Consider the following 57671-nt stretch of genomic DNA (forward strand, 5'->3'; position numbering starts at 1 on the left):
GGCCGCCAGCGGATGCGCCATCCTCAAGATCTTCCTCGTGGTAAGCCAGGAAGAACAGAAAAAACACTTCCTCGGGAGACTGGACGATCCCACCAAGTTCTGGAAATTCGACATCTCCGATCTCGAGGCCCGCGACCGCTGGGATGAGTATATGGCCGCATGGCAGGAGGTGTTCGAGAAAACCAGCACGGCCGCCGCACCTTGGTACCTCGTACCGGCCGATAACCGCTGGTATTCGCGAGCAGTGGTCTCCGAACTGCTGCGCACCACCTTGAAGAACATGAACATGACCTGGCCGCCCCTCGAACCCGAGGTGGACCCCGACGAGGTGCGCCGCCGGTTGGCGTGAGCAATCCTCCCACTGACGGAGCCAAGCGCATGGCACGGCTCTTCGCATGGCTCCGCCGGTTGGCGTGAGGCGCCGCATAGCGACGGAGGGTGGCTCGTGCCGCCGGAATAGGCCACTAGGTAGACTGAGCATTATGACTGACGAGAAGGAATACGGATCCCTGGGGCGGCTGGCCCCCGAATGGGACGGTAACGAGCGCGAACGGAATCTTACGGCCGACGACATCTACGAACGATTCTTCGGCTGGGTGGAAGACGTCAAAGGCATCGAACCATGGCCGCATCAGGAAGGGGCCATTATGGACCTCTTGGCCGGCGACCATGTGATTTTGAACACCCCGACCGGTTCGGGCAAATCGCTGGTGGCGCTTGGCATGCACTTCGCCGCCCTGTGCACTGGCCGCCGCTCCTATTACACCGCTCCGATCAAGGCGCTGGTGTCGGAGAAATTCTTCGACCTGGTCGAAGTGTTCGGCCGCGACAATGTCGGCATGATCACCGGCGACAGCCACATCAACGCGGACGCGCCGATCATCTGCTGCACCGCCGAAATCCTCGCCAACCAGGCTTTGCGCGAAGGCACCCATGCCGACGTGGGCCTCGTGGCGATGGACGAATTCCATTATTACGGCGATCCGGAGCGCGGCTGGGCGTGGCAGGTGCCACTGCTCACGCTGCCGCAGACCCAGTTCCTGCTGATGAGCGCCACACTCGGCAATGTGGACGCCATCGCCGACAAGCTCTCCGATCTGAACGACACCCCGGACGTGGATGTAATCGCCGACGCGCCGCGACCGGTGCCGTTAAGCTACGAATACACGCTCGATCCGATGGAAAAAACCGTGGAACTCGCCTTCCGCAACGGCGAAACCCCGATTTATGTGGTCCATTTCTCACAGGACGCCGCGCTGGAGACCGCGCAGGCGCTCGCCTCCACTGGCGTGTCCAGCAAGGAACAGCGCCAAGCCATCGCAGAAGCCATCAAAGGCGTCAAATTCACCACAGCCTTCGGCAAGATTCTGCAGCGACTGCTGCGCACCGGTGTCGGCATCCATCATGCCGGAATGCTGCCTCGCTACCGCCGCCTGGTCGAACAGCTCGCCCAGCAGGGTCTGCTGCCCGTGATCTGCGGCACCGACACGTTGGGCGTCGGCATCAATGTGCCGATTCACTCCGTGGTGCTCACGGCCCTGACCAAGTTCGACGGCACCAAGATGCGCCGCCTGCGCGCCCGTGAATTCCACCAGATTGCCGGACGCGCCGGACGTATGGGATTCGATACCGAGGGACTGGTGATCGCCGAGGCTCCCGAATACGAAATCGAAAACCAGAAGGCCATCGCCAAGGCCGGGGGAGACCCGAAGAAGCTCAAGAAGGTCAAGCGCAAGAAGGCTCCGGAAGGTTTTGTGACCTGGAACCAGAGCACGTTTGACAAGCTCATCGACGCCGAACCGGAAACCCTGGTCCCGCACCTGAAAATCACGCATTCGATGGTGCTCAACGAAGTGGCGCAGGGCGGCGACGCCCGTGCCCGTATCGACGATCTCATCGACGATTCCGCGCAGACCCCCGACCAAAAGGAGCATCTGCACCAGCGGGCCGACGAGATTTTCCAAACCCTGTTCGATACCGAAGTCATCGAAACCGAGGACCGCAAGGACGGCGGCAAGGACTACTACATGACCCTTGATATGCCGGACGACTTCGCCCTCGACCAGCCGCTCTCCCCGTTCCTGCTGGCCGCGCTCGAACTGCTGGACCCCGAGTCCGACACCTATGCGCTGGACGTGATCTCCATGGCCGAGGCCACGCTCGAAGACCCCAAGCAGGTGCTGCGTGCCCAGGAGCGTCAGGCCCGAGACAAGGCGATGGCCGATATGAAGGCCGACGGAATCGACTATGACGAGCGTATGGATAAGCTGCAGGAGATTACGTATCCGAAGCCACTGGAAGACATGCTCGAAGCCGCGTTCGACCAGTACCGCCACGATGTGCCGTGGGCCAACGACTACTGGCTATCGCCGAAATCCGTGGTGCGCGACATGGTGGAAACCGCCTCCGACTTCACCGGATACATCACCCGATACAACATCGCCCGCTCCGAAGGTACCCTGTTGCGCTACCTCTCGGACGCCTACCGCACGCTGGCGCGTACCGTGCCGCCCGAAAAACGTGACGAGCAACTCGAAGACATCATCTCCTGGCTGCGCGTGCTCGTGCGCTCCATCGACTCCTCGCTGGTGGATGAATGGGAGAACGCCGGCGATTCCGCCGACCAGTCCGAGGCGGCGGCCTCCTTGGCGGCGCCGGGCAAGAAGAACGCGGTGGTCGAGGACCGACGAGGCCTTATCGTGCTGATCAGAAACGCCATGTTCCGCCGTGTGCAGCTTATGGACCTCGACCAGCCGGACAAGCTCGGCGCGCTCGACAAAGACTGGGGCTACGGCGTGCACGAATGGGAAGATGTGCTCGACGACTACTACGACGAGCACGAGTACGTGGGCATCGGCGCCGAAGCGCGCTCGCCCGAACTGTTCATGTTGGATGACAAGCACGAGAACGACGAGCATACGTGGAAGGTGCGTCAGATTATCGATGATTCCGATGGCGACCACGACTGGGCCATCGAAGGCATCGTGGACCTTGACGCCACCCAAGACACCGGCGAAGTAGTCTTCCACGACTACAAGGTGAGTAACTGATTCCTGGCTCCCCTCTCTGAGGGAAGCCAAGGTGCAGCTCGAACGTCTGTTCGAACACTGGGGTACTATAGGACGTTATGAGTGAGAACGATTTGTTTGGGGTGGCTGATGCGCCGGAGTCGATGACACGGCCGTTGGCGGTGCGCATGCGTCCACGCACTTTGGACGAGGTGATTGGCCAAACGCAGGTGTTGGGCCAGGGCTCGCCGCTGCGGCGCCTCGCCAATCCGGCCAGCAAAGGCAGTCTCACCGCGCCGAGCTCCGTAATCCTGTTCGGCCCTCCAGGCGTCGGCAAAACCACGCTCGCCACCATCGTGGCCGGCCAATCCGGCCGCGTGTTTGAGGAACTCTCCGCCGTGACATCCGGCGTCAAAGACGTGCGCGACGTACTCACCCGCGCTCACGAACGGCTCGTGTCACGCGGCCAGGAAACCGTACTGTTCATCGACGAGGTGCATCGCTTCTCCAAATCCCAGCAGGATGCGCTGCTTCCCGCCGTCGAAAACCGCGACGTGACCTTTATCGGCGCCACCACCGAGAACCCGAGCTTTTCCATCATCAAACCGTTGCTCTCCCGTTCGGTGGTCGTCAAGCTTGAGTCATTGGAGCCTGATCAGCTCACCGAACTGGTGCAGCGCGCGCTGACTGATGACCGCGGTCTCAAGGGCGAGGTCAAAGCCACGGACGAAGCCATCGCCGATATCGTGCGCATGGCCGGTGGCGACGCACGCAAGAGTCTCACGATTCTGGAGGCCGCGGCTGGCGCGGTCACCGGCGACGAAGCCCGAAAAAAGGGCGCACGCCGACCCATCATCACCCCCGAAATCGTGGCTACGGTAATGGACACCGCCACCGTGCGCTACGACAAAGACGGCGATGACCATTACGACGTGATTTCCGCATTCATCAAATCCATGCGGGGCTCCGATCCGGATGCCGCCATCCATTATCTGGCGCGCATGCTGAAAGCGGGTGAAGATCCGCGCTTCATCGCCCGTCGCATCATGATTGCCGCCAGCGAGGAAGTCGGCATGGCCGCCCCGCAGATTTTGCAGGTCACCGTGGCCGCGGCGCAGGCCGTGGCGCTGGTCGGCATGCCTGAGGCACGTATTATTTTGGCCGAAGCCACGATTGCCGTGGCCACCGCGCCCAAATCAAACGCCAGCTATAACGCCATCAACCAGGCGCTCGCGGACGTGGATGCCGGCAAGATCGGCGCTGTTCCGCTGTATTTGAGGAACGCCCCCACCAAGCTTATGAAAGAGTGGGGCAACCACGAGGGCTACAAGTATGCGCACGATTGGCCCGGTGCCGTGGCGCCGCAGGAATATATGCCCGAAGAGCTGCGTGGCACCGAGTACTACCATCCCAACGATCGCGGCTACGAACACGAAGTCAGCCAGCGTCTCGCCCGAATCCGCACGATACTGCACGGTGACGAATCCGGGCGGGAGGCGTCACGGGCCGCGGACTGACGGTCTTAGGCGCGCCGGCGTGAGGCGCGAATGCGGAACGCGGTGGCCAGACAGCACCAGCCAATCAGGCAGATAACCGTCATCGTGGCAAACGTCCATGTGCCGCCGACGGCAGTGGCATGAGCAAACTCAGCGGTGCCTTCTTCTCCTGCGCCGGCCTGAGCCACGGAAAGAATCGTGGAGAACAGTGCGGTACCGGCAGCGCCGCCAAACTGAAGACACGTGTTGAAAATGGCGTTGCCGTCCGGCTTGAACCCGGGAGAGACCTCCGACAGGCCACTGGTCATCACATTCGCATTGCCGATGGAATAGAACAGACCGAAAATGAAATAGAATCCGGCGAGCAGCACGGGCGTAAGCTGCATCGAGAACACCAGCATAAGCACTGGGCCCAAAATAGCGATGCCGATCGGAATCAGAATCGGCTTGACCGCGCCGAACTTATCGTAGAACCAGCCGCCAAGCGGGGCACAGACAGCGCCGACCAGTGCGCCGGGCAGCACCAGAGAGCCGGCCACAAATGCCGTGGTGCCGAGCGAAAGCTGTGCCACATTGGTGATGACATAGCCGTAGCCGATGGCGACCAATGGCAGCAGCAGATATGCGCAGGCGTGTAACAGTACGGCGGGATCCTTGAGAATGCCAAGGCGCAGCAGCGGGGAGAAGGCACGCTTGGAACTCATGGCGAACACGATCAACAAGGCGAGGCCCACAATCAGGCTGACAATGGCGATAATGCCGGAGCGTGTGGCTGACTTGCCGGACACCGCCGCACTGATGGCCACGCCACCTTGGTTCAGCGCCAGCACCAGACCGACCAGCGCGACAACAATGGACCAAAGCTGAATCGGGTCAAGATAGGCAGCCTCGGTCGGTGTCTTCTGCTCAATGCACTTCATGCCGATGAATGCTGCGATTAGCACCAGCGGAATGGCGATGACGAAGATCGCGCGCCACGGCAGCACTGTGGTCACCGCGCCGCCGACGGTCGGGCCGATGGCCGGAGCCACGGTAATGACCAGCGATCCTACGCCCATCAATCGGCCGATCTTCGAACGAGGAGACTGCTCCAGAATGATGTTGATCATCAACGGCGTGGCCACGCCTGAGCCAATGCCCTGAATAATGCGGGCGACAATCAGCAGCGGGAAGGCTTGGGCGACGATCATGATCAGCGAGCCAACGATGGCCAGAATCACAGCCGCAAGAAAAATGGTTTTCAGTGCGAACCGGCGCTTCAAAAACGAGCTGATGGGCATGGTGGCGGCCACCGCCAACAGATAAATCGTGGTAATCCATTGCACAGTGGCCGTGTCGACATGGAATTCGCGCATCAGTGCGGGGAAAAGCACGGTCATCACGGTTTCGGTCAGAATGCCAATGAAGGCAAGTGAGCCGACAGCCACAATCGCGCCGATAAGACGTGTGGGAATCTTCTCGTTATCAATATGCTGCTCAGGCATACATGCTCCTAAACGTTCGGTTGCAATGTATGGAATGTAAGGTTTACCAACCGGCGTAGGTACCTGTGCGTGCGGATAAACCGGCAATCGTACTGCCTTGGCTGCACGCTATGGAATCACAAAACCACCTGTGAGTGTACGGTTCGGGGCGGACGCTACGGTCGATGCGCAATGGGCTGTCCCTTGGTTGGGTGGGGTTTGATGGGGCGGGTTCGGCATTGGTCCGGCGGGGCGGGTTCGGCATTGGTCCGGCGGGGCGGGTTCAGCATTGGTTCAGCATGAGGAAACACGCGATAATATCCGCCCTGCCGCCTAGTTTGGTGAACCATGGGTATTGAGAACACGCATAAGCTGATTGTCAACTGCCTGCCACTCAACGAAGGAGAACGGCGCGCTTTCGCCAAGGCGGCCCGCGATGTGCCGCAGGAATTCGTGGGCGACGAAGCGCACCGCGGCGACATGGTCTGGTCGGCCGCTGTTCCCGAGGAGCTTCGCTCCCGAGCTACCGCAGTCATCGGCAACTTCCCGGTCTCGCAGGCTTCCCAATACACCCGTCTTGAATGGTTGCAGACCTTCAGCGCCGGTGTGGATGCGTACATCTGCCCGGGTGTGCTGCCTCGCGGCACCATGGTCACCAATGCGAGCGGCGCGTATGGCCAAAGCGTGTCGGAACACATGTTCGCCACCATGTGGGCATTGATGAAGAACCTCAACCGGTATGCCTCCAATCAGCGTGATCATCAGTGGCAGGATGAAGGCCCGGTATTGAGCCCGGAAGGTAGCATCGCGCTGATTATCGGCGTCGGCGACATCGGGTCGCATTTCGCTCAGCTTGCCCAATCCGTAGGTATGCGTACCTTCGGCGTGCGCCGTCATGCGGACGTGCCGGCCAAGGGCATTGAAAAGATGTATGGCTTCGAGCGGCTGGAAGCACTGCTGCCATTGGCGGACGTGGTGGCGATGGCGGTGCCGCGCTCGCCGCAGACCCATCATCTGCTGAATGCGGATCGTCTGGGTCGTCTGAAATCCACGGCCATCGTGATCAATGCCGGGCGTGGCGACGCCATCGATCACGAGGCCTTGGCCGACGTCTTGCACAATGGACGGCTCCACGGTGCCGGGTTGGACGTCACCGAGCCTGAGCCGTTGCCGGCGGAAAGTCCGTTGTGGGATGAGCCGCATTGCCTGATCACCCCGCATGTGGCCGGCGGCAATCATTTGGAAAAGACTTCCGAACACATCATCCGCATCGCCCTCACCAACGTTTCCCGCTATGCCAAACAGCAGGAACTGTTGAATCTCGTGCGATACTGATTCGCCTGTATCAGGTGTACATGAACTCATGTACACGGCCGGCGTGTCGCATCCCACGGCGGCTGCGGCATCGAGATGATACCTGCAGAGGCGTGGTTGATCAGAGGCCCAATGAACGTGGCCCGAGGTCAGTCTCAGTCTGATAGTTCGTAGCCGTTGGCGTCTTTATGCCACGGCGAGCCGGGCTTGCTGCACAGAATGATAATGCCTTCAACAAAGCCCCAGATGGCGGCTGCGATTGGGCCAAGTCCGAGCAGAATCCAGCCGACAAGCGTCAGCAGCAGCTGGGCCACGGCCTTGCCGGTGTTGCCGAGATAGAAGTTGTGCACACCAAGTCCGCCGAGGAAGATGCCCAACAGGCCGGCAGCCAACTTGGACTTGGATGATTGCCACACCGGGGCGGCGGCATACGGAGCGGCGGTGTATTGCGGTTGTGCGTAGGCATTCGGCTGCTGGTAGGCCTGTCCATAGCCGGGCTGCTGGCCGTAGCCCGCTACGGGCTGTGCGGGCTGGCCATACTGAGGCTGGCCATACTGAGGCTGGCCGTACTGAGGCTGGCCGTACTGAGGCTGAGCGTACTGAGGCTGAGCGTACTGAGGCTGAGCGTATGCGCCGGCGGGCTGGCCGTATTGCGGCTGCTGCTGGCCGTAGCTTCCGGCGGCGGGTTGAGCGTATGCGGCGGGCTGTGGGGCGCCATAGCCCTGCGGCTGCTGTGCGGCATCTTGGCCGTACGACGGCTGTGCGGGCTGTGCGGGCTGTGGAACACTGTCCGAACCGTACGGTTGTTGTTGACCATCAGTCATGTGGATCTGTCCCTTCTCAATCGGGAACGGCAGTACCTTCTTACCGTTTCTGCACAACATCATCTCACGTTTTGCACAATAGTAGAACCTGCCGCGCTACGATTGGGCCATGAAAAGTTTCCTGACCAGCTGGTTGATTATGACTATCGCCGCCGCCGTCATGGTCGCGGTGACTCCCGGCATGACCCCGGTGGGGGAGCCTCCGATTCTCGGCATCGCCGCGTTCGCTTTGTTCATGGCGCTGATTAATGCGTCAATCAAGCCGATTGTGCATCTGATCGCACTGCCGTTTGCGATTCTGTCTCTCGGGCTGGTCACCTTGATTATCAATTGGCTGTTCATGCGACTCGCCAGCTGGCTGGCGGTCAGTTTGTTCGGCGTGGGCGTCTTCGTACACGGTTTCAGGTGGTCGGTACTGGGGTCCTTGGTTCTGACCATTGTTGCGGGAATCGTCGGGTCCATCTTGGATCAGTGACGGTGCTCGCTGGACGAATATGAGTAATGGCGGTTGGAATCGGACTGATTCCAACCGCCATTACTCATATCAAGCTACGGGATCGAGCAGAGCGAACGCTACTCGCGCACCAAGCGGATATGCTCCACATCGTCGCTCCGGGAGCGACGGAACAGCACGAAACGATTGCCGATGGACTGCACCACTTCGGCGTTCAGCTGCTCGGCAAGCTCGGCGGCGGCTTCCTTGGCGGTCAGGCCCGAACCGTCCTGTACCGCGCACTTGATGAGCTCGTGCTTCTCAATGGTCTCATCGGCCTGATTGACGGCCGACTCGGTCAAATCGTTCTTGCCCACATAGAACAGGGGCTTCAGCGAGTTCGCCATCGCGCGCAGCTGCTTGATTTGCTTCTTGGTCAATGCCATGGGAATTTCCTTACATCTTTCGTATAACCACACCAGCATAGCAACCGGTGCTGTCTGTGCTGTTTGCCGCCCTACAGCGCGATGATGGCCGCGATGTAGACGATGACGGCAGCGGCGAATACGAGATCTCGCGCGGCGATGGTCAGGGCACGCCAGTGGGTGCGGCGGATGCCCTCCTCGTAGCAGCGGGCGTCAAGTGCGAGGCTCAGGTTGTCCGCGTGACGCAACGTGCCGGCGAAAATCGGCACGATAATCGCGCTCATCGCCTTGATACGCTGGGCCAGCGAACCGGTTTCGATGGAACCGCCACGCGCGGATTGGGCGTCGACGATGGCACGGGTCTCGTCGGTCAGCGTTGGAATGAATCGCAATGCCAGACTCATGACCAACGCGATCTCCTGGGCGTGGATGCCGAGTCGGTTGAGCGGACTGATCAAGGTGTCGAAGGCGTCGGTCATGGCGGTAGGCGTGGTGGTAGTGAGGAACACCGCGCCCAGAATGATTACCAATGCGAAACGGCAGGCGTACAGCACTGCTATGGTCACGCCCTGATCGGTGATGCTTAGCGGGCCAAGCACCACCACCGGCGTGCCGGTGCGTACCACAAACAGATTGACCACGCCCATCAGCCCCAGCAGGATCAGAATCGGATGAATGGATTCAAGCACCCGTAACGGGTTCAGGCGTGCCGCCGCGATAACGGCCAGGGTGATGGCAATGCCCAGTGCGAGCTGGGTTGGCGTGTTCACCGCGAACATCGTGAACATGGCGGCCAGGAAACCCACCATCTTCACGCGCGGGTCAAGTCGGTGTATCACTGAGTGCACAGGGCCGTTGGAGGATACGGCCGTGGCGGTGACGGTGGCCGTGACGGGGCCGCCGGATGCGGGGGCGGCAATCGGCATACGGACCACGCGGTCGGCGATTTGCTCGGCCTCCTCCCAGTCATGGGTGATGATGAGCACGGTCACGCCACGTGATTTGAGCATGCGCAACAGCTCATGGATGCGCTCCTTGGCCTGGACGTCCAGACTCGCGGTCGGCTCGTCCATGATGAGCACGTCAGGATTGCAGGCCAGCACGCCGGCAATGGCTGCCAATCGTTGTTGCCCGCCGGACAGATCGAAGGGGGAGCGGTCGGCAAGATGCCCGATATGCAGCAGTTCCAGTGATTCGCGCACGCGGTCGGCTACCTCGGTCTCGCCAAGCCCTTGGTTGCGTGGGCCGTACGCCACATCCTCGGCTACCGTGTCAGCGAACAGCTGATGCTCCGGATGCTGCATCACGTAACCCACATGCCGGCGCAATTGCGCTAATTGCTTGCGATTCGCCGACTTCGGACGCGCGTTGTGACCGCGCCTGCCAATCGAGGCCACCGGAACGCCGGCCACCTCGATGCTGCCGGCGGTCGGCGCGGCCAGCGCGCACAACATGCGCACCAGCGTCGACTTGCCCGAACCATTCACGCCCATCAGTGCCACGGTTTCACCGCGCGCGATGGTGAACGACAGGTCATCGATAACCGCCCGTTTGGCCGAAGGATAGCGATAGGTCAGATGCGAGACGCGAATAATGGGGTCCGTCATATCACCGATGCCATCGGAGAGCAGCGGCAGTTCGGAGCCGTCTTCGCGCTCCCGCTGGCGGGGGCTGTCGTTCGTAGGACGACTGGGGGCGGCTTCTGTGCCGATGCCACCCTCGGTCTCGCTTTGCGAGACAGCCTCCGCCAGCGGGGGTCGATTATCGACGGCTGCAGTGACACCAACGATTCGCCCGGCCTCCATGCGCACGATGCGATCGGCATGAACGGTCTCATCCGGATGATGCGTGACATGCACGATTGTGGTGCCGCGCGCCTGCAAATCATCCAAAATGCGCATAACTTCGGCGCGTGCGGATTCGTCCAGCATGGCGGTCGGCTCATCCAATACCAGCATCGCCGGGTTCATGGCCAGCATGCCGGCGATGGCGGCGCGTTGCTGCTGCCCCCCGCTCATACGGGTCGGGTCGGACTGGCGTAAGTTCGCCAACCCCACGGCCTGCAATGAATCAACGATACGCTCGCCGATGAGCCCGCGCTCCAGCCCGAGATTCTCCGGGCCAAAAGCCACGTCATCCTCCAACACGGTGGTGACCAGCTGATCCTCGGGATTCTGAAACACCATACCGATGCCGCGGCGGGCAGCGCGATAGGCGTCGGCATTCGGGCCGGCTGCGTACACGCGCTGTTCCAGTAGCGTCACTTCGCCACCGTCCGGCGCGGTCAATCCCGCAATCAGACGGGCCAACGTGGACTTGCCCGATCCATTCGGACCGACCAAGCATAGGCGCTCGCCGGCATGGACCGTGAGCGAAACGCCATCCAAAGCCCATGAGGTGCCGCGGTCATAGCTGAAACGAATGTCCTTGAGTACGGCGGCGGGGGAGGCAGGCTCGGCAGAATCGTGGAACTCGTCGGCGTCGAAGGAATGGGGTGCAACGGTCATGAGACAGTAATCCGTAACTGATAGGCGAAAACGCAGAATCCCGGCAAAGGCCGGAGTTCTGCGTTCTTGTTCTTTGAGCGGTCGTTGAGTGGTCGTTAGTCGTGGCGGGCATAGGCCCGTCTCAGGCCAGTCACTGCTGCTTGGACAGCAGGTTGGAGACCGGCTTGTAGATCAGGAAGGTGATCACGGCGTGAATCGCCATCTTAGCCACGTTGAACGGCAGCAGAATCGGCAGAATCATCGCGGCCACAGCCTGGTAGGTCATGTGCGCGTAAATCGGCGTGACGATGAGGTTGCCCACCAGCGCCACCACGATGGCCAGCACCGCACCCACCAGAATGCCGATGGCGGCACCCTTGCGCGTACGGATCTTACGGTAGATGAACGCGGCCGGCACAGACAGGAACAGCGCCACCAGCACAGCCATCAGCGAACCCCACGGGTCGGCGAACATGTGCGGCACAAAGCCGAGCACAGACACGATTGCGGCGGCGGCCGGACCATACGCAAAGCCGGCGATCAGGCAGACGATGCCGGACGGGTCGTACTTCAGCCAAGTGACCGGCGTAATCGGGAATTCAATGAAGCTGGTGACCATCGCCAGCGCCACGAACAGCGCATACATGGCGATACGGCGCGTGGACCAGCGGCCGGAATCGGCCACGCCAGTGGTGTGTGAGCCAAGTTTGGCGTTGGTGCTGGCGGTGGACGCGCTGGCCGAACCCTCGGCCTCGGGCGCCACAGAACGAACAACTTGCATGCGGATACGCGAAGATACGCTCATAATGAGCCCTCGTTTCTTTCATCCGGACTATACCGTTGGCTCCGGAATCTCACCGGATCAGCCGCTTGCGCGGGTCGCGGGCTTCCCGCCATCCCCGTTATGAAACCCGGGGCACAGGTTACCGCCAGTAAGGAATTGCACCTTCCCTGAAACTGACAGGCTTATTCATACGCCATGCGCCGGACGTACGCAACCCGCGTTTCACTGTGCAGAAATTCGTCTTGTGCCGGTCAAGTGCAACAATGGGAGCCATGGCTGAAGTGAAGAAACCCAACAACACCATCGACAAGCTTGCCCTGATCGTCACCACCTACAAACGTCAGCAGCTGCTCGAGGTACTGTTCGATTCGATTCTGGCGCTTGAGCAGGCACCGTGGCGCATCGTCATCGTGGACAATGAGCAGTCCGATCAGACGGCGGACATGGTCGCTGCGTTTGCCGGCAAGGTGACCGGCCAATGGGGCACCACCGTGGCCGACCAGTCCGGCAACGAAGAACGTGTGGTCTATGCGCCGCAGACCGAGAACCTGGGTGGTGCGGGCGGTTTCTCCGCCGGCGTGGCCAAAGCCTACGAGCTGGGTGCCGCATGGTTCTGGGTGATGGACGACGATGTGGCCGTGCTGCCGGACGCCATTGCCAAGCTGTCCAAGTGGACCGACAGGCACGAGGTGATTCAGGGATCCCGATTCGATTACGATGGCGGCCCGTTCTACTGGCAGTACGACTTCATTGTGCCGCTGGGCATTCCGAACCCGATTGCGCCCGCCGCATTTGGCCCGGCCGGGTATCGAGTGATGGACACGCTGTGCTTCGAAGGCGGCCTGTTCAACCGCCGTGTGGTCACGGAAATCGGTCTGCCGGACCCGCGCTTCTTCATCTACTGGGATGACACGATGTATGGCTACCGCGCCAGCAAGGTCACCAACCCGATTGTGGTGCCCGACGTGATCCTGCGCCGTACGCGCGAAATCGGCAATTGGGATATCGCCGGTGTGCGCCAGCTCAACTCCACATCCGACATGAACCGGTATCACATCATGCGCAACCGCGGATACATGGCCCGGTACTTCATGACCTATGGTGACTTCCGCCCGCTGGTGTTTGGACTGGGTACCGTGCTCACCGCGGCCAAGGAAGTCATTCGCCTGGTGATGGTGGATCGCGAGCACCTCAAGACCGGTTTGGTGCAGATTGCCAAGGGCTGGTGGGACTCGCGCAAGCTGATGCACGACCCCACCTGGAAGCCCATGCCGTCGCTTGAGTGACGGCCATGCCCCGGCCCGTCCGGCGCGTCCGCGTGATGGTCGCGTTAGACTTGGGCGAAATCGTGGATCGATGACATATAAGGAAAGGAAGTCAACGATGATTGAGACCGCACAGGCTTTTGGCGTCGACATCGGAGGATCCGGCATCAAGGCCGCGCCCGTCGACCTCACCAAGGGCGATTTCGCCGAGCCGCGATTGAAGATTCTCACTCCTGAGGTCTCCACTCCTCAGGCCGTGGCCAAAATCGTCAAGCAGCAGCTCGACCACTTCGAAGTGCCTGAATCCGCACCCGTTGGCATCGCCTTCCCCGCGCCGATCAAGCCCGGCCAGAAGCTCGACTTCATGGCCAACCTCGACCAGTCTTGGATTGGCGTGGACGTTACTGAGGTGTTCTCCGAAGCCTGCGGCCGCCCGGTCGTCGTGGTGAACGACGCCGACGCCGCCGGCCTGGCCGAAGTCCAGTTCGGTGCCGCCAAGGGCCAGGATGGTCTGGTCATCGCCACCACACTGGGCACCGGCATCGGCACCGCCTTGATCTACAACGGCGCGCTCATCCCGAACACCGAACTCGGACACATCATCCTGAGCGCCAAGCATCTGGACGCCGAGAAGTATGCCTCCTCCGCGATTCGCGAGAACGAGGAACTGGGCTACAAGAAGTGGGCCAAGCGTCTGACCAAGTACTACGGCCTTATGGAGAAGTACTTCAACCCGGACCTGTTCACCGTCGGCGGCGGCGTGAGCCGTCAGAGCGAAAAGTTCCTGCCGTACGTGGATATCAAGACCCCGATTGTGCCCGCCAAGCTGCGTAACCAGGCCGGCATCGTCGGTGCCGCCTACTATGCCAGCACCAAGCAGCAGTGAGCTGAGTTATTTCTGCTGGCGCAGGAGCCGTATTGACCATATGTAAGGCCGTCCAAGTATTTCGGGCGGCCTTTTTTAATGAGTAATTCGTTCATTAGGTCGATTATGTGTTCATTAGGTCACTCCCATTCCAAACCTGAATTGCAATGGGCTCGGAATGGCGGCGTTTCAAGCATCAACAATTGTGAGGCTCGACTAGCAGTGACCTAATGAGCGCGAAAATGACCTAATGAATGTAGCTAGGCCGTTATTCGATGTGGATTGAAGTCATAGTATGTCTGACGACTCCGCTGCCGTGCCGCACGATTGTCGTAGTGCTGGATGCTGGTGGATATGAGGCCTCGATATACCTGGCTCGGCAGGGGTGGTTCTATCGTGGGAGGGTATGAGCGTGCATTTCTCTTCTCGTGTGGATATTTCTGCGCCGAATCCCATTGCGGCGGCCGAGGCGACAGCCAAGGCAAACGGCATCGCACTCAGCAAACTCAACGATTCCAATCCGACCCGCCACGGGCTGGCACCCGAATTGGTGCCGAGCATGTATACGGCCGACCCGCGTGGACCGCGTGCGGCACGAGAAGCATTGGCCGCATTCCTCAATACGGCAAACGTGGTAGACGCAAGCAGCCCTCAGTCGGCTTCGCCCGCCGCCAGCGAGGGCGGGAACGAGCGCCATGCCGTTTTCGCCAATGCGAATACCGCCATCGAGGGCGTTGACCCGGACGCCCTGTACCTGCTGAGCTCCACGTCCGAGGCGTATTCATGGCTGATTAAGTTACTTTGCAACGCCGGCGACGCGGTGCTGGCACCCAAACCAGGCTATCCGCTGATCGAGTCGATTGCACGGCTTGAATGCGTCGACACGGTCGAATACCAGTTGCAATTCGACGGCTCCTGGTTCATCGACATCGCCGAACTCGAGCGGCTACTCAGCGAGCCCGGTGGCGAACGCATCAGAGCATTGGTGCTCATCAACCCGAACAATCCGACCGGTTCGTACGTAAAACCAACCGAGCGTGCACGTATCGTGACATTGTGCCGTGAACATGGCATCGCCCTTATCGCCGATGAAGTGTTCTTCGATTACTCTCTCGAACCTTTCCCCGACAACGCACGGCTTGCGGGGGAGCGCGGCGTGCTCACCTTCGCCCTAGACGGATTCTCCAAGATGCTGGCCGCGCCGCACGCCAAAGTCGGATGGATTCAGGTGTCCGGACCCGACGAGGACGTTGCCGAGGCCCAGCGTCGACTGGACGTCATCGCCGATGATTATCTGCCGATGAGTGACATCATCGCCGAACGGATTCCCGCATTGTTGAACGCCGCGCCCGCACAGACCAGACGGGTGGGGGAGCGCGTGCGCGATAATCTTGCCAAGCTGCATACGCTGCTCAATGCCGATCCCAACGGGCTGGTCAGCGTGCTACGGGCCGAAGGTGGTTGGAACGTGCTGCTACGAGTGCCCTCAGTCATCGATGAGAACGAAATGGTGTTGCGGCTGATTGACGAGCACCAGCTCACCGGACAGCCCGGCTACTTCTTCGACATGACCTCCAATGGATACCTGGCCGTTTCCCTGCTGCCCGAACCGGACGAATTCGAGCGTGGCATCCGCGCCGTGCTCAATACCGTCGCCGCTTTGCTGCGATAGGCCGGTGTTTGCCGGCACCGCACCTGTACTCCACGTACAATAGCGGCATGGGATTCTTGTTTAGACCGAAAGAACTGCCACGCCCGGCATCGCTGACGTTCACTTTGAATCAGGCCGGGCATACGTATGATGATGGGCACGTGGGACTTGCTCCCACGGACATCACCATCAGCGAGCGGCGGGTGGCCGTGATCGGACTGAACGGCGCAGGCAAATCCACATTGCTGGGTCTGCTGGACGGTTCGTTGAAGGCCAACACCGGCACGGTGACCATTGCGGGCGGTGAGGAACGTCTTGACCCGGCTGTGAAGAAGGACGCGAAGCGCATCGATAATCTGGTCGGCAAAGTTCGCCGCGAGGAGATTCCGAACAGTTTCTACCAAGCGGCGAATATTTCCGAGGCTGTTTCCGAAGCGCTGAAAAAGCACAAGGTGCCCGAGTCAGAACGTCATGCGCGCATCGGCAATCTGTTCGCGCATTTTGATCTGGCGCAGGTCTCCAAGGCCAAGGCCAGCGAACTGGATTCCGAGAAACGGCACCTGCTGGCCATTGCGGCCGCGCTGAGCTTTGAGCCGAGTGCGATTGTGGCGGATGAGCCGAGCAAGGGATTGGATGAGATTGGCACCGCGCATGTGGCCAAGGCGTTGTTCAGCTACAACAAGCAGGTGATTTTCGCCACGCATGACACGGATATGATCCGCCGGCCCGAATACGCCATCGACCGCGTACTGGTACTGGACGAGCACGCGGTCGTGTTTGACGGAGCGCCGGCTGAGGCTGTGGCGTTTTATGAGGATCTGATTCGCCGCCGATACGAGACTAGAGCATCGTGAACCATGCCTGAACCTGATGCCAGAGCGTCGGATCATTGACGATCATGGCGTCGTCGCGCGCCTGCACGAAGCAACCCAGCACGGCTATGCCCACGGTCCACAGGACGGCCAGCGTCATGACCCAGCGCATCAGCCAACGCCACGGGGTGACCCGGGCGATGCCATCGTCCGAAACGGCGTCGTTGGCACCCGCCAATGAACGTCCCGGCTCGCGCCCGTTGACCAGCCACAGTAGCCCCGGTATGGACGCCAGCGAGATCAGCCAGCCGAAATCGGCGGAATACCGCCATCCCAGACCGCCGACACGGCTGTCGAACACGATCAGCACCGCCGCCACGGCCAAGCAAGACATCAGCCATGGCCGCATGCCGTGCGTCTCCAATCTGCGTAGCAGGGGCAGCGCCAAAGCCATCACGGTCAGTGGCGTGGCCGTGAAAATCGCGCCGACCATCACCTCGTAATAGCCCCATTGCGGCATCGGGGCGGGAGAGCCCGCCAGCCACGGGAAACGATCCATGAAGCGCAGCGGCAGGAACAGGTAATACCAGATGTTGGCGGGCATATCCGCGGACGGGGTGGTATACCGGGTCATATCGGATACGGAGAACTGATACGCATTACCGAAATTGAACGGGGAATCGAACCGAACCATGTTCCACGCCATCAGAGGCGTCACGACGAGAATGGCGGGGATGATTACCGCAAGCGGCGCGCGCAACGCCTGCAACGGCTTGATACGGCGTGTGCGCAGACCGTTGCCCAGCGCGCGAATCTGCGGCCAGAACAGGGGGAACGCAAGCAATGCGGCCAAGGTGAACGTCGGTCGGCATCCAAAATTCGCCGCAATGCACAAGGCACCCAAGGCCAGTCGTGGCAGGGAGAGAGGCTTGGCATCGCCCGCCTGCCATCGGTCCGATGGTCTCAGCGGGCGGCGGGACGTGTCCGCGCCGAGCCATAGCCATAGTCCCAGCGACGTCAACGTCAGCGATGCGGCGAACGGTATCTGATAGAAGTTCGTGCGATACAGCAAATACCCCACTTGCGCGCTCACCAACGATGAGACCACTACTAACGACGCGGCCGCCACCGAAGTCTTCGGCATCAAGCGATGGATGACGCGCAGCAACAGCAAGGAGAAGAAGATGATGAACAGCAGCACGAGAATATACTCGGCGACGGATGTCGGCAGATTATGACCGGTCAGCAGACGATAGGGGACGAACAGCAGCACTGCGGGCAACACGCCAAAATAGGAATACCAGTGACCGTCATAATACGCGTAATCCCAGTAGAGCGGACTGACTCCATTGGCGAGTAGCCGGGCACGTGTGGCTACGTCATAGGGGTGCTCGGTGGCGGCCAGTTGTTCGGGAACCGGCAAGTCGAGCCAGGGCCGGCCGGCGACCAGCGCATCGGCCACATGCCCATACTGGTCGAAATCATAGGTGTAATCGCCGGAAACGTGGAAGACGAGCGGAGACGCGTACCACAGTTCGCGGATGATGGATGCGCCGATAAGCAGGGTAGGAATCGCCATAAGCCCCACGAAAGCAAGTCGTTGCCGAGTGCTGGACGGGTCAAGTGTGATACGCCACAGGCGCGATCCCGGCCTCCAGACGGCAATCATCAGCAACACCAAGGCCATGGCGAGCACGCGCATCCAATTGATGACGAACGGTACGCGCACGTTGGCGCGGGCGTCGGTGACCGGTACGATCGCGCCGCGCTCTTCCTGAATCCAAATACGCACGATGCCGGCACCCGGCGCCTTGACATAATGGCTGCGAATAGCGTCGGGATTCATCGACTGGGCCTGGCCGGTGATGCCATCGACATCCGCGCGCACATGAATGGTCGCCAGCGGTTTGAAGACTTCCTTATCGTCGTTCGCTTCGGATTCGGCCTCGGCCTGCTCACGGGCCTTATCGATGACCTTGCCGCTCGCGGTATCGATGCGTAGGTAATTCGACGTGCCGTCCGCGGTCAGTTCAAGATAGGCCTTAGTCGGATCGGTGACGGTCAACATGCCATCATTGCGGCGCGTGAGACCCGAACCCAGCGTGTTATGCACGGCGTTCGTATCCGTGCTCGCTCCGAGCGTACGCCAGAACGGCAGGTTGAACACGATGCACTCCATGGCGGCGACGGCGGCCAGCAAGGCGATCAGCAGGCGCGCCAAACGCAGCCGGTGTCGGGTATCCGGACGGCTGGTCATATGCCGTTCATGTTTCGACGGCATTGGACGGTCTGCGCGAGTGTGGTCTATGGAATGCACGCATTTATTCTATAGGCTTTATTCGGGCTTGATGTCGGGCAAACAAGAGACAATGTGAATCATGCCAAAACGTACATCGGACCATGGGAAGCACAACCGCGCGCCACTGCTGGGCGGGCTGAAGGATTCGATGAACGCGCTCGCGGCCGATCTGGGACTGTCCAAGCCGAAGAAGCACGATACGAATCCGTTCGGCGATGCCTTGCAGGAGACCAGTGAGCGTAAAGGCGGCATTATCGACGAACTGACTCGCCATGCAGTGGCGCTGAGTCCTGTAATCAAGCGACGCACCTTCCCTGAATTGGAGAACGTGCCGGAAGGGCTGGTGCTTGGATGGGCGCAGCTGCCCTCCACCAGAGGCCGTGGCTTTTCGCTTGGCATTTTCCCCGACCGCGATCATTTTGCGCAGGTGGCGTTCGCCGATACGCATGGCCGCGTATTCGTGGGCGCCGACCCCAACATGGACGTGCAGGATATGCAGGCGCGATTCATGTTCGGCAAGGAAAAAGAAGTGACTTTGCCGGACGGTGAGCGGCTGGGCGAAAGCGACGAGCCGCGTTCGCGTTCCGGTTTCTCCCGTGCAGGCTGTGGCCTGGGAAATGCGCTGCATCATGGGCGTGGTTTGGGGCGCGGCCTTGGTCATGGTGCTGACGGTGTGAAGGCCATTACCGGTGGCGTGGTGGGACGTGACGACACCGGACGCATGACATGGCTCGCCTCATGGCTCAAGGCCGGCAACCGGTACACGCTTGAGCAGATGCGTGCCAATCTGCCGCCTGCGATGCGTCATGATTTGGAATACCGCGATGCCATTACCATCGCGTTCTTCGCCACGTATATGTTGCCGCAGATCAATGGTCTGCTCATCGGATTCGGTTCCGGCAATATCTTCCGCCGTCTCAACCGCGAGGCGCCGATCGGTGCGATTCGCCGTTCGGTGCGTGACACCTTGGCGGCACGTGCCCACGGCATGCGGGCCTCCGGTCTGGAGGATCATTTCGCCGATCTGATGCGCGAAGCCGGCGCTCTCGACACCACGCCGGGGCTGGAAGCGGTGCATGGCGCCGAACCATTGCACCTGTACACCTCGACGTATTCGAGCGGCTATTTCTTTGCGTGGGATAAGTCCTTGGCATTCGGGCAGGCGCTGAAATCCCTGAAGATCGAAGGCAACCTCAACCGATTCGCTGCGGTGAGCGCTTGGCTGGAGCGCAACGCTTCCTTGGGACGCAACCCTACGGAAGATACGGTGACCCGTGCCGAGGCCGCGCAAATCGACATGAAACTCATCGAAAACCCTGCGATTATGGCGCTTGACCCGTATGATGGCGAGCAGGAGCGTCGGGCCGTGCTGAGCCTGGTCGATATCGCCGCCCGCACGGCTGGGCAGATTCGCAGTGAATTCCCCGATCCTCGAGATGTGCTGACCCAGCAGAACGTGCCGGATTCGGGTGTGACGAATGCTGCGGGCGCTGGAAGTACTGAGGGCGCTGTAGAGCGGGCTGATAGGAACGACACCGACACTCAAGCCGCTCGGCCTTCGTATTCGCCGGCGAGGAGCGACGAATGGGTGTATCGTCAGACCCTCTCTTCACTGTTGCGCCGGTTACGGTTGCCGTATCGGTTTGATGTGGAGTTCCGGTCGTGCTTGGATTCGGGTGAAGTGGCCATTGGCTTCACCACCGCCGGCACCTCGATGATGCCCGATAGCCGGTATGACACCACTCGACGTACGTGGCGTGCGCTGAGCAGCGCCGAACGCGCGTCGATGAGCGCCGCCTACAACCTGCGTGTCGGCCTGATGATGGCCGCGCTAAGTTTCGGCACCAGCGAATCCGTACGCCAGGTGTCGTTGCACATCGATTCCATTGGTCTTGAAGAGGCGATTGCCGAACAGGATTCCGCCATCGAGGCGATGATGAGCGAGGCTTTAAGTGCTTTTGAACATCTGCGCAGTGGCGATTTGGGGCGTGTGGGTTCCAAAGCCGACCCCAAAGATGGTGATTTCCATGGCGACCCGACCCGCCCCATCACCCATGAGGAGACGTTCGGGCAGATGGCGTCCGGTGACGAACGCGGCACGACCGGGGGAACCGGCAACGGTACCGGACCGTCTGCGGATGCTACGGATCAGGCCGCGGTCGAATCCGCTGACGCCGATGGCGCCGCGTCCATCGATTCGCAGTTCGAAGATCTGATGAAGGGCGTCGATATCGACGAAATGGCGTTCGGTATGCCGGACGATACCGGCGCAGGCGACGACCTGGGCGGTATCGGCGGCGAGGGCGTCGGCACTGACGGTGCTGATGGGGCCGCCGGCGTGGACGATGATCCGATGAGCGTGCTGCGCCGCAATCCCACCGTGCGTAATATGGTCACCGTCACCTTCACCCGTGATGCCTTCCTCAAGCGACTGGACACCGCTGGGCTCGACAATCCCGAGGAAACCTACCGCATGTTCGGTGCCGTGATGGACGTGGACGGCGAAGGTGGTCTGAAACCCATCAGCGCCGACTTCGACTTGGCGGACAGCCGGTTCTCTCCCACCGGATCCCAGGAGGAGCCCGAACTGGCCGACCGTCAATTCAGCCCGGCGACCGCTCACGTGCTGGGCGCACAGAATAGTGCCGGACTGGCTATCCAGCGAGTGGGCCTACTGCAGCATGGCGTCAACGAATTCCACGATATCGCCAGGAACACGTCGCTCGGCTCCGTGGAAAAGGCCCAGCGAGCCATGCAGGTCATCGAATCGATATGCGATCCCGAACTGACCGGCTTGGCCTCACAGGTCACCAGTGCGTTGATCGATGGCAAGGACACACCGGACTTCACGTTCACGCTTGCTGACGATCTTGACAAGGAGCGTCTGCGCGCCCGAGACATGCTGTTCTCGGGCCAAGCCGATCAGGCCATCGAAGCGGCCGAAGCGACCGTGTCCCATCTGGATCAGGTGTATGCGGCCGGCCATGGCGTACCTCGATACTTCAACTCCTATGCCGAGCGCGTGGTCTACAACCGACTGTTCGCCACATTGGACGAGCGTACGGTGCTCATCCCGGACAATCTGTTCTACGCACACATGGAGCTGGCTGACGTGTTGAGCCAGATCAAGGGTGCCGAGGCGGCCATCCCGCACCTCAACCGTATGGTGGCGTACGCGCCCGCCTACCCGCTCTCACATCTGAAGCTCGCCATCCAACTGGCCCGCAATGAGGATTGGGATTCGGCACGCGCCGCCTGCCTGAATGCTCTGCGCGTAGCCTTGGACCGCGACGATGCCGCGTTCGCCTACTACCGGTTCGCGTACGCCGAATGGATGCTTGACCGGTTCGACACAGCCGCCGCAGCCTACATTATGAGCGAACACATCGCTCCCGGGGCCATTGGTTCGCTGGAAAGCGAACTGCAGGAACTGGTTTCCCGTGCGGACTCGCAGTGCATGCCGGTGCCTGAATCGGTGGAGACGGCCGCCCATGTGCTTGCCATGCATGGTCTGCCGGTCTGGCCGCATATCGAAGTGGCTGACATCGTGCGTGACGCCGCCCGCGTGTGCGTGGATGAAGGCATGTTCGTGCCGGCCCGCACGCTCTCGGTGGCCGTGGCCCGCATGAATGACGGTGAAGGCGACAACATCGACATCATCCAAGCCCAGTTCCTGCGCTCGCTATCCGCGTAGCCGCCTGAGGGGAGTTGACGGTATAGCCGGCCGAGGGGAGCCGAGCCCGCTAGGATAGACAACCATGAGCACGAACGAACAACTGGCATGGGATTTCGACGATGAGGATGTGGCCGAGGTCCGGCCTGATACCGGTATTGCACGTTTTGCCCCTGGCTCCGAACAATGGATAGCCGCACTGCAGCCCACTGACGACGACGCGATACGCCTCGACCGTTTCGACGTGAACACGATGACCGCTGAGGCCGCCGCCCGCCTGTGGGCTCGCGTGGCCGCATGGGTGGAATCCGATCAGATCGCCTACTACATCGACGACTCACCCGTCAGCTCCGACGCCGCCTACGACGCGCGCATGCGTTGCCTCGAACGACTCGAAGCGGCGTTCCCCTCATTGGACAATCCACAGTCGCCCACCCATCGCGTCGGCGGCTCCTTCTCCAACGACTTCGCCTCCGTGCGCCACCCCAGCCGCATGATGAGCCTTGATGACGTCTTCTCCATCGAAGAGCTCAAGGATTGGTACGATTCGGTGATTCGCGACCTCGATTGGCCCGAATCCAAGCCCCTGCCCATGAGCTGCGAGGTCAAAATCGACGGCCTCGCCCTGAACCTCATCTATCGCAACGGCGTGCTTGAACAGGGCCTGACGCGCGGCGACGGCGTTACCGGCGAAGACATCACCCTGAATGTGCGAACCATCGGCTCCATTCCCGCCAACCTCGGCGGCCCCAAGGAAGACGTTCCGGACTTCGTGGAAATCCGAGGCGAAGTGTTCATGCGCTGGGATGACTTCCACACCCTGAACAACGAGCAGGAGGACGCCGGACGAGCGCCCTTTGCCAACCCTCGCAACGCCGCCGCCGGCTCGCTGCGTCAAAAAGACCCTCGCATCACCGCCACCCGTCGCCTGAGCTTCTATGCGCATGGTCTGGGGCAGCTCACCTGGGGGGCGGACCATCCGCGTGGCACCCATGATGTGGTCGCCGACCAGTCGCAGGCCTACGATCTATACACCAGGTGGGGCGTGCCGGTCTCCCCGCATAATCGTGCGGTGACCTCATTCCAGGAGATCTTGGACATGATCGAGTACTACGGCGAGCATCGCGGCGACATCGAGCACGCGCTCGACGGCATTGTCGTCAAGGTCGATGACCTGGGCCTGCAGCGCGCCCTCGGTGCCACCTCGCGCGCGCCGCGCTGGGCCATCGCCTACAAATACCCGCCCGAAGAGGTCAACACCGAACTGCTCAACATCACCGTGCAGGTGGGGCGTACCGGCCGTGTGACGCCGGTCGCCGTGCTCAAACCTGTCTACGTGGCCGGCTCCACCGTGGCTCGTACCACGCTGCACAACGGATTTGAAGTCAAACGCAAGGGCATCCTGATCGGAGACACCGTGGTGGTGCGCAAGGCCGGCGATGTGATTCCCGAACTGGTCGGCCCGGTGCTTGAACGGCGCAAAGGGCGTGAGGACCAGCTGCGCGAATTCGTCATGCCCGAGTTCTGCCCTTCATGCGGCGCAAAACTGTCACCCGCCAAGGAGGGTGACAAGGATATTCGCTGCCCGAATGTGGAAAGCTGCCCGGCCCAGTTGACCGAGCGCGTGATTTCGCTGGCCTCACGCAAGGCGTTCGACATCGAGCACTTGGGCGAACAATCGGCCATCGCTCTGACCAACCCGGAGGAGAACCGGCCTGATTCGGTGGCGACCTACGCGCCGAACATCACCGAGGTGCTGGTCGCCCCCGGCGAAGAGCCTGACCCGTATGAGCCGGTGGAAGGGCTGGAATTGCCGGCCGCGCAGAAGCCGGTGTTGTCCAACGAATCCGGGTTGTTCGACCTGACCGCCGCCGATCTGCGCGACGTGCGTGTGTGGCGTGAGGCCGCAATCGTCGAGGTGCATGAGACGGTCGGTGCGAACGGTAAGAAGAAAAAGGTGCGTAAGCGTGTCGGTGGCTCTGGCCTGTGGCATCAGGTGCCCGCCTTCTGGACCGCGCCCACGCCGGCCAAGAAGCTCACGGCCAAGCAGTTGGCCGAACGCGCGCAAAGGGAAGCCGCAATCGAATCTGCCGAAACACAGGGAGGTGCCGCCAGCGAGACAACCGACGCACCTACCGGGGCTGAGGCTCCACTTGGTACCATGCCGGGCTTTGCCGCAGCCTCCTATCCCGAGTATGACGTGCCGGCCGACGCGGTCATCGTGCGCGTGGATCACAAGACCACGCGCACTGGCGTCACGGATGTACCGGTGATCATTCGGCCCGGCGAAAACACGCGCAAGATGTTCGACGAAATGGACAAGGCCCGTCACGCCGACCTGTGGCGTGTGCTGGTCGCGTTGTCGATTCGCCGGCTCGGTCCGCCTACCGCACGCCTGATTGCCTCGGCGATGGGCTCGCTGGCAGCCATCGAAAACGCCACGATTGAAGATCTGACGGCCATCGACGGGGTGGGCCCGGAAATCGCCGAATCGGTGGTGAACTGGTTCGCCGCCACCCGCGAACCCGGCGACTGGCGCGGTGCGACTTTGCGTGCTTGGCAGGCCGCCGGCGTGGGCGTCGACGAGGCCGAGACCAGTTCGTTGCCGCAGACGCTGGCCGGCAAAACCGTGGTGGTCACCGGTTCGTTGGAAGGCTATTCGCGCGACTCCGCCAAAGAGGCGATTATCGAGCGCGGCGGCAAGGCGGCCGGTTCGGTGAGCAAGAAGACCGATTACGTGGTGATTGGCGCAAACGCCGGCTCCAAGGCCATCAAGGCCGAGGAACTCGGCATCCCCATGCTGGGCGAAACCCAATTCGCCCAGCTCCTAGAAACCGGTAGCATCGACTGACTTGGCTCCCCTCTCTGAGGGGAGCTGTCGCCTTGTGCGACTGAGGGAAGTAGTCGCCCGCAAAACGGATGCGGGAATGGGAGAGGTACATCCGCAGCGCGTGCGCAGTGTGACTTACTCCACTCCCTCTGGCATGCCGCCGCATCACACGCTAGGGTAGAACAGGCCCTAAAGGAGGATACGGATTTATGAGCGACGCACGTCAGATCGAAGCCGACATCTACGAACGCCTGAGCAAGGTCATCGACCCCGAGCTCGGTCGTTCGGTCACCGACCTCGGCATGATCGCCGCCATCGAAGCCGCGCCCGCATCGTCGGACGCCGGCACTTACGACGTCACCGTGCACGTTGAGCTGACGGTTCCCGGATGCCCACTGAGCGAGACCATCACCAACCAGATCAATGGCGCGGTCAGCTCCTATCCGGGCGCACAGCTGCTGCCTCATATCGAAGTCGGTTCGATGAGCCGTGACAAGCTGGCCGATCTGGTCGCCAACCTCAAGGCCGAACGCAAGCGGAACCCCTTCAGCAAACCGGGTGTCAAGACCCGCATCTTCGCCATCGCCTCCGGTAAGGGCGGCGTCGGCAAGTCCTCGGTTACCGCGAACCTGGCCGCCACGTTTGCGGCCCTCGGTTTCGACACGGCCGCCATCGACGCGGACATTTACGGCTTCTCACTGCCGCGCCTGTTCGGCGTGCATACACAGCCCACCAATCTGAATGGCATGCTCATGCCGGTCACCGCGTGGGGCGTGAAACTGATCTCCATCGGCATGTTCGCCGGTGCTGACCGGGCGATTCTGTGGCGTGGGCCGCGACTGCAGCGCTCCTTGGAACAGTTCCTGTCTGACGTATGGTGGGGCGAGCCGGACGTCCTCTTGCTCGACTTGGCTCCCGGCACCGGCGACATGGCGATTTCCGTGGCCCAGGCGCTGCCCAACGCCGAACTCGTGGTGGTCACCACCCCGCAGCCCTCCGCCTCCGACATCGCCGTGCGCTCCGGACTCGTGGCCCTGCAGGTGCCGATGAAGGTGCGTGGCGTGGTGGAGAACATGAGCTACTACGAGCACAAGGGCGAGAAGCTGGAGATTTTCGGTGCCGGCGGCGGTCAGCGCGTGTCTGAACAGTTAAGCGCGGCGCTTGGCTATGACGTGCCGCTGATGGCCCAACTGCCGCTGGATCCCGAAGTGCGCGAGATCGGCGAGGCGGGTCGTCCCGCGGTGCTGGATGTCGATGGCGCCTTGCGCACGGATGGCGTCGGTCAGGTCTTTCGGGGACTGGCCGAGCGTCTGCTGGAGCGGTGCTAAGGGGTGATGGTCCAGGAGCGGTGCCAATCGGCCAATAGAGAACGGTTCTCTTCGCGCCTATTCGCCGGTGTCGTACAATATCCTCTTGCGTGACAAAAACCACATGAAAGGAGTAGCTGTGCCCACTTCCGAACATAAGGCCGACGACGCAACGCGGCGTCTTACCCTGATTCCCGCTCCGGTGACATTGGAGTACACCCATGGCACGGCTTTGATCGGTCCTCTGGTGACGATCGAGGATGCCGATCAGTCTTGGGAGACGTTGCCGATCGAGCAGCTGTCCGATGAACTTCGGCACCGCTACGGCGTCACCGTCCTGAGGCGCCGCACACACGGCACCGTCATATCCCTGGGCCTGGATTCACAGCTGGCCCATGACGAATACACGTTGGATGTGTCCGAATCGGAGGGCATCCGTGTGCGTGGTGGCAGCGAAAGCGGACTGCGATACGGTCTGCAGACGCTGCGGCAGATCATCGGGCAGACCTCGCGTGCCATCCCCTGCCTGCATATCCAGGACAAGCCCGCATTCCCGGTGCGCGCCTACAGTCTCGACGTGACACGCGGACGAGTGCCGACGATGGAGTTCCTCACCTGGTTCGTCGACCAGCTGGCCTTATATAAATACAATCAGTTCCAGCTGTATGTCGAGCATGCCTTCGCGTTCGTCGAGCTCAGCGAGGCGTGGCGTGGCACCGATCCGCTCACGGCCGCCGACATCACGTATCTGGACGAGTACTGCGCGCGTCGCGGCATCGAGTTGGTGCCGTCGTTGGCCACGTTCGGGCACATGTACATGAATCTGCGCACCCGTGAGCATCGCGGGCTGGGTGAGTTCCCCGAAGACGCCGACCGCCCGTTCAGCTTCATCGAACGCATGGAACATCACACGCTGAACGCCGCCGATCCCAAGGCCCATGATTTCGCCTCGCGCCTGATTGAGGAATACGCGCCGCTGTTCCGTTCGAAGTCCTTCAATATCGGCGGCGATGAGACGTTCGACTTGGGACGTGGCAGGTCCGCGCAGGACGCGCCGGGAGCCGGCCGCGATGAACTGTATGCCGGTTTCGTCAGGGATCTGTGCGAAACGCTTGCCCGCCATGGTCGGCAGCCGATGTTGTGGGCGGACATCGCGCTCGAAAGCCCGCGCACGATGGATCTGCTGCCCGGCGACATCACGATGCTCAACTGGATGTACGAGCCGCAGATCGACGAGAGCAAGATCCAGACCATCGCCGCGCAGGGCCGTCGACAGTTCGTGTGCCCCGCGGTGCGGGCTTGGAGCCGGTTCTTCCCCGATTATGCGGGTGCCTGGCTGAACACGTATCACATGGCGTTGGCGGGGACCAAGTACGATGCGGAAGGCATGGTGGTCACCGATTGGGGTGATTATGGCCATGTCAACGATCCGCGTCTGAGCGTGCCGGGCCTGTGCTATGGCGCTCAGAACGCTTGGAATCCGATCGAGATCGATGCGCATGAGATGAACCGTCGGATCTCCGCTCTGGTGTATGGCGACGAATCCGGTCGCATCATGGATTGCCTCGCCCGCATCGACTCCGATGGGGTGTCGTTCCCCTGGGACCTTGCCGTGCAGGTGCTGGAGCTGGAATACGGTTCCGGCACCGGCGCGCTGAACATGGATGTGGCGGCGTGCATGGAACGTTCAAGCGGCGGAAGGCTCACGCTGGACCGCACGTTGGGATGCGATGACGCGCGCCGGCGGATGCTCCAGTGGAACCGCGAGCGTATCGAACGGCGTCGGGATTGCGATCAGGTGCTGCTTGACTGCGGCGACGCGTTCGCCGGTCTGGACAGGGGAGGCCTGACCGCGGAGTTCCTGTCGGTGATGCTGGACGGGCAGCGACTGTTCAACGAACTTGGCGAGGAACTGCTGGCGTTGGCCGACGGCAAGGACGTCGGCAGCGGGGCGAATCGTCTCGCCGCCGATCTGGAGTTGTGGTTCGAGCGGTATCGCGCACAGTGGCTGTCGGTCGGACGGCATGCCGAGCTCGCACGTATCGCCCACGTGGTGTGGTCTTTCGCGGACATTCTGCGTAGGGGCGCTCTGTAAGGAGCATGACCGAAGGCGGGGTCCATGCCCCGCCTTCGCTATCGCGCGTACTGGTCCTCGGTGGTGAAGCAGGTGCGATAGACCATGGCCATGATCAGACCGTCGGCCAGCAAGGTCAGCGCGGCGATGGCGCCGAAGACCACGAACTGGTATTTGGCGGCGTTCAGCGGATCTCCGCCGGCGATTACCTGGCCCGCCATCATGCCCGGGATGGTCACGATGCCGCTGGAGGCCAGCGAAGCGGTGGTGGGCAGCAGTCCCAGCCGAATCGACGAGATGACGGATGGGCGGGCGGACTCCCATGCCGTCGCCCCCAAGGCCAGCATCATATCCACCTCGTCGCGGCGTTCCTCCATGCTTTCATAGAATCGGCTCAGCCCGACAGCGAGCGCGGAAACGGTGTTGCCCAGCAGCATGCCGGTCAGGGGCACCACCAGCTGGGGCGCATACCATGGGTGTGGGCGCACGATGAGTTCGGTGACCAACGCCAGCATGAGCAGCATCGTGATGACCAGGCTCAGGAAGATCGGTCCGGCAAGACCTTTGGGGATGCCGCGCGCGGGATATCACGATCTGCACCGCCGCGACCAGCATGACCGTCATCAGAGCGAACACCATCCACACGCTGTTCGAACGAATCACATAGCTGATGATGAATCCCATGGCGCACAGCTGCACGAGGGCGCGGCATGCCGACCACATCAGGGTCCTGCCGATGCCCATATGCATGAGTTCGCTGATGATGGCCGCCACGGCCACCATGCCCAGCGCGATGAGCAGACCCCAGATATCGATGTTGTAGGAATTGCCCAGATCGCCGCTCATGACTGCGTCTCCTCATTCTCATCGGCGCCGGCAGGCACCGCGTTCGCGTCCTGCGCCGCCGAATCCGTCATCTCGCGTTCGGTCAGCCGCCCCTTGTCCAGCATCAGCGTGCGGGTGGCCCGTCCGTCCGGCGGACGGTGGCGGATGCGGATGATCGCCATGCCGCGTGTGGCGGCATCCGCCATGATCGTAGCCACCTTGGCCGCGTTGTCGTCGTCGAGACCGGCGTCCACCTCATCGGCCAGCAGCACCTTCGAATCGGTGAGCAGTGTGCGGGCCAGGGCCACGCGGGCTGCCTGGCCGCCGGACAGGTCGTGCGGGGCGCGCTCCAGATCGATGTCCTCGCACCCCATCGCGTCCAACGTCGTGCGGATGCGCTCGTCGGGCAGCAGCTGCTCGGCCTTGCCGCCCTTGCCGCGAATCGCGAGCGTCCAGGGCAGGCGGATCGCCTCGGCCACGTTCTTGCCCGTCAGAATCGGCTTCTGCGGCAGGTAGGCGACATCCCGCCGCCACTGCTGCGGCGTGAACTCGCCGCTGCCCTTGCCTTCAAGGGCGAACGTGCCGTGCGCATGCGGGTTGAGTCGGGCGCATGCGGTCAGCAGACTCGATTTGCCGGAGCCGGACGGTCCCACCAGATCGACGATCTCGCCGCGTTCCATGCTGAAGGACAGGTTGTCGAACACCGTGCGTTCGTTGTCCGCCGGCGATTGCGCGGGAACGACGCAGGACACGGATATGGCTTCGAAGAAGGATCGCATATTCATCCAGTCTAGTCGGGGTCACGTGGGAAACCCCAGCGTTCACTTCCTGTATACCCGGTGTGGCATAATAGCCAAGGCAATTTTTGGGCTTTGCCTAAGCTAGTTTGAATTTGAAATAGGTGAATAACGTGGCACAGACTACTAACGACATCAAGAACGGATCCGTCCTGAACCTGGACGGCCAGCTGTGGACCGTCATGAAGTTCCAGCACGTCAAGCCGGGCAAGGGCCCCGCCTTCGTACGCACCACCATCAAGAACGTGCTCTCAGGCAAGATCGTCGACAAGACCTTCAACGCAGGCATGAAGATGGAATTCGAGACCGTCGACAACCGCACCCTCCAGTACTCCTACGAGGACGGCGACAACTTCGTGTTCATGGACATGACCACCTACGATCAGATCATGGTTCCGAAGACCCTTCTGGGCGACAAGGCCAAGTTCCTGCTCGAAGGCACCGACTGCCTGGTCTCCTTCCACGACGGCACCCCGCTGAGCGTTGACCTGCCGGGCTCCGTGGTCCTGACCATCACCCACACCGAGCCGGGCCTGCAGGGCAACCGCTCCAACGCCGGCACCAAGCCGGCCACCGTTGAGACCGGAGCCGAGATTCAGGTCCCGCTGTTCATCAATGAGGGCGACCGCGTCAAGATCAACACCGAGGATGGTTCCTACACCGGCCGCGAGAACAACTGATCTTCGCATCCTCAACAGACGACCGACCGTATAAAGGACTAGGACAGCAGCAGTATGGCACGTTCCACCGCGCGCAAAAGGGCTCTGAACACCCTGTACGAAGCCGACGAAAAAAGCCAGGATATTCTCTCCCTGCTTGACGAACGCATCGCACATCCCGGTGCCCAGACCCCGCTTCCCGACTATGCCATTGAAATCGTCAAGGGCGTGGCTGAGCACCGTCGTCAGATCGACATGACCCTGGACGAACACTCCACGGGTTGGAAGGTCCGCCGTATGGGCGTGGTCGATCGCAACATTCTGCGTATCGCCGCTTGGGAGATTCTGTTCAACGATGATGTGCCGGACAAGGTCGCTATCGACGAGGCTCTGGCATTGGCCAAGACCCTGTGCGATGACGATTCGCCCGCTTTCATCCATGGCCTGCTGTCTGCGGTGTGCACCGCCAAGAACGCAGCACCGGCACCGGAGTCCGTGGCGGAAGAGGCCGATGAGGAATCGTCCGATTCCGATGCCGCCGCATCCGATCCGACCGATGAGGGCGATGTTTCCGATTCGTCCGGTGCATCCGACGAGCCCGCTGCCCCGTCCGCTGAGATTCAGCCGACGGTCGATTAGTCATTTGTTGTTCAGCCTCCCCATTCGGGAGGCTTTTTCATGGGCGGACACTTGTGTCGCCGTACATTCTCAAGTCGGCACCTTGCCGACAGCCCCGCCAGCGGGGTGAGACTTTGCGCCCAACGGCGTGTGAGTCTGCGCTGGCCGTTAACCTTGGTACGAATACCCGAAAAACATAAGGGGGTTTTGGTGAGCCAGAACGAGTCCGGGACCATCGCAATTCCGACGTACGACAAGGACGATGCAGTCCTCGTTTTGGAAGATGGACAGGTGTATGTGGGAGAGCCGTATGGCGCCCTCGGCGAGACGACCGGTGAGATCGTCTTCGCCACCGGCATGACCGGATACCAGGAGACGCTCACCGATCCGAGCTACGATCGCCAGATCGTTGTGCAGACGTTCCCGCACATCGGCGATACCGGCGTCAACAGCGAAGACCCTGAGTCCTCCCGCATCTGGGTTGCCGGATACATCGTGCGTGATCCCTCTCCGAACGTGAGCAACTGGCGTGCCGAAGGCAGCCTTGATGACGGCCTCGCCAAGAACGGCATCATCGGCCTGAGCCACATCGACACCCGCAAGCTGGTGCGTCACCTGCGTTCCGCAGGCGTGATGCGCGCCGGTATCTTCTCCGGCGACGCCCTGACCGACCAGGCCACCGGCGTGCTCAAGACCATCGAGCAGCTGCTCGAAGACGTCAAGAACACCCCGCAGATGCAGGGCCTGAGCCTGTACGACGAGGTGTCCACCAAGGAGACCTACACCATCGAGCCATGCGGCGAGTACGAAGGCAAGGAGCCGCTGTACACCGTGGCCGCCGTGGACCTCGGCATCAAGGGCATGACCCCGCACCGCATGGCCGAACGCGGCTGCCGCGTGCACGTGGTGCCCTCCACCGTCACCTTCGCCGAAATCGAGAACCTGAACCCGGACGGCGTCTTCTTCTCCAACGGTCCGGGCGACCCGGAACAGGCCGGGCCCGAGATCGAGCTGCTGCGCCAGGTGCTCGACGCCGGCTACCCGTTCTTCGGCATCTGCTTCGGCAACCAGCTGCTTGGCCGCGCGCTCGGCTTCGGCACCTACAAGCTCAAGTTCGGTCACCGTGGCATCAACCAGCCGGTCAAGGATCTGACCACCGGCAAGGTCGAGGTCACCGCCCACAACCACGGCTTCGCGGTCGACGCTCCGATCGGCAAGCAGGTCGACGCGCCGTTTGACAACGGCAAGTACGGCAAGGTGTTCGTCTCCCACATCGATCTGAACGACGACGTGGTCGAAGGCCTGCAGTGCGTGGACATCCCCGCATTCTCCGTGCAGTACCACCCGGAGGCCGCAGCAGGCCCGCACGATGCGGCCTACCTGTTCGACCGTTTCTGCGAACTTATGAAGAACAACTCCAAGGAAGGTAAGTGATATGCCGAAGCGCACCGACATCAAATCCGTGATGGTCATCGGCTCCGGCCCGATCGTGATCGGTCAGGCTGCGGAGTTCGATTACTCGGGCACCCAGGCATGCCGCGTCCTTCGTGAGGAAGGCATCCGCGTCATCCTCGTCAACTCCAACCCGGCCACCATCATGACCGACCCGGAGATGGCCGACGCCACCTACATCGAGCCGATCGCCACTCCGATCCTCGAGCAGATCATCGCCAAGGAACGCCCCGACGCGCTTCTGCCCACCCTGGGCGGCCAGACCGCACTCAACGCCGCCATGGCGCTGGGCGAGGCCGGCGTCCTGAAGAAGTACAACGTCGAACTGATCGGTGCCTCCCTGGAAGCCATCGACCGTGGCGAGGACCGTGAACTGTTCAAGAAGGTCGTTGACGAGGCCGGTGCCGAATCCGCCCGCTCCGACATCGCCCACAGCATCGAGGAAGTCGACAAGATCGCCGAGAAGTTCGGCTACCCGCTGGTTGTGCGCCCGAGCTTCACCATGGGCGGCCTGGGCTCCGGCATCGCCCACAACGAGGAGGAGCTGCACCGCATCGCCGGCGCCGGCATCCATTACTCGCCCACCGACGAAGTCCTGATCGAAGAGGGCATCGAGGGCTGGAAGGAATTCGAGCTCGAGCTTATGCGCGACCGCAACGACAACGTCGTGGTCGTCTGCCCGATCGAGAACGTCGACCCGGTCGGCGTGCACACCGGTGACTCCATCACCGTGGCCCCCTGCTTCACCCTGACCGACCGCGAATACCAGAAGCTGCGTGACATCGGCATCGCCATCATCCGCGGCGTGGGCGTCGACACCGGCGGCTGCAACATCCAGTTCGCCGTCCATCCGAAGACCGGCCGCATCATCGTCATCGAGATGAACCCGCGCGTCTCCCGTTCCTCCGCACTGGCCTCCAAGGCCACCGGCTTCCCGATCGCCAAGATCGCCACCAAGCTGGCCCTCGGCTACACGCTCGACGAGATTCGCAACGACATCACCCAGTCCACGCCGGCCTCATTCGAGCCGACCATCGACTATGTGGTCACCAAGGTGCCGCGCTTCGCCTTCGAGAAGTTCCCGGGCGCCGACCCCACCCTGACCACCTCCATGAAGTCCGTGGGCGAAGCCATGGCCCTGGCCGGCAACTTCCAGGAGTCCCTCGGCAAGGCCATGCGTTCCATCGACAAGCGCCACATGGGCTTCAACTGGGATGGCGAGAAGCCGTCCGCCGAGGAAGTGGCCGAACTGCTCGAGGCCATCCATACGCCGACCGAACACCGTTACCTGCAGCTCATGCGCGCCATCTGGGGCGGCGCCACGCTGGAGCAGGTGTTCGCGGCCACCAAGATCGACCCGTGGTTCCTGAAGCAGATCTTCCTCATCAACGAGACCGCCATGACGGTGCGCGAGGCCGAGACCCTGACCCCGAAGCTGCTCAAGAAGGCCAAGCTCGCCGGTCTGTCCGACGTGCAGGTGGCCCACCTGCGTGGCTTGGGCGATGAAGGCGAGAACACCATCCGCGAGCTGCGCTGGACCTACGGCCTGCGCCCGGTCTACAAGACCGTCGACACCTGCGCCGCCGAGTTCGACGCCGCCACGCCGTACTACTACAGCTGCTACGCCGACGAAACCGAGCTGCGCCCGCGCGAGCGCGAGGCCGTGATCATCCTCGGCTCCGGCCCGAACCGCATCGGCCAGGGCATCGAGTTCGACTACACGTGCGTGCACGCCGTGCAGGAGCTTGGCAAGGACTATGACACCATCATGGTCAACTGCAACCCGGAGACCGTGTCCACTGATTACGACATGTCCGACCGCCTCTACTTCGAGCCGCTCACCTTCGAAGACGTGCTCGAGATCTACGAGGCCGAGAAGAAGATGGGCCCGGTCAAGGGCGTCATCGTCCAGCTCGGCGGCCAGACCCCGCTGTCCTTGGCCGCGCGTCTGAAGGCCGCCGGCGTGCCGATTCTCGGCACCACCCCGGAATCCATCGATCTGGCCGAGAATCGTGAGCTGTTCGGCGAGGTGCTCAAGAAGGCGGAGATGAACGCCCCGCGTTACGGCACCGCCCTGAGCCTCGAAGAGGCCATGGACGCTGCCCACCGCATCGGATACCCGGTGCTCGTGCGCCCGAGCTACGTGCTTGGCGGCCGCGGCATGGAAATCGTCTACGACGACAAGCAGCTCACCAAGTACGTGGACCGCGCGCTTGCCGAGGCCAAGGCCGATACCGTGGTCTCCGGCCGCCTGCCCTCCCCGCTGCTCATCGACAAGTTCCTGCAGGACGCCATCGAAATCGACGTCGACGCCCTGTTCGACGGCGAGGAACTGTACATCGGCGGCATTATGGAGCACGTCGAGGAGGCCGGCGTCCACTCCGGTGACGCCGCCTGCACCCTGCCCCCGTCCACCCTGTCCGACGACCAGATCCGCCGCCTGCGCGAAGGCACCTACGCCATCGCCAAGGGCTGCCACGTGCAGGGCCTGATCAACGTGCAGTACGCCTTCATGGCCAACACGCTGTATGTGATCGAAGCCAACCCGCGTGCCTCCCGTACCGTGCCGTTCGCCTCCAAGGCCACCGGCGTGGCGCTGGCCAAGGCCGTCGCCCGCATCATGGCCGGCGAGACCATCGCCGACCAGCGCGCCAACGGTCTGCTGCTGCCCAAGGGCGACGGCGGCGACATCCACCCCGGCCAGCAGGTTGCGGTCAAGGAATCCGTGCTGCCGTTCAAGCGCTTCCGCACCCCGGTGGGCAAGACCGTCGACATCCTGCTCGGACCTGAGATGCGTTCCACCGGCGAGGTCATGGGCTTCGACCGTGACTTCCCGCACGCCTTCGCCAAGAGCCAGCTCGCCGCCTACGACGGTGGCCTGCCGACCCACGGCAACGTGTTCATCTCCGTGAACGACACCGACAAGCGTCAGCTGCCGCTGCTCGCCGTGCGTCTTGAGGAACTCGGATTCAAGCTCTGGGCCACCGAGGGCACCGCCTCTGTGCTCAGCCGGTACGGCATCGAGTCGAACATCGTGGATAAGATCAGCACCCGCGTGGACACCGATCCGGAGGCACCGGTCGAAGTGCATCACGCCGCCGGATCCGTGGGCAAGAACGTGGTCGATCTCATCGAGGAGGGCAAGATCGACATGATCCTCAACACGCCGAACTCGCGCGGCTCCCGGTCCGACGGGTATTCCATCCGCGCCGCCGCCATTGCCGCCGATCTGCCGCAGTTCACCACCATCACCGAGTTCCAGGCCGCACTGCTCGCTATCGAGGCCGTGAAGCATAATGATTATCAGATCATGAGCATTCAGGAGCATTCGAAGCAGTTGTTCGAATTGGAGCGACGGGAGTTCTGATGACTACACCCAGCAGTGAGGAATTGCAGGCACAACGTTCGGATTTCGGTCTGCGATTAAGCAATTCAATGGCCAAATACGGGCCGCTGTGTGTGGGCATTGACCCGCATCGCAAGCTCCTCACCGACTGGGGATACAACGTCGACGCCGAAGGTGCCGAACTCTTCTCCATGCGTATGCTGCAGGCCGCCAACGGGCGCGCCGCAGCAGTCAAATTCCAGACGCCGATGTTCGAGCGTTACGGGGCCAAGGGCTTCGAAGCGCTCGAACGCGTGCTGTACGCGGCACGCCAGATGGGCGTCATCACCATCGTGGATTGCCTGCATGGAGGCCTGTCCACCACGATTTCCGCCATAGCGGACGCCTACTTCAAGCCCGGCGCCCCGATGCTGGCCGACGCCATCACCCTGCTGCCGTACTATGGCGCGCGCTCGTTGAACGGCCTGATTACCGAAGCGTTGGAAAACGGACGCGGTGTGTTCATCGCCTCCCTGACTTCCAATCCGGAAGGCATGAGTCTGCAGACCGCGCTGCGCCAGAGCGGCGACTACAAGGGGCGCACTGTGGCCTACGGCATCGCCTCCACCGCACAGAAGCACAACGTGGATATCGAAGGCATGGGCTCGGTGGGCCTTATCATCGGCGCCACCATCGGCCAATGGACGCAGGATTCCGGCGTGGACCCCTCCAAGTTCACCGGCCCGATTCTTTCCCCTGGCTACGGCTGGCAGGGCGCCGAGGCCAAGGACCTGAAAACCGTGTTCCGCGGTACGCGCGGCAACGTGTTGGTCACCGTGTCCCGCTTCATCGCCTCGCACGGGCCGGATATCGCCGCATTGAGCCAGGCCACCGAGTCGATTGCGCTCGACGTGCGCCAGGCCCTGATGGAGGCCACCGCCGAAGGCGCGGAGAATCAGTGATCAGAACGGAATCAGATGTCGCGGCATGCGTACGTGTGTATCTCATCGCGTACGTCGCATCACGATTCATATTCTTCCCTGTTCGTCGGGGCTGTAACAGTTACCGGTCATCTCGCCGGTGAGCCGTTACTACATTGGATTCATAATCGCTGCACACCACATCATCTCCGGAGGAACCCATGACTGAAAACACCCATGCCGGCCGTCTAATCGTCCTGACTGGCCCCACCGCAGTAGGTAAAGGCACTGTGGAGGCCAAGCTGCGCGCCGACCACCCCGAAGTGTGGGTGTCCGTTTCCGCCACCACGCGCGCTCCGCGTCCCGGCGAGGTTGATGGCGTCAACTACTGGTTCCTCGCCGAAGACGAGTTCCTGGCCCGCGAAGCGGCGGGGGAGTTCCTGGAAACCGCCGTGGTGCACGGCATGGCCCACTACGGTACATTGCTGGCTCCGGTGGAGGAGCATCTGGCTGCCGGCGTGCCAACAATTCTGGAAATCGATTTGCAGGGCGCCCGCCGCGTCAAGCAGCGCGCCGCCGAACTCGACTTGGAAGTGGTGTACGTGTTCATCGCGCCGCCGAGCTTTGAAGAGCTCAAGCGCCGTCTGATCGGCCGCGGCACCGAAACCGCCGAACAGCAGGCCCGTCGCCTGGAAACCGCCAAAGTGGAGCTCGCCGCCGAAAACGAATTCGACGTCACCATCGTCAACGAAACCGTCGATCAGGCCGCCGCCGACCTCTGGTCCGTCATCGCCAAGGAATACGGGCTGTAACGTGTGCGAATAGGTTCTGTTCGTACTGAGATGTCCATGCTTGGCATGGTGGGCTCATGTGATTATGCGTGTTCAGTCCCTGCCAGTCGGCCCTCACAATAGGGGGAGAGCCTGACGGCAGGGACTGATTCATACCGATACAAAGGGGCATGCGCCCCCATTGTTGTGTCAACCGTTTGATATGCAAATGGGGGCACATGCATGTGTGCGCCATCTTCCAAAAACGTCGAATTATGCAAATGGGGGCATGAATAGGTGTCGGCGTGATGTGGTGTGGTGCGATGCTGCAGGTGCGGTGTGACATGGTGTGGGATTCCAGCGGATTTCGGGTGTTTTTTCTCTGGCGTCCCACAGAACCTGATGTACGGTGCCGTCGCCGGTTTGTGGGATTGGCAGAATTCCAATGGTTCTGTGGAATGGGGTGTGGGATGCCAGCCGTGTGCATCGTTTGACGTGCGTGGCGTCCCGCACGGTTGTGGGACGCCGGCCCCAAATTGGCCGCTAACCGTGTGGTATCCCGCATTTCTCCGATATGCGAGAGGAATCCGTCCACTATAAGGTCTCTAGCCCAGCGACTAATAGTTTTTCCTCTATGTGCGAATAATACGGGCTGTAAACTACCGCTTTACCACCAACTGCCGGTGGAGAATTTCGGTGCTGTTTCTGGCCGGCGCCTGCTTCCAACGGATCGCTTCGGATTCGTGATGCTCGGTGACATAATGCCGCATCCATTCGAAGCACTGCTGGGTTTGGATGGCATCGCTTAATGCGCGGTGTTCCTCATTGTCCGCGATGCCGAAGCGCACGATCAGGTCAGCCAGACGGTGATGCCGCTGCGCGGGGAACAGGGCGCGGCTGATCTGCATCGTGTCATAATCCGCGCAGGCAAAGCCGCAGCCGGCGATATGCCGGGTGTTGTAATCCAGGAATCGCAGATCGAAGCTGACGTTATGACCGACAATCGGCTCAACGGCGGGACTGTCAGCCGGGGTAGCGAGCCATGCGATGAATCGGGGAAGCACCTCGTCAATCGGATCGAGGTCGGCCACCATCGCATCGGTGATGCCGGTCAGCGTGGTGATCTGACGCGGAATCGGCCGCAAGGGATTCACCAGCTGCTGGAATTGATCGACGATATGCCCCTTCCGCACGCGCACGGCACCGATTTCCGTGATGGCGCAACTGTTCGGGTAAAGGCCGGTGGTCTCCAGATCCAGCGCCACATAATCGGTGGGGAAGACGGCATCGTCCATGGCGATTCGCCCGCCGGCACCATGATTGGGCTGGGATGGTTGGCCGAAAACGGTAATGCCGGAAGTGGTCACGGAGGCTCCTCATATCAGTCGGTGTTCGGTGACATATTGTACCGGCAGCCCGGTCTGACGGTACAATTTTTCCCTCCCGGATTTTCTCGGATATATTGGTTAGGCGGCCGGCAATCGCGCGGCGCATCGGGAAGGGAGCACAGCTGATGAAACAGATAGTGGCAGGCATCGTGGCGCATGTGGACGCGGGCAAGACCACGCTGTCCGAGGCGCTGCTCTACCGCACCGGTGAGATCCGCAAATTGGGGCGAGTGGATCACGGCGATGCGTTTCTGGACACCAATTCCTTGGAGAAGGCGCGAGGCATCACGATCTTCGCGCACCAAGCGTTGGTTGAACACGGCGACCTGCGACTGACCTTGCTGGATACGCCGGGGCACGTGGACTTCGCAGCCGAAACCGAACGGGTGCTGCGCGTGCTTGATTACGCGATTCTTGTGGTCTCCGGCACGGATGGCGTGCAAGGCCATACCGAGACACTGTGGCGTCTGCTGGCCAGATACGGTGTGCCGACGTTCATCTTCGTCAACAAGTGCGACGCCGCCGGATTCGCCCGCGAGGCCATTCTGGCACAGTTGCGCAAACGCCTGAGCGATGCGATATATCCGTTGCCGGCAATGGAACAGTCCACTGAGGGCAGCGCGGTATCGTTGGACGTGTTCGCCGAAGACATCGCCACCCTGGACGAGGAGGCGATGAACGACTATCTGGAACATGGCGTGCTGTCCGTGGGCAGATTGCGATCGATGATCGCCGTACGTGAGCTGTTCCCCGTATATTTCGGCTCGGCATTGAAACTCGAAGGGGTCGAGGAATTCCTGGACGGGCTGGAGACGTTCACCCGCGAACGTGAATGGCCGGCCGCCTTCGCCGCACGCGTGTTCAAGATCGCCCACGACGGCCAGCACAACCGTATGACGTGGCTGCGCGTCACCGGCGGTGCGCTCAAAGCCAAGGAGATCGTCTCCTCATCCTCGTGCGCCGCGGCGTCGACACCGTCGCCAGCGCAGGAGGATGATGGCATGGCGTGGTCCGAGAAAGTCGATCAGGTGCGCATCTACAATGGCGCCAAATTCGAGACGGTCACCGAAGTGCCGGCCTGCTCGGTATGCGCGGTGACCGGACTGACACGGACCTTCCCCGGCGAAGGGCTGGGAGCGGAACCGGACGCCGAATCGCCGTCGCTGCAACCCGTGTTGACCTACACGGTGTTGCCCGCCGGAGCTGAATCCGATACGGCCGGCACCTCGGGAGCGGCCAAACGCGGTGGCGCTGGCCATGACAGCGTGAATCGGGACGATGCCGAGCATGATGCCGCCAAGTCGGGAACCGGCCGCAATGAGGAGAACGACACTGCCGGCCAAGACGCAGAGACGGACAATAGCTCGCCGGCCCTTCCCCAGTTCGATGATCTGACCTTGCATAAGGTCATCACCGCATTGCGTGAGCTGGAAGACGAAGACCCGTTGTTGCATGTGGTGTGGGTGGAACGGCTGGCCGAGATTCATGTGCAATTGATGGGCGCGGTCCAGCTGGAAATCATCCAGCAGACCCTGCACGACCGGTTCGGTCTGGATGTGTCCTTTGGCCCCGGCTCCATCCTGTACCGTGAGACCATCACTGCGCCGGTCGAAGGCACAGGTCATTTCGAGCCGCTCCGTCATTATGCCGAAGCGCATATCCTGCTGGAACCAGGGGAGCCGGGCAGCGGAGTCACTGTGGGCTCGGCCCTGTCCGAAAATGATTTGGACCGCAATTGGCAACGGCTGATTCTGACCCACCTGACCGAGCGTGAGCATCTCGGTGTGCTCGTTGGCGCGCCGCTCACCGATATCAAGATGACTTTGGTGGCTGGCCGCGCGCATCTGAAGCATACCGAAGGCGGCGACTTCCGCCAAGCCACCTATCGTGCAATTCGTCAGGGGCTCATGGAAGCCAGAGCTGGAGTCAGTGGCCGGCCCGAGACACCGGTCGAGAGCCGGCCGGACACCACAGGGGAGGGCAACTGCCGACTGCTGGAACCGTGGTACCGGTTCCGGCTCGAAGTGCCCGCAGATATGATCGGCCGTGCCATGAGCGATATCCAGCGCATGGCCGGCACCTTCGAATCCCCGGTCACCGATGGCGAATACGCCGTGATCGAAGGCGAGGCGCCGGTGTCCGAAATGCGCGATTATGCGATGGATGTGAACCAGTACACGCACGGCCATGGCCGTTTCTCCGCCACCTTCGGCGGCTACAAGCCATGCCATGACGCCGAACAGGTCATCGCAGCCGCCGCCTACGATCCCGAAGCCGATCTGGACAACACCCCCGACTCGGTCTTCTGCGCCCACGGTGCTGGCTACCCCGTCAAATGGTACAAAGTCCCCGAATTCGCCCACGTAGACTACGTCATGTGAGGTGGTGACTACCAAATCTGCGGACGAATGAATCCGCTGGCCTCCAAGAATCGCTGAATATCGCGCATTTCCGGCATATTGATCGAATGGGCCATGCCCGGATACACCTGTTCGGTCAACGTGCCGTGCTCGCGCCAGAACTCACCCATCGCCGCCACCTGCGCGGCAGGGAAAATATCATCGATGGCACCATGCCCGTAGAACACGGGCGGCTTCAACGAAGCCAATTCGGCATCGCCCGCAACGGACCCCGGTGCCAGCCATCCAGAGCAGGAGACGGCTGCGGCATATCGTTTCGGATTGAAACGCAGCAGATGCGCGGCCAAGAGGCCGCCCTGCGAGAATCCCATGGCAACCACCGGCCGAGTGGCGGGAATATGCTCCGCAACCCATGAATCAATGGCTTGGGCGGCCTCAGCCGCCTGCTTGTCCAACGATTCGCCCTCCGGCACACCCTCATGCGCCCACGAGCCGAACCACGTATATCCCATGCCATAGGCGATGGGTGCCTGCAAACTGGCGTAATCAGCCGAACCGGCACCGCAATAGTTCAGCAAATCGGGCAGATCGTATTCATTGGATCCCCAGCCATGCAGCAGCACGAACACCGGGGCGGTTTCAGGACCGGTCAAACGGGTCAGAGCTTTGGTAATCTTCATAGCCTCAGTGTATCCACCGTTTAGGCGACAATATTGCCCTGATGTTCGCCCATCGAGTAACGTCCCATAAGTAATGCATATAGCGCAGCGGCCATGCCACGTGTTCTGATACTCTACGATGACACGGCAAGGGGGTCATGGCAGGTATGTTCGGCCCCCGAAATCGTACATGGGCGGCTAAGACCGTTTATGCGCAGGAGAAGAAACGAGAAGCAAAGGAAGGAGCGCGCCCGATGACATTCGATTGGTCGTTCGTGCAGCGTTACGCGCCTTTCTTCGTCAATGGCACATTGATGACCTTATTCATATCCGTGTTTGGCATACTGCTTGCCGTCGCGGTGGGTCTGGTCTGCGCTGGCGTGGGAATCGCGCGTATCCCGGTCGCCCGGCAAATCGTGAGAATCTATATCGAACTCAGCCGCAATACGCCATTGCTGGTACAGCTGTACTTTCTGTACTTCGGCCTGCCCAAACTCGGCGTAGTATGGTCCGCCGAAACCTGCGCGATAGTCGGCCTCGGATTCCTGGGCGGTTCCTACATGGCCGAGGCGATGCGCGGCGGATTGGAAGCGGTGCCCAACGTGCAGCGCGAAACCGCATACGTACTGGGACTGACCTCCACGCAAACCATCACCCGAGTCATTCTGCCGCAGGCGGTGTCCACCGCCATTCCAGGCGTAGTGGCCAATGTGATCTTCCTGTTCAAGGAATCGAGCGTCGTCTCCGCCATTGCGCTCGCCGACGTGATGTATATGGCCAAAGATCTGATCGGCATGTACTACAGCACCTATGAGTCGCTGTTCATGCTGATTGTGGCGTATCTGGTGATTCTGCTGCCGATTTCCATCTTTGGCACATGGCTGGAGAGGAGGTTCGATTATGGACGGCGCTGAAATACTGCTCCAGCCGGGCGTATTCCCACGTCTGTTGCAAGGCCTATGGGTCACCGTGTGGATAGCCGGCGTATCCGTAGGCGCGTCCATCCCGGTCGGCCTGTTGGTGGGCTGGCTGATGACGCTGAAGAACCCCGTGATCCGGGCCGCGATGCGCATCTACCTCGACTTCATCCGCATTATGCCTCAGCTGGCGTTGCTGTTCCTTGCCTACTACGGTTTTGCTCGATGGTTCGATTGGAATCTCGATGCCACCGGTGCCTGCGTGCTGGTGTTCATCCTGTGGGGAGGCGCCGAGCTGGGCGATCTGGTGCGTGGCGCATTGCAGTCGATTCCCAAAGTGCAGTACGAATCGAGCTACGTACTGGGGTTGAGCCCGTGGCAGGCTTTCTCCCGGGTGATTCTGCCGCAGGCAGTTCGCCGTATGCTGCCGGCATCCGTGAACTTGGCGACACGTATCGTCAAAACAACATCGTTGGCCGTGCTGCTCGGTGTGGTCGAGGTCATCAAGGTCGGCCAGCAGATTATCGACGCGAACCGATTCCAATTCCCGACCGGAACCTTGTGGATTTATGGCGTGATTTTCTTTATGTACTTCATCGTGTGCTGGCCGCTGTCCATTGTGGCCCGCCGACTGGAAAAGAGGTGGTCGAATGACTGAACCCGAAACGACCTGCAAGGGTTTCGAGGTGGATCATCTGATCAAACAGTATGCAAATGCCGACAAGCCGGTGCTGGACGACATCTCCTTCAAGGTGGAGCATGGTTCGGTGCTCGTGGTGCTGGGTCCTTCCGGCTCGGGCAAGTCGACGCTGCTGCGCACCATCGCCGGTCTGGAACCGATTCAGGGCGGCACGATTTCCATCAACGATCAGGTGATCGATACCGGAAAACCCGGCACGGAACGAGCCGGACGATCCGACCGGTCCAGTGAACTGCGCACCCGTATCGGCATGGTGTTCCAAAGCTACGATTTGTTCCCGAACAAAACGGTGCTCGGCAACATCACCATGGCGCCGGTGCTCGTGCAGAAGCGAGACAAGGCCGAGGTGGAGGCCGAGGCGATCCGGTTGCTTGGCCGTGTGGGACTTGCCGATCGCAAGGACTCCTGGCCGCACGAATTGTCCGGCGGTCAGCGCCAGCGTGTGGCCATTTGCCGTGCGCTGGTTCTGCATCCGGAAGTACTGCTGCTCGATGAGATCACGGCGGCTCTCGACCCCGAAATGGTGCGTGAAGTGCTCGACGTGGTGCTCGAACTGGCCAAGTCCGGGCAGACGATGCTTATCGTCACCCACGAGATGCAGTTCGCGCGAGCCATCGCCGACCACATCATCTTGCTGGATGGCGGGCACATCGTCGAGGAATCGTATGATGCGCAGGCATTCTTCGAACACCCGCAAACCGAACGTGCGCAGCAGTTCCTGCACACCTTCGAATTCGAGTGATTCGATTGTGCCATATCGACGTATTTGAGAAGAAATATCAATAACAACAAGAGAAGGAGAACTCAATGAGTATCAAGGTTGGGAGATCATTCAAAGCACTGATTGCCGCAGGTGCGGCATTGGTAATGGCGGCATCCATGGCCGCATGCGGTCCGTCCGCAGGCACCCCGAGCGAAGCGAAGTCCTCTGACACAGGCACCAGCTCCGGCGCCAACGCCAAGGCCCGCAGCCTCGACGAGATTAAGAAGAGCGGCAAGATCAAGATTGCCGTCTTCTCCGACAAGGCACCATTCGGCTACGTGGACAAGGACGGCAAGTACCAGGGCTATGACGTCTACTTCGCCGAACGACTGGCCAAGGATCTGGGTGTGGAGCCGGAATACACGTCGGTCGACCCGGCCGCCCGTGTGGATGTGCTCACCTCCAACAAGGTCGATCTGGTGCTCGCCAACTTCACCGTCACCGATGAGCGCAAGGAGAAGGTCGACTTCGCCAAGCCGTACATGAAGGTGGCGCTTGGTGTGGTCTCCCCGGAGAGCGCCCGGATCACCGATGTCAGCCAGCTCGACGGCAAGACCCTGATCATCGCCAAGGGCACCACCGCCGAAACCTGGTTCGAGAAGAACGCGCCGAACGTCAAGCTGCAGAAGTACGACCAGTACGCCGATGCCTACAACGCACTGCTGGACGGCCGCGGTGACGCCTTCTCCACCGACAACACCGAGGTGCTCGCCTGGGCCAAGTCCAACAAGGGATTCAAGGTCGGCATCACCCACCTTGGTGACGACGACACCATCGCCCCAGCGGTGCAGAAGGGCAACAAGGAACTGCTGGACTTCGTGAACGATGAGATCGTCAAACTCGGCAAGGACGACTTCTTCCACAAGGATTACCAGGAGACCCTGGCACCGGTGTACGGCGACGAGGTCAATCCCGACGAGATCGTGGTCGAAGGCGGTGAGGTCTGACGGACGGGTTCCGCCCAGCCGTTTGAACCGGATGGGGAACTGGATTATATCGCTTCATAACCAACGCATATAGCAACGCCGGCCTTCGGGCCGGCGTTCTGCATTACAGTCATAGATGTGGCGCGGGGGAGTCCCGTGCACGGATGACGCGACACGTAAGGGGGTGCGCAATGACCAGATTCAATACTCAGCTCGTTCATGGACTGCCGGTTGACGACAATGACACCGGAGCCGTGAACCCGCCGATCTACAATTCGACGACATATGCCTTTGAGAGGGTCGACGCGATGCCCCGTTACGATTACGCGCGCAGCGGCAACCCCACGCGCGATTTCCTGGAGCGGCAGATCGCCCAGCTTGAACAGGGAAAGCGTGGTTTTGCGTTCGCCTCCGGTCTGGCTGCGATCCATGCGGTGCTCAGCACCTTCAAGCCCGGCGACCGTATCGTCGTGGGAGACAATATCTACGGTGGGACGTACTCGCAGCTCAATGAGTTCTTCACCCGTTGGGGGCTTGTGGTCGAATCGGTCAATACCAGGGATGACGCCGCTTTGGAGTCCGCAGTGCGGGGCGATCGCGCGAACGGCGTCGCGCCCGCCCGGGCCGTCTATTTCGAGACCCTGACCAATCCGCTGCTCAAGGTCAATGACGTGCGCGCCATCTCCGCGACGGCGCATCGTCACGGCGCATTGTCCATCGTGGACAACACGTTCGCGACCCCGTACCTGCAGCAGCCGCTTTCCCTCGGCGCGGATGTGGTGATTCATTCCGCCACCAAGTACTTGGCCGGCCACTCCGACGTCAATGCCGGTCTTGTGGTCGTATCCAGTGAGGATCTGGCCAATCGCGTGTACTTCGCGCAGAATCGTCTCGGTGGGGTCCTGGCGCCCGCCGAATGTGATTCGGTGCGTCGCGGCATACAGACGTTGGCCTTGCGTATGGATCGTCAGCAGGAAAACGCGAACGCCCTCGCCCGGTATCTGCTCGCTCACCCATTGGTCAAATCCGTTCACTATCCAGGATTGCCCGGTGCCGGCGATCAGCGGCTCGCAGCCAAGGGGTTGAAGGGCGCCGGCGGCGTGCTGAGCTTCGAAGTGGTGCCTGGCGTGGACCCTGCGGATGTGCTCAACAACCTGCACATCTTCCGATTGGCTGTGTCCCTTGGTGCCGTGGAATCGCTTGCGGAACTGCCTTGCCGCATGACGCATTTCGAACTGCCCCGGGAGGAGCGTCTGAAGGTCGGCATCACCGATGAGCTGGTGCGTCTCGCCGTCGGCATCGAGGATGCGAACGATCTGATCGAAGACCTCGGACAGGCTTTCGATATCGCCTATGCCCGATACAGGGAACGCCACATCGACTCCGATGTACTTGGCGCATTGACTCCGAAGGTGTTCGCTTGACGTGATATGGCCGTATGTGCCGTTACGATGGATGCGATGGGAAGCCGCGGACGAAGCGCGGCGCGCAGAAAGGACATGGCATGGCCATTGATGTGTACGGCGCCACATGGTGTGGTGATTGCCGTCAGGCGAAGAACACGTTGGATGAGCTGGGTGCGGCGTATATCTGGCATAACATCGAAGAGGAGGACGGTGCCGCCGATCGTGCCGTGGCCATCAGCGGCCAGCAGCATATTCCGGTGGTGCTGTACGATGATGGCTCCTTCCAGGTGGAGCCCTCCGCCAAGGACATCAGGAACAAGCTGCGGGAGTTGAATCTGCTGACTGACTGATTGGCAGGGCCCTCTTACGGCATGAGGCGTGTGCCACCATTGGATTGGTGGCACACGCCTCATGCGTTGTTGCGGTTGTGTGTGGACCGTACTTACAGGCTTCTGAATCGCGCCTGGCCGATGGTCACATCGAAGGATTTGCCGGCGGGGGCGTCGTACTGCAGTTCGGTGATGGCGTTGCATTGACCCTGGACGAAGCGCCAGACACGATGCCCTCCCACATCGAGATCGAAATAGTGCTCATCGGGCCGGTCGGCGTCCCCGCCTTCCGTGAGACCCAAACCAAACACGTCGGACCAGTGCGCGGCCACCGCCGCGGGGTCGGGCACCGCGAAAATCGCGCGACGGGTGTCCACTTCGCCTATGGCATGCCGGTGCAGCAGTCCGCCGCTCTCGTAGCGGGCCAGTTGCTCGGATTCGCTCGCACCCCAATCGATGACGAACGGATAGCGCAGGCCCCGATCATCGCCCTTGATCCAGAGCAACCGCCAGCGTATCTCCTCACCGGCGGCCGTCGTGCGATTGCCCGGAACGATATGGCCAAGATCAAGGCCTTTGGCCGTGAGCCGTTCGGCCGCCTGTTCGATGCCATGCACGTGCAATGCCGGACGATAGAATCCCACATACTCGGGCAGCAGCTCCCCGGCTTCATGGAATATCAGCCCATGGTCCGGCGTCTCCGACAAGGCTTCCTCGCGGTCGTACAATGCCAGGAACTCCAGATAGTTATCGGCGAAGTAGGCCAGGGAGTTCTCCGTGCCATGCCCCACGTGCTTGCCGCCGTATTGGGAAGTCAGCCCTGCGTCGGCGAACGTCCGTTCGGCGGACTTGAGGTCATTCACGAATTCGACCGTATGGTCCCAGGTGAATTGTTGCGTCATGATCGGCTCCCGTCTTTACTTTGCATCGCCGCCGAGCGCCGTGGTGCGCTCGACCGCCGCCAGCACCGCGGATTGTATGGATGCCGCGAATCCGGTTTTGTTCAGGGTATATGCCTCGGTGATTCCCACTCCGCCGGGGGAGTTGTTGATATTGAGCAGCACTTGAGGCAGCACGTCTTTCTGTTTGAGGAATTCGGTGCCGCCGATGATGGTGTCGAGCGCGATGGCTCTGGCCGCGTCCCGGGGCAGACCGGCCAGCACACCGGCATCCACGTAGGCGTCGATGAAATGGTAGACGATGTTCGGCGGGTAAAAACCGGTGATTACGTCGATAAGTCGTTCCTCGACATACAGTACTTTGCCGAAAGTGTTGAGGAACGCATCCACGTCCTCGCGTGCCGCGGCCCCATTCAGCGCCACGCCGCTGTAACCGTAATCCACGGTGGTGAGTGTGTTCGGGATGATGCGGGCCACACGCCACCCATGGCCGAGCCCTTGCTCAAGCTTGGCGATGGTATAGCCGGCTACGATGGAGATCACCGTGGTCTTCGCCGGGTCGAAACGTCGCGCCACTGAAGCGGCCACGCCGGCGACATCGTCTTGCGGGCGCACCGCGATTACCACGATGTCGGCATCCGGGGCGTCCGTCGGTGACGCCGTCTCGGTGTTGTACGTGGATGCCAGATATTCGGCGCGTTCCCGTGAGATTTCCTCAACCCAGATGTGGTCGACCGGATATGCGGCGGCCTTACGTCGCACCGCTTCTATGATGGCGCTCGGCATATTGCCTCCGCCGATGAAATACAGGTTCGCTCCCATCGGTTCACCTCTTCTGATGATGGATACGGATGTATGTCAGTTCCCGTAATACCGCATGGATTCCCGAACCGTCGTCGTTCCTTCCGAAATGGCATATAGGTGTTCTTGATAGGCGCTTCAAGGATGCAATGATTTCGCGGATGGATAAGACGCTATAAGAAATGCCTGTAATACGTGGGCGGCATTCCGCTTGACATCGGCATCGCCGATGCGCTTCGATGACGGATAACGTTGCGAATCAGGAGAAGGGACCCCAATATGGTCAATCGTCGCGCCGACTTCCACGCCATCGTCAATCATCAGTCCCGGACGCCGTATCTGGTTAGCGCCTGGCAGCATCTTGTCGGTCATGAATACGGTGCCGAGGAATTCGCCAAGGCCACCATCGATTTCGTCAATCGCTGGGATTGGGAATGGGTGAAGATCAATCCGCGCGCCATATACTATGCCGAGGCTTGGGGCTCTCGGTACGATCGCAACGATTATGCCGGATTCGTGCTGCCGAAGAAGATCGGCGCCGCAATCACCGAACCGGATGATGTGCGTGGAGTCAAGGAACTCGACGTTCGTGACAATGAGTATTTCGCCGAGGCTCTGGCCGCCGCCGCCCTTATCCGGCATGGCCTTGAGGATCGTGCCGTGCTGCAGACCGTCTTTTCGCCATTGTCCGTCCTGCTGCAGATCGCCGATCTGCCGCTGTACCCGGGTGACGATTACGCCACCGCGACGCTCCGCGTCGAAGATCTGATCTTCAATCAGCCTGGTGTCGCCAAGCTGGCGCTCGCCAACATCGCCCGCACACTCGCCTCCTATGCGCGTGCGTTGGTTCGTCCCGAGTCCGAAGGCGGAGCGGGACTCGACGGCGTGTTCTACGCGCTCACCGGCACGGTGAGCGAGGGTTATTTCGACGCGCAACGCTATCTTGAATTCTCCGAACCATACGATCGCATCGTGATTGACGCGGTGCATCGCGCCAACCCGGACGCCGTGGTGCTGCTGCACACCTGTCGTGCTGAATCCCACCCGAATTGGTTCGACGTGAAGGGTGTGGACCTGCTGCAGTGGGATCAGTATCAACCGGGAAACCCGCAGGTGGATGCCGACCTGACGGCTGTGCCGGTCGCCGGTGCCCCGTACGACCTGTTCGCGCCGGACGGTGACGTCGAACAGGTGCGCCGCGAATTGGCCAAGACCAGCGCGCTTCGTACGGGCAAACCGTTTTTGCTGGCACCAAGCTGCACGGTTCCGACCCCGGCGGGCGACGAGGCGCTGCAGGCATTGAGCGACATCCGCGTGGGCTGAGCCGGTCCCCATTTACGCTTCATGATTATTCGAATAGAGAAGGGAACATCATGACCATCAAGACAATCATCCGTACGGCGATCGCATCCGTGGTCACTGCGGGAACACTGATTGGCGTCTCCGCATGCGGCCTTGGCGGGGATGCCGCCAGCGGTTCCAGCGACGACACCGTGAACATCGGAGTCATCTATCCGAAGACCGGGCAATATGCGCAATACGGCAAACTGTTCCAGCAAGGCTTCGATCTGGCGGTTGCCAAGGTGAACAAGGATGGCGGCGTCAAGGGTAAGAAGCTTGGTCTTCGATACTATGACACGCAGTCCGATGCCAAGCAAGACGCCGCGGTGGCTCCCAAGATCGTGTCGGACAAGTCGATCATCGCCGTGGTGGGTGACTATGCCTCGCCCGCATCCTCGGCCGCGTCGCCCATCTTCCAGCAGGCCGGCCTCGTGCATTACGGTTTCAATAATTCGGCACCCACCTTTACCGATACCGGGGACCACGTATGGACTCCCCAGATCGGTCAGGACAAGTATCAGAAGACCAACGCGGATATAGTGGCCAAAAAAGCCAAGAAGATCGCGGTGGTCTACATCGAGAACGACTGGGGCAAACAGGCCTATCGGTACTTCAAGCAGGAGGCCGAGAAAAACGGTACCCAGATTGTGTACGAGTCCAGCTATCTGCCCGACTCCACCGACTTGTCGCCGATTCTGATTCCGGCGCGCGATGCCAAGCCTGACGCGGTGGTCGACATCGGCTACGGGCCGGACGGCGCTCTGGTGATCAATACCCTGCGCGACAAGCTGGGGTACGACGGCCTGTACTTCGGTGGTCAGGAAACCAAGGAGTTCCTCGATCTCGCCGGCAAAAACGCCGAGGGTTCGATCATCACCGGATCCTTCTCCGCCACCGGCACCAAGGACGCCAAGGCCCAGCAGTTCGTCAAGGACTTCAAGGCCAAGTACGGCAACAACCCGGGCAATTTCGAAGTGACCGCCTACGAGGCGATCATCGATCTGGCCTATGCCGCCAACAAGACCGAACCGACCCGTGAAGGCATACAGAAGGCGCTGCAGACCGTGACGGATTTCCCGCTCTACCAGGGCAATGGCGGCACGTTCAAATTCGATCGGCAGAGTCGTCGCGCCGATAACATCGATCCGATTCTGCTCATCGTCAAAGATGGCAAGTTCGAACAATACGAAGGTTGATTCTCCGGGCTTTCCCATACACCACGAACGAGGTAACGCACACAATGTTTGATGTTCTTTTCGCCGGACTGATACACGGCAGCGCCTATGCGCTGGTCGCAGTCGGCATGTCGCTGATCTTCGGCGTCACCAACGTGGCCAACTTCGCCCAAGGTTCCATCGTGGCCGTGGGCATGATGATCGCCTGGTGGCTCGGTTCGTCATGGGGATGGGGAATCGTGCCCACATTCGTGGCGGTGCTCGTGGTTACCGCACTGCTGGGGCTGATCATGAACGTGGCGATCATCGCTCCGCTTGAAGGCCGTAAACCGATTGCGGCGCTGCTCGCCACCATTGGCGTCGGCCAGGTGCTCGACAATGGTCTGCAGGTCGTCTTCGGGCCACAGACCCGACCGTTCCCGAAACTGCTGCAGACCTATAACCTGCAAGTCGCCGGCGTGCGTTTCGGCACTTCGGACATCGTGATGGTGACGCTTGCCGTCCTCTCGATGCTTGGCTTATGGGCATTCCTCAAGTTCGGCAAAGCGGGACAGGCCATTCGCGCCACTTCCCAGGATCCCGAAGCCGCCATGCAGATGGGCATCCCGGTGAAGGCCATCCGTAACCTCTCCTTTGTGATCGGTGCCGTACTCGCCGGCGTTTCCGGCATCTTCGTGGGCTTGTTCAACGGCAACATCAATCCGATGAATGGCGGCACCATTGGTATGACGGCGTTCGTGGCGGCCACGATCGGCGGTCTAGGCTCCATCCCGGGAGCCGTGGTCGGCGGTCTTGTGCTCGGTGTGGTGGAAGCGTTCGGCATCTCTCTGTTCGGAGACGGTGCACATGACCTCATCACCTTCGGCGCGTTGATCATCATCCTCATCGTGAAGCCGCAGGGTCTGCTTGGGCCGAAGACCGATGTCAAATCCGAGCCGCTGACCGGCACGTTCCTGGGAGGCGGCAGGGCGATCACGCTGCCCTGGTGGGGTAATCTCATCGGTGCCGTGGCACTCGTATCCACCCCGTTCTTCTTCAATGACTACCTGTCCGGCGTGGGCACTCAGGTCGCCATCTATGCCATCGCCGCCGTGGGACTGACGTTGATTTCCGGCTCCGCGGGCCAAACGATTCTGGGCATGGCAGGACCGTTCGCCGTGGGTGCCTATGCCTCCGCGATTCTGGCCACGCAGGCGCATTGGCCCTTCCTGGTGGCGTTGCCCGCCGCAGGTGTGATCGCGGCGCTTGTCGCCTCGGTGCTCACCTTCCCCGTATGGAGGTTTTCCGGCCATTATGTCGCCATCGCCACCATCGGCGTAGGTGCGGTGATGGTGGCGATCATTCGCCTCGCCGAGCCGTTGACCAAGGGTTCTCTTGGCATTCAGGGCATTCCGTTCCCGAAGGTGTTCGGCGTCACGCTGTACACGCAGCAGATGATGTATCTGCTTGACGTGATCGTGCTGCTTGTCACGCTGGTCATCGTCATGCGTATCCGAACCGCTCATCTGGGGCGCGTGTTCGAGGCCGTGGGATCGGATCGCGAGGCTTCGGAGGCGCTGTCCATCCGCACTGGCGCCTATAAGGCGCTCGCGTATGCGCTTGCCGCGTTTTTCGCAGGTCTCGCCGGTTCGTTGCTCGCGCACCAGTACACGTACATTGATCCGACGATCTTCAACTCGAACATGTCGATTCTCATCCTGACCATCATCGTGCTTGGTGGTATGAACTCTCCGCTCGGCGCGGTGCTTGGCTCCATAGTGCTGATCGGAGCGCCCGAGTTGCTGCGTTTCGCTTCCGACGCGCGCATCCTGCTGTATGGCGTGCTGCTGGTGCTTGTCATCTTGTTCCGTCCCCAGGGCCTGTTCGCCCGGAAAGGCTGAGTCGCCATGACCGATTCCGAGACCGTATTTTCCACCGTAGACGCCGTGACCGGCATCGATATCGACAACGAACGCCTCGATAACGCGGATGATCTGGCTGAATATTCCGAAAGACACCGCCAGGCCGTCCTTGACGCGCCGGTGATGCTGCGCGTGCGCGAGCTCGACAAGTCCTTCGAGGGGCTGCACGCCGTCAACAAGGTCTCTTTCGACCTGCATCAAGGTGAGGTCATTTCCATCATCGGCCCGAACGGTTCGGGAAAATCGACCACAATCAACCTGATCTCCGGTTTTCTGCAGCCTGATTCCGGGCTCATCGATCTTGCCGACGAGCCGGTTGCCGGTCTGAGCCCTGCGGACATGTCTGAACGGGGACTGCTGCGCACCTTCCAGAACGGTCGTGTGTTCGGCGGTCTTACCGTCGAAGAAAACATCAATCTCGGATATCACCGGCGACTCGTCGCGGCACGCCCGTTCAAAAGCCTGCAAAGGTATCCGATCGCGCGTTGGCTGTCGTTGCTCGCCGAGACCGGCGTGGCGCTGGTTCCCGGACCGCGGACTCGGCGCGAAGCCGATGAGGTGAACATCCGCGTGGATCGGGAAATCGACCGTTTCCGTGAACGACTGAGCGCGCGTCGACGGGATTGCACCTACACGTTGTCGTACGCGAATCGTCGTCGTACCGAAATCGCCCGTGCCCACATCAGCGAACCGAAGATCCTGCTGCTCGATGAGCCGACCGCCGGCATGAACCAGTCGGAGACCGCCGAAGTGCTTCGTCAACTGCAGTATCTGAAAGCGCAGGGACATACCATCCTATTGGTCGAGCACAAGATCGATCTGGTCACTGCATTGTCCGACCGTGTGCTTGCGATGGATGGCGGCCGCGTCATCGCGCAAGGCGCCCCGGATGATGTGCGCAATGCCCCGCAGGTGGTCGAGGCGTATCTCGGCAAGCGGCGTGAAATGAACCATACCCGGGTCGCCGGGCAGTCGCATGTGCTTGCGATGCAGAACTCCATTGGCGCCGTCGTCGAAGTCGAGGACACCGGTGCCGGTACCGGACGAGATGAAACCGGGACGTTGGATGATGGCGGGGATGCCCTGCTTGCGCTCGATGGAGTGAATGTGTATTACGGGCAGGTCCACGCGTTGCAGAACGTGTCGATCTGCGTACCCAAAGGGGCCATCGTCTCTCTGCTGGGAGGCAACGCTTCCGGCAAGTCGACCACGATGAAGACGATTTTGGGCATCAATCATCCGAAGACCGGTTCGCTGTGGTTCCAAGGCGAGGATGTGACCGGACTGTCCACGCGCAGACGGGTCCAAGCCGGTATCGCCGCCGTGCCCGAGGCGAGGCGCGTGTTTCCGCAGATGACGGTGGAGGAGAATCTGTTGTCTGGCGCCTATACGCGACACGACAGGGAGGGTGTGGCCGGCGATCTGGAAGCCATGTACGATCGCTTCCCTCGTTTGAAGGAACGTCGTATGCAGCAGGCCGGCACGATGTCCGGCGGCGAGCAGCAGATGCTGGCGTTCGCGCGAGCCCTGATGAGTCGCCCGAAAATCATCTGCATGGACGAGCCGACGATGGGCTTGTCTCCCAAACTCGTCGAAGACGTACTCGAACAGATAGCGCGACTGCGTGACGAATTGGGCGTTTCCGTGCTCATGGTCGAACAGCAGGCCGAGCTGGCTCTCTCGATCGCCGACTATGGTTATGTGCTGCAGAACGGACGTATCCGGCTGCATGGCAAAGCCGGCGACCTGCTCGGCAACGAGCGGGTGCAGGAGGCGTATTTGGGAGGAGTGAAACAATGAGCGAAGCCGAAGGGATTGAGACGTCCTCGCATCCGTCCGTCATCGCCGTCACGCAAAGGAGGTTCCGGTGACCGCAGCAACAACCCAATCGGGCGCATCCCCGACGGCGTTCGTAGCACTTCCCGATGCTCTGAACGCTGATGTGCAGGAATGGTACCGCTGGTTCCATCGTCATCCTGAACTCTCCTATGAAGAGTTCGGCACCACGGCGCGCATCCTTGAGATTCTGGAATCGCATGGCGTTGAAATCCTCGAATCGGGACTCAGGACCGGCGTGGTGGCCATCGTGCGCGGCGCAAGCGCCAAGCCCGTCGTCGCCCTGCGCGGTGACATCGATGGGCTGCCCATCACTGAGAATACCGGACTTGACTACGCTTCGGATAATGCCGGAGTGATGCACGGCTGCGGTCATGACTTCAACCTCACCGTGGCGTTGGGCGCGGCGATTCTGCTCAATGAACGGCGTGCCTCATTGCCTGGTACCGTCAAGATCATCTTCCAGCCGGCAGAGGAAGGTCGTGCTACCGCGGAGCGCCCCACGGGTTCCGTGCAGGTGCTGAACACGGGTGTGCTGGACGATGTCGAGGCGTTTTTCGGCACGCACGATGCAGCCGGACCGGTTGGGTCCATACTCATACGTGAGGGTGGCATCACCGGCGCGGTCGACAAATTCCAGGTTGCCATTCACGGCAAGGGCGCGCATGCAGCCGAACCGGAGGATGGCATCGACCCGATCACCGTGCTGACGAACGTGGTGCAGGGGTTGCAGGCGGTCATTGGGCGCAATCTCGACCCTAGCCATCCGCGGGTGTTGTCCGTCACCCATATAGAAGCCGGCAATTCGTGGAATGTGATTCCGCAGGATGCCTTCTTCGAGGGCACGGTGCGCACTACCGAGCCGCAGGATCGGGTTCTCGCCAAGAAGCGCGCCATCGCCATCATCAACAACACGGCCGCCGCCTACGGTGCCACTGCCGATGTCTCGTGGTTCTTCGGATCGCCTTCCGTGTTCAACGACGCCGGATGGACCCGCATCGGACGAGAAGTCATCGCCGAGCAGGGGCTTCACGCGGATGATGATCATCCTCAACTGGGAGGAGAGGATTTCTCATATTACCTTGATCGCAAGCCCGGCCTGTTCGTGCACATCGGTGCCGGTGAGACCGGTGCCGCGCATGGGCCGACGTTCCGGCCGAATCCGGCCGCCATCGGCTACGGCATACGCTTTCTCACGGCCATCGCGCAGAAAGCGCTCAACGAGTTACGATGAACGCACCCCTCCTATCATTCCGGTTGATACCGAACGATAAGAAATGCCTGTACCCGCAAGCACGTGTTACGGTGCTTCGCTTCCTACACTGGTGCCGTATCAGTATGGGCGTCCGTCGGTGTTCCCCTAAGGGACGGCGGCATGACATTGAGGGGATAATTCATGGCGAGGGATTTCGTTACCGCGGCTATTCACGGCGGCTATGACCGGGCGGCTCACGGTGAGGCGGCGAACCCGCCGATTTACGCCAGTGCGGCGTTTGACATGGTCAGCGCCGCGCATGGTGACGCGCTGGGTGCCGGCGAAGCCGAGGGCTTCTCGTACTCGCGTGTGGCGAATCCCACTGTGGATGTGTTCGAGCGTCGTTTGGCGGAACTCGAAGGTGGTGTGAGCGCGGTGGCCGTCGCCTCCGGCATGGCCGCGGTGTCGTATGCGCTGTTGTGTGCCGCCGAAGGTGGTGGTCGCATCATCTCTCCGACCAACCTGTACGGCGCTTCCGTCGATGCCATGGAGACCTTCTTCCCGCAGTTCGGAGTCCATGCCGATTTCGTGCGCGACATCAACGACCTCGATGAGGTCGCTTCGAAGATCGGGCCGGACACCCGTGCCATCTACACCGAATCCGTTGCAAATCCATCCACTGAAATCACCGATATTGAAC

At 61.3% G+C, this 57671-nt stretch carries 43 protein-coding genes, 1 pseudogene and 1 riboswitch (2 of these 45 cut by a window edge); of the genes and pseudogenes, 32 read left to right on the forward strand and 12 right to left on the reverse strand.

What is annotated here, in order from left to right; genetic code table 11:
- The 3 genes from MMB48_RS03880 to MMB48_RS03890 all read left to right on the forward strand — a co-directional run.
- Positions 1-349 carry the 3' end of a polyphosphate kinase 2 family protein gene (locus tag MMB48_RS03880; RefSeq protein WP_032745371.1) on the forward strand. 725 nt of this gene lie to the left of the window's left edge, so 349 of the gene's 1074 nt are visible here — the last part of the coding sequence; its start codon lies beyond the left edge, outside the window; the stop codon is at positions 347-349.
- A gap of 133 nt (positions 350-482) precedes the next feature.
- A complete protein-coding gene (locus tag MMB48_RS03885; RefSeq protein WP_032745370.1) occupies positions 483-3050 on the forward strand; it encodes a DEAD/DEAH box helicase in 2568 nt (855 codons plus the stop codon).
- Between the two features lie 77 nt (positions 3051-3127).
- Positions 3128-4525: a replication-associated recombination protein A gene (locus tag MMB48_RS03890; RefSeq protein WP_032745369.1), complete on the forward strand. Its 1398-nt coding sequence runs from the start codon at positions 3128-3130 to the stop codon at positions 4523-4525.
- 5 nt (positions 4526-4530) lie between these two features.
- Here MMB48_RS03890 and MMB48_RS03895 read toward each other — a convergent pair whose 3' ends face one another.
- Positions 4531-5988 carry an MFS transporter gene (locus MMB48_RS03895; protein WP_032745368.1) on the reverse strand — a complete coding sequence of 486 codons (1458 nt, stop codon included), beginning with the start codon at positions 5986-5988 and terminating at the stop codon, positions 4531-4533.
- A gap of 327 nt (positions 5989-6315) precedes the next feature.
- On the opposite strand from MMB48_RS03895, the gene MMB48_RS03900 reads away from it, so the two are divergent.
- Entirely contained in the window at positions 6316-7302 is a 987-nt protein-coding gene (locus tag MMB48_RS03900) for a D-2-hydroxyacid dehydrogenase (RefSeq protein WP_032745367.1), read from the forward strand.
- A 134-nt stretch (positions 7303-7436) separates the two neighbouring features.
- On the opposite strand, the gene MMB48_RS03905 is transcribed toward MMB48_RS03900, so the two are convergent.
- The gene (locus MMB48_RS03905; RefSeq protein ID WP_032745511.1) at positions 7437-8165 is read right to left on the reverse strand and encodes a TM2 domain-containing protein; all 729 of its coding nucleotides are present in this window, start codon (positions 8163-8165) and stop codon (positions 7437-7439) included.
- A gap of 49 nt (positions 8166-8214) precedes the next feature.
- On the opposite strand from MMB48_RS03905, the gene MMB48_RS03910 reads away from it, so the two are divergent.
- Entirely contained in the window at positions 8215-8580 is a 366-nt protein-coding gene (locus MMB48_RS03910; protein WP_032745366.1) for a phage holin family protein, read from the forward strand.
- Between the two features lie 98 nt (positions 8581-8678).
- Here MMB48_RS03910 and MMB48_RS03915 read toward each other — a convergent pair whose 3' ends face one another.
- The 3 genes from MMB48_RS03915 to MMB48_RS03925 form a co-directional block, all read right to left on the reverse strand.
- A complete protein-coding gene (locus tag MMB48_RS03915) occupies positions 8679-8984 on the reverse strand; it encodes a YhbY family RNA-binding protein (RefSeq protein ID WP_032745365.1) in 306 nt (101 codons plus the stop codon).
- Between the two features lie 71 nt (positions 8985-9055).
- Entirely contained in the window at positions 9056-11470 is a 2415-nt protein-coding gene (locus MMB48_RS03920; RefSeq protein ID WP_032745364.1) for an energy-coupling factor transporter ATPase, read from the reverse strand.
- 130 nt (positions 11471-11600) lie between these two features.
- The gene (locus MMB48_RS03925) at positions 11601-12254 is read right to left on the reverse strand and encodes an ECF transporter S component (RefSeq protein ID WP_012577113.1); all 654 of its coding nucleotides are present in this window, start codon (positions 12252-12254) and stop codon (positions 11601-11603) included.
- Between the two features lie 6 nt (positions 12255-12260).
- Positions 12261-12412: riboswitch (FMN riboswitch) on the reverse strand.
- A gap of 84 nt (positions 12413-12496) precedes the next feature.
- On the opposite strand from MMB48_RS03925, the gene MMB48_RS03930 reads away from it, so the two are divergent.
- The 4 genes from MMB48_RS03930 to MMB48_RS03945 all read left to right on the forward strand — a co-directional run bounded on the left by MMB48_RS03930 (position 12497) and on the right by MMB48_RS03945 (position 16868).
- On the forward strand, positions 12497-13519 hold the full coding sequence (locus MMB48_RS03930; protein ID WP_136527112.1) for a glycosyltransferase family 2 protein: 1023 nt from the start codon (positions 12497-12499) through the stop codon (positions 13517-13519).
- A 97-nt stretch (positions 13520-13616) separates the two neighbouring features.
- Positions 13617-14384, forward strand: coding sequence for a polyphosphate--glucose phosphotransferase (ppgK, locus tag MMB48_RS03935; protein WP_012577115.1), 768 nt, complete (start codon positions 13617-13619; stop codon positions 14382-14384).
- A 385-nt stretch (positions 14385-14769) separates the two neighbouring features.
- A complete protein-coding gene (locus tag MMB48_RS03940; RefSeq protein ID WP_032745362.1) occupies positions 14770-16035 on the forward strand; it encodes a pyridoxal phosphate-dependent aminotransferase in 1266 nt (421 codons plus the stop codon).
- A gap of 47 nt (positions 16036-16082) precedes the next feature.
- Positions 16083-16868, forward strand: a complete 786-nt coding sequence (locus MMB48_RS03945; protein WP_032745510.1) for an energy-coupling factor ABC transporter ATP-binding protein — start codon at positions 16083-16085, stop codon at positions 16866-16868.
- Here MMB48_RS03945 and MMB48_RS03950 read toward each other — a convergent pair.
- Complete coding sequence (locus MMB48_RS03950) at positions 16855-19107, reverse strand: hypothetical protein (protein ID WP_032745361.1); 2253 nt, start codon at positions 19105-19107, stop codon at positions 16855-16857. The two genes, MMB48_RS03945 and MMB48_RS03950, sit on opposite strands and share 14 nt — an antisense overlap.
- Positions 19108-19204: 97 nt before the next feature.
- On the opposite strand from MMB48_RS03950, the gene MMB48_RS03955 reads away from it, so the two are divergent.
- The 4 genes from MMB48_RS03955 (at position 19205) to MMB48_RS03970 (ending at position 29030) form a co-directional block, all read left to right on the forward strand.
- Positions 19205-22819 (forward strand): tetratricopeptide repeat protein, encoded by a 3615-nt coding sequence (locus MMB48_RS03955; RefSeq protein ID WP_032745359.1) that lies wholly within the window; start codon positions 19205-19207, stop codon positions 22817-22819.
- 64 nt (positions 22820-22883) lie between these two features.
- Positions 22884-25649 (forward strand): NAD-dependent DNA ligase LigA, encoded by a 2766-nt coding sequence (ligA, locus tag MMB48_RS03960; protein WP_032745358.1) that lies wholly within the window; start codon positions 22884-22886, stop codon positions 25647-25649.
- Between the two features lie 188 nt (positions 25650-25837).
- The gene (locus MMB48_RS03965) at positions 25838-26956 is read left to right on the forward strand and encodes an Mrp/NBP35 family ATP-binding protein (protein WP_032745356.1); all 1119 of its coding nucleotides are present in this window, start codon (positions 25838-25840) and stop codon (positions 26954-26956) included.
- 118 nt (positions 26957-27074) lie between these two features.
- Positions 27075-29030: a beta-N-acetylhexosaminidase gene (locus tag MMB48_RS03970; RefSeq protein WP_032745354.1), complete on the forward strand. Its 1956-nt coding sequence runs from the start codon at positions 27075-27077 to the stop codon at positions 29028-29030.
- A 38-nt stretch (positions 29031-29068) separates the two neighbouring features.
- On the opposite strand, the pseudogene MMB48_RS03975 reads toward MMB48_RS03970, so the two are convergent.
- Positions 29069-29855 (reverse strand): annotated as a pseudogene (locus MMB48_RS03975) (ABC transporter permease).
- Positions 29852-30619, reverse strand: coding sequence for an ATP-binding cassette domain-containing protein (locus MMB48_RS03980; protein ID WP_032745353.1), 768 nt, complete (start codon positions 30617-30619; stop codon positions 29852-29854). Before MMB48_RS03980 ends, MMB48_RS03975 begins: the two are co-directional and overlap by 4 nt.
- Positions 30620-30744: 125 nt before the next feature.
- On the opposite strand from MMB48_RS03980, the gene efp reads away from it, so the two are divergent.
- From efp to gmk, 6 genes are all read left to right on the forward strand, one after another.
- Complete coding sequence (efp, locus tag MMB48_RS03985; protein ID WP_007056944.1) at positions 30745-31311, forward strand: elongation factor P; 567 nt, start codon at positions 30745-30747, stop codon at positions 31309-31311.
- A 54-nt stretch (positions 31312-31365) separates the two neighbouring features.
- Positions 31366-31929: a transcription antitermination factor NusB gene (nusB, locus tag MMB48_RS03990; protein WP_032745351.1), complete on the forward strand. Its 564-nt coding sequence runs from the start codon at positions 31366-31368 to the stop codon at positions 31927-31929.
- A 189-nt stretch (positions 31930-32118) separates the two neighbouring features.
- A complete protein-coding gene (gene carA / locus MMB48_RS03995; RefSeq protein WP_032745350.1) occupies positions 32119-33342 on the forward strand; it encodes a glutamine-hydrolyzing carbamoyl-phosphate synthase small subunit in 1224 nt (407 codons plus the stop codon).
- A gap of 1 nt (position 33343) precedes the next feature.
- Positions 33344-36727, forward strand: coding sequence for a carbamoyl-phosphate synthase large subunit (gene carB, locus MMB48_RS04000; RefSeq protein ID WP_032745348.1), 3384 nt, complete (start codon positions 33344-33346; stop codon positions 36725-36727).
- Complete coding sequence (gene pyrF / locus MMB48_RS04005) at positions 36727-37647, forward strand: orotidine-5'-phosphate decarboxylase (RefSeq protein WP_032745346.1); 921 nt, start codon at positions 36727-36729, stop codon at positions 37645-37647. The genes carB and pyrF overlap by 1 nt, the downstream gene beginning before the upstream one ends.
- Positions 37648-37826: 179 nt before the next feature.
- Positions 37827-38417, forward strand: coding sequence for a guanylate kinase (gmk, locus tag MMB48_RS04010; protein WP_032745345.1), 591 nt, complete (start codon positions 37827-37829; stop codon positions 38415-38417).
- 617 nt (positions 38418-39034) lie between these two features.
- Here gmk and MMB48_RS04015 read toward each other — a convergent pair.
- Entirely contained in the window at positions 39035-39742 is a 708-nt protein-coding gene (locus MMB48_RS04015; RefSeq protein WP_032745343.1) for a PolC-type DNA polymerase III, read from the reverse strand.
- Positions 39743-39888: 146 nt separating this feature from the next.
- On the opposite strand from MMB48_RS04015, the gene MMB48_RS04020 reads away from it, so the two are divergent.
- Positions 39889-42144: an elongation factor G gene (locus MMB48_RS04020; protein WP_032745341.1), complete on the forward strand. Its 2256-nt coding sequence runs from the start codon at positions 39889-39891 to the stop codon at positions 42142-42144.
- Between the two features lie 8 nt (positions 42145-42152).
- Here MMB48_RS04020 and MMB48_RS04025 read toward each other — a convergent pair whose 3' ends face one another.
- Entirely contained in the window at positions 42153-42803 is a 651-nt protein-coding gene (locus MMB48_RS04025) for an alpha/beta hydrolase (protein WP_032745340.1), read from the reverse strand.
- A gap of 233 nt (positions 42804-43036) precedes the next feature.
- Between MMB48_RS04025 and MMB48_RS04030 the strand changes: the two genes are divergently transcribed.
- The 6 genes from MMB48_RS04030 to MMB48_RS04055 all read left to right on the forward strand — a co-directional run bounded on the left by MMB48_RS04030 (position 43037) and on the right by MMB48_RS04055 (position 47844).
- Positions 43037-43696, forward strand: coding sequence for an amino acid ABC transporter permease (locus tag MMB48_RS04030; protein ID WP_032745339.1), 660 nt, complete (start codon positions 43037-43039; stop codon positions 43694-43696).
- Positions 43683-44357: an amino acid ABC transporter permease gene (locus tag MMB48_RS04035; RefSeq protein ID WP_012577134.1), complete on the forward strand. Its 675-nt coding sequence runs from the start codon at positions 43683-43685 to the stop codon at positions 44355-44357. Before MMB48_RS04030 ends, MMB48_RS04035 begins: the two co-directional genes overlap by 14 nt.
- Positions 44350-45141, forward strand: coding sequence for an amino acid ABC transporter ATP-binding protein (locus MMB48_RS04040; protein WP_012577135.1), 792 nt, complete (start codon positions 44350-44352; stop codon positions 45139-45141). The genes MMB48_RS04035 and MMB48_RS04040 overlap by 8 nt, the downstream gene beginning before the upstream one ends.
- Before the next feature lie 65 nt (positions 45142-45206).
- Positions 45207-46109 (forward strand): cysteine ABC transporter substrate-binding protein, encoded by a 903-nt coding sequence (locus MMB48_RS04045; protein WP_032745338.1) that lies wholly within the window; start codon positions 45207-45209, stop codon positions 46107-46109.
- 170 nt (positions 46110-46279) lie between these two features.
- A complete protein-coding gene (locus MMB48_RS04050) occupies positions 46280-47512 on the forward strand; it encodes a trans-sulfuration enzyme family protein (protein WP_012577137.1) in 1233 nt (410 codons plus the stop codon).
- 80 nt (positions 47513-47592) lie between these two features.
- Entirely contained in the window at positions 47593-47844 is a 252-nt protein-coding gene (locus MMB48_RS04055; RefSeq protein WP_012577138.1) for a mycoredoxin, read from the forward strand.
- A 92-nt stretch (positions 47845-47936) separates the two neighbouring features.
- Here the strand turns inward: MMB48_RS04055 and MMB48_RS04060 are convergent, their stop codons facing one another.
- A complete protein-coding gene (locus tag MMB48_RS04060) occupies positions 47937-48725 on the reverse strand; it encodes a VOC family protein (protein WP_012577139.1) in 789 nt (262 codons plus the stop codon).
- 15 nt (positions 48726-48740) lie between these two features.
- Positions 48741-49544, reverse strand: a complete 804-nt coding sequence (locus MMB48_RS04065) for a pyrroline-5-carboxylate reductase family protein (protein ID WP_012577140.1) — start codon at positions 49542-49544, stop codon at positions 48741-48743.
- Positions 49545-49802: 258 nt separating this feature from the next.
- Here MMB48_RS04065 and MMB48_RS04070 point away from each other — a divergent pair, with 258 nt between their 5' ends.
- The 6 genes from MMB48_RS04070 to MMB48_RS04095 form a co-directional block, all read left to right on the forward strand.
- Positions 49803-50846, forward strand: a complete 1044-nt coding sequence (locus tag MMB48_RS04070) for a uroporphyrinogen decarboxylase family protein (RefSeq protein ID WP_012577141.1) — start codon at positions 49803-49805, stop codon at positions 50844-50846.
- Between the two features lie 50 nt (positions 50847-50896).
- Positions 50897-52060, forward strand: coding sequence for an ABC transporter substrate-binding protein (locus MMB48_RS04075; protein WP_012577142.1), 1164 nt, complete (start codon positions 50897-50899; stop codon positions 52058-52060).
- 44 nt (positions 52061-52104) lie between these two features.
- Entirely contained in the window at positions 52105-53919 is a 1815-nt protein-coding gene (locus MMB48_RS04080) for an ABC transporter permease (protein ID WP_012577143.1), read from the forward strand.
- A gap of 6 nt (positions 53920-53925) precedes the next feature.
- Positions 53926-55740, forward strand: coding sequence for an ATP-binding cassette domain-containing protein (locus MMB48_RS04085; protein WP_014484692.1), 1815 nt, complete (start codon positions 53926-53928; stop codon positions 55738-55740).
- 67 nt (positions 55741-55807) lie between these two features.
- The gene (locus tag MMB48_RS04090; RefSeq protein ID WP_050496319.1) at positions 55808-57010 is read left to right on the forward strand and encodes an amidohydrolase; all 1203 of its coding nucleotides are present in this window, start codon (positions 55808-55810) and stop codon (positions 57008-57010) included.
- Between the two features lie 162 nt (positions 57011-57172).
- Positions 57173-57671 carry the 5' portion of an O-acetylhomoserine aminocarboxypropyltransferase/cysteine synthase family protein gene (locus MMB48_RS04095; protein WP_012577146.1) on the forward strand. It continues 797 nt past the right edge of the window, so the window shows 499 of its 1296 coding nt (coding positions 1-499); its start codon is at positions 57173-57175; its stop codon lies beyond the right edge, outside the window.

Origin of the sequence: Bifidobacterium sp. FKU, from assembly GCF_026016385.1 — a bacterium.
Lineage (GTDB): Bacteria > Actinomycetota > Actinomycetes > Actinomycetales > Bifidobacteriaceae > Bifidobacterium > Bifidobacterium infantis.

Bases quoted from the DNA above. Each gene is read 5' to 3' on its own strand.
- MMB48_RS03885 (WP_032745370.1), top strand. From the start codon at position 483: ATGACTGACGAGAAGGAATACGGATCCCTGGGGCGGCTGGCCCCCGAA.
- MMB48_RS03890 (WP_032745369.1), top strand. From the start codon at position 3,128: ATGAGTGAGAACGATTTGTTTGGGGTGGCTGATGCGCCGGAGTCGATG.
- MMB48_RS03895 (WP_032745368.1), bottom strand. From the start codon at position 5,988: ATGCCTGAGCAGCATATTGATAACGAGAAGATTCCCACACGTCTTATC.
- MMB48_RS03900 (WP_032745367.1), top strand. From the start codon at position 6,316: ATGGGTATTGAGAACACGCATAAGCTGATTGTCAACTGCCTGCCACTC.
- MMB48_RS03905 (WP_032745511.1), bottom strand. From the start codon at position 8,165: ATGTTGTGCAGAAACGGTAAGAAGGTACTGCCGTTCCCGATTGAGAAG.
- MMB48_RS03910 (WP_032745366.1), top strand. From the start codon at position 8,215: ATGAAAAGTTTCCTGACCAGCTGGTTGATTATGACTATCGCCGCCGCC.
- MMB48_RS03915 (WP_032745365.1), bottom strand. From the start codon at position 8,984: ATGGCATTGACCAAGAAGCAAATCAAGCAGCTGCGCGCGATGGCGAAC.
- MMB48_RS03920 (WP_032745364.1), bottom strand. From the start codon at position 11,470: ATGACCGTTGCACCCCATTCCTTCGACGCCGACGAGTTCCACGATTCT.
- MMB48_RS03925 (WP_012577113.1), bottom strand. From the start codon at position 12,254: ATGAGCGTATCTTCGCGTATCCGCATGCAAGTTGTTCGTTCTGTGGCG.
- MMB48_RS03930 (WP_136527112.1), top strand. From the start codon at position 12,497: ATGGGAGCCATGGCTGAAGTGAAGAAACCCAACAACACCATCGACAAG.
- ppgK (WP_012577115.1), top strand. From the start codon at position 13,617: ATGATTGAGACCGCACAGGCTTTTGGCGTCGACATCGGAGGATCCGGC.
- MMB48_RS03940 (WP_032745362.1), top strand. From the start codon at position 14,770: ATGAGCGTGCATTTCTCTTCTCGTGTGGATATTTCTGCGCCGAATCCC.
- MMB48_RS03945 (WP_032745510.1), top strand. From the start codon at position 16,083: ATGGGATTCTTGTTTAGACCGAAAGAACTGCCACGCCCGGCATCGCTG.
- MMB48_RS03950 (WP_032745361.1), bottom strand. From the start codon at position 19,107: ATGCCGTCGAAACATGAACGGCATATGACCAGCCGTCCGGATACCCGA.
- MMB48_RS03955 (WP_032745359.1), top strand. From the start codon at position 19,205: ATGCCAAAACGTACATCGGACCATGGGAAGCACAACCGCGCGCCACTG.
- ligA (WP_032745358.1), top strand. From the start codon at position 22,884: ATGAGCACGAACGAACAACTGGCATGGGATTTCGACGATGAGGATGTG.
- MMB48_RS03965 (WP_032745356.1), top strand. From the start codon at position 25,838: ATGAGCGACGCACGTCAGATCGAAGCCGACATCTACGAACGCCTGAGC.
- MMB48_RS03980 (WP_032745353.1), bottom strand. From the start codon at position 30,619: ATGAATATGCGATCCTTCTTCGAAGCCATATCCGTGTCCTGCGTCGTT.
- nusB (WP_032745351.1), top strand. From the start codon at position 31,366: ATGGCACGTTCCACCGCGCGCAAAAGGGCTCTGAACACCCTGTACGAA.
- carB (WP_032745348.1), top strand. From the start codon at position 33,344: ATGCCGAAGCGCACCGACATCAAATCCGTGATGGTCATCGGCTCCGGC.
- pyrF (WP_032745346.1), top strand. From the start codon at position 36,727: ATGACTACACCCAGCAGTGAGGAATTGCAGGCACAACGTTCGGATTTC.
- gmk (WP_032745345.1), top strand. From the start codon at position 37,827: ATGACTGAAAACACCCATGCCGGCCGTCTAATCGTCCTGACTGGCCCC.
- MMB48_RS04020 (WP_032745341.1), top strand. From the start codon at position 39,889: ATGAAACAGATAGTGGCAGGCATCGTGGCGCATGTGGACGCGGGCAAG.
- MMB48_RS04025 (WP_032745340.1), bottom strand. From the start codon at position 42,803: ATGAAGATTACCAAAGCTCTGACCCGTTTGACCGGTCCTGAAACCGCC.
- MMB48_RS04030 (WP_032745339.1), top strand. From the start codon at position 43,037: ATGACATTCGATTGGTCGTTCGTGCAGCGTTACGCGCCTTTCTTCGTC.
- MMB48_RS04035 (WP_012577134.1), top strand. From the start codon at position 43,683: ATGGACGGCGCTGAAATACTGCTCCAGCCGGGCGTATTCCCACGTCTG.
- MMB48_RS04040 (WP_012577135.1), top strand. From the start codon at position 44,350: ATGACTGAACCCGAAACGACCTGCAAGGGTTTCGAGGTGGATCATCTG.
- MMB48_RS04045 (WP_032745338.1), top strand. From the start codon at position 45,207: ATGAGTATCAAGGTTGGGAGATCATTCAAAGCACTGATTGCCGCAGGT.
- MMB48_RS04050 (WP_012577137.1), top strand. From the start codon at position 46,280: ATGACCAGATTCAATACTCAGCTCGTTCATGGACTGCCGGTTGACGAC.
- MMB48_RS04055 (WP_012577138.1), top strand. From the start codon at position 47,593: ATGGCCATTGATGTGTACGGCGCCACATGGTGTGGTGATTGCCGTCAG.
- MMB48_RS04060 (WP_012577139.1), bottom strand. From the start codon at position 48,725: ATGACGCAACAATTCACCTGGGACCATACGGTCGAATTCGTGAATGAC.
- MMB48_RS04065 (WP_012577140.1), bottom strand. From the start codon at position 49,544: ATGGGAGCGAACCTGTATTTCATCGGCGGAGGCAATATGCCGAGCGCC.
- MMB48_RS04070 (WP_012577141.1), top strand. From the start codon at position 49,803: ATGGTCAATCGTCGCGCCGACTTCCACGCCATCGTCAATCATCAGTCC.
- MMB48_RS04075 (WP_012577142.1), top strand. From the start codon at position 50,897: ATGACCATCAAGACAATCATCCGTACGGCGATCGCATCCGTGGTCACT.
- MMB48_RS04080 (WP_012577143.1), top strand. From the start codon at position 52,105: ATGTTTGATGTTCTTTTCGCCGGACTGATACACGGCAGCGCCTATGCG.
- MMB48_RS04085 (WP_014484692.1), top strand. From the start codon at position 53,926: ATGACCGATTCCGAGACCGTATTTTCCACCGTAGACGCCGTGACCGGC.